This is a genomic window from Acinetobacter sp. YH01005 (assembly GCF_013420465.1).
Lineage (GTDB): Bacteria > Pseudomonadota > Gammaproteobacteria > Pseudomonadales > Moraxellaceae > Acinetobacter > Acinetobacter amyesii.
Genome location: NZ_VOYA01000007.1, coordinates 57,672 through 115,342, shown reverse-complemented (window position 1 = coordinate 115,342; position 57,671 = coordinate 57,672). Strand labels below are relative to the sequence as shown.

Genomic DNA, 57,671 nt, shown 5'->3' with positions numbered 1-57,671 from the left:
CAACGCTGCAGCAGCCTGATCCATTTGGTTCACAATATTATGTGCATCCCATGAATGGATAATCGCTTCTAACTTCTCTTGTTCTTTTGCAAGTGCATCAAAGTCAGCATCTTCTGCTGCATATTCTGCAAACACTTCATCAAGACGCGCCAAAGCATCTAACGGCTCACGTAAACCGTCTTCAACGTTACCACGAACGTCTTTGCTTTCATCCAATGGCGGCTCTTGTTCAAGGTAACCAATTTTGATACCCGGTTGAGCACGTGCTTCACCTGAGAAATCTTTATCTACGCCCGCCATAATACGAAGCAAGGTAGATTTACCTGCACCGTTTAGACCAAGCACACCAATTTTTGCGCCTGGGAAAAATGATAAAGAGATGTCTTTCAGGATTTCGCGCTTAGGCGGAACCATCTTCGACACACGGTTCATCGTGTAAATATATTGGGCCACTTAGGACTCCTCAATAGTCAAAACATATACGGAACAACACAAAGTTGCCCCTGCTCAATTGAGCGAAAAAATAATCGGCTATTATACGCATAAAGTCGTGAAAAAATAAGGTTTCGCACACGCCTTCAATGCATTGTTACAAGTTTAATGGCGAACAAAATTTAAACATGCGTTTTTAAGCATAATTTCGCTCATCTTTAGCTGAAAATTTTTCAATAATATGAATAATTATGATATTCATTTTATAAATAAAGCACTTTTATTCATATATATAAGTGATAGACTGTTTAAAAACTAGCTCTCTTAGATGAAGTAATCATGACCTATAAAGACGAAACTTTAGCAATTCACGCGGGGTATACACCGGAGCCAACCACCAAAGCGGTTGCGGTGCCGATTTATCAAACCACCTCATATTCCTTTGATAACACGCAGCATGGTGCTGATTTATTTGACTTAAAAGTTCAGGGTAATATTTATACCCGCATTATGAATCCAACCACGGCGGTACTTGAACAGCGTGTTGCAGCGCTCGAAGGCGGTATTGGCGCTTTGGCCTTAGCCTCTGGTATGGCAGCCATTACATATGCGATTCAAACTATTGCTGAAGCAGGCGACAATATCGCTTCCGTTTCGACCCTATATGGCGGCACATATAATCTGTTTGCCCACACCCTGCCGAAACAAGGCATTGAAGTTCGCTTCTTTGATTATCAAAACCCTGAAGCGCTGCGTAGCCTCATCGATGACAAAACCAAGTTGGTCTTTGTCGAATCTATTGGTAACCCATTGGGCAATATTATTGACCTCGAAGCAATTTCGAAAATTGCGCACGAATATGGCATACCTGTGGTGGTCGACAATACCGTTGCTACTCCTGTCCTGCAAAAATCATTTGAATTTGGTGCCGACATTGTGGTGCATTCATTGACCAAATATATTGGTGGTCATGGTAATTCGATCGGCGGCATCATCGTCGATAGCGGCAAGTTCCCTTGGGGCAAATATCCTGAACGCTTTAAATCACTGAATACCGCTGATCCAAGCTACCACGGGGTGAATTATGTCGAAGCCTTAGGTGAAGCAGCCTACATTGCTCGTGCGCGCGTGGTACCACTGCGTAATACGGGCGCTGCGATCAGCCCGCACAATGTGTTTTTGATCTTACAAGGTTTGGAAACCTTAAGCCTGCGCATGGAACGCCATACCGAAAATGCGCAAAAAGTGGCTGAATATTTACAGGCGCATCCAAAAGTAAAATGGGTTAACTACGCTGGCCTAAAAGACCACCCACAACATGCTTTGGCGCAAAAATATGTCAAAGGCAAACCATCTGCGATTCTTTCATTCGGCGTTCAAGATGGCCTTGCAGGTGGCACACGTTTCATCGATGCCTTGCAGTTGTTTACTCGCCTTGTGAATATTGGTGATGCCAAAAGTTTAGCCTGCCATCCTGCGACCACGACACATCGTCAGCTCAATGAAGATGAACTCAAAGCAGCGGGGGTCAGCATTGATATGGTTCGTTTATCGATTGGGATCGAACATGCGGATGACTTGATTGCAGACTTAGAGCAAGCCTTAGCTGCTGTTTAAACCATAATTGCACAATCCACAGGTCTTATTTTTAAGGCCTGTTTTTATTTCCATTTCATTTAAATAACCACTCCCACATAATCCGCCTTCCAACTTTGGGCATCTATGGCCCTGCTTCTATATTTATTTACAATTTTATTTATCTTGAAAATCGACTTTTTTAGGTTGCAACGATGTTGATAAAAGCACTTCTCTTTCACATATTTATGTGTTAAAAATTGAGTAAATAGGGATTTTAATTTAGAGTAAAAACTCTAAATATTATTTTATTATCAATTACTTATCATATGGATTTTTTTGAATAAAACGCTATCATACCGCTGACTTAAAACAGCCCTGCACATAGCGTTGTCGGGCCGATAAATGAATACAATAAAACTGATTTAACAGGGAACCTCATCGTGAATTCAAGACTTGAGAAACGTTTCGTTGACCGTGTCAACGGTAAGACTATTTTAATCACCGGTGCATCGAGTGGTATTGGCTTAACCACAGCGCATCGCCTTGCCAATGCAGGCGCACATGTTCTACTGGTTGCACGTACCAAAGAAACCCTCGATGCCGTAAAAGCTGAAATTGAAGCCACTGGCGGTAAAGCTGATGTTTTCCCATGTGACCTCAATGATATGGACTCCATTGATGCTGTGGCACAACAAATCCTCGCTTCCGTCGATCATATCGATATCTTAATTAATAACGCTGGCCGTTCTATTCGTCGTGCCGTGCATGAATCAACCGATCGTTTCCATGATTTTGAACGTACTATGCAGTTGAACTATTTTGGCGCGGTACGTTTGGTGATGAACCTGTTGCCGAAAATGATGATTCGTCGTGAAGGTCATATCATCAACATCAGCTCGATTGGTGTATTGGCCAATGCAACACGCTTCTCTGCATATGTTGCGTCTAAAGCCGCATTAGATGCTTTTAGCCGTTGCCTGAGTGCTGAAGTTCACTCGCATAATATTGCCATCACGTCGGTCTACATGCCATTGGTGCGCACACCAATGATCGCCCCAACCAAAATATATAAATACGTTCCAACGCTTTCTCCAGAACAAGCAACAGACCTGATTGCCTATGCCATCGTGAAACGTCCGAAGAAAGTCGCAACCAATTTGGGCCGTTTGGCTTCGATCACCTACTCCATTGCTCCTGACATTAATAACAAACTCATGTCGATTGGTTATAACTTGTTCCCAAGTTCTTCAGCGTCTATTGGTAAGCAAGAAAAACTCAATTGGGTACAAAAAGCATATGCTCGCCTATTCCCTGGTGAACACTGGTAAGACCTAATACCCCCCTAAAAAAGCCCTTATGAGGGCTTTTTTTATTGGGTTTTATGCGGCAACTTTGCTACATTGGGCTGAGATAATATCAACTTTTATAACAATGAAAACTCAAAACATTGCCATCATTGGTGCGGGTACAGCAGGATTAGCTGCTGCAGCAATGCTTGCTGCTCAAGGCCATCAGATCTGCTTATATGAAAAAGTCTCACAACTTGAACCTGTGGGCGCAGGATTATTATTACAACCTGCCGGGCTGGCAGTTTTCGAACATTTAGGCATTTTGGAACACGCCTTAAGCTTAGGTACTGTAGTAACTGGTCTTGAAGGTCAACTGGCTGGCGGTGACTTGCTGATTAACAGTCATTATCGACAAGCCGATGACCGTTCATATGGACTCGGCATTCACCGTGCCACACTCTGTCATGTCCTCGCATCCAAAGTCCATGAGTATCCTCAACACGTTGAGTGGTGCATGGCGCATGAGGTGCATGAACTTCAAGAATCCAGTGACGGTATAAACGTGATTGGGCAATCCACAGATCAAACCTTTCAACGTCAATTTGATCTCGTGCTGATCGCCAATGGTGCACGCAGCCATTTACGCCCTAAAGCATGGGAAAAGCTCAACCAAGCCTATCCTTGGGGTGCAAAGTGGATTATCGTGCCTGAATGCGAAGTGCTCAATCCACAAATCTTGCATCAGTTCTATGACCGTTCCAATATCATGATGGGTGTGATGCCAACAGGAGCAATTCCAACACAGCCTGAACAGCGACTTTCGAGCATTTTCTGGAGCTTACCTACAGCAGATTTAGCGGGATTCTTAAAAACCAAGAGCGCGCAGCAGCAATGGCTGCTTGAGGTTTCAAAACGCTGGCCTAGTGTTGCAGAATGGTTAGCGCATGTGATTCCACATCCTGATGATCCGCAGCAATGGCTGTCTGCCAACTATCGTGATGTGGTGCTGAGCAAACTCGGTGAAGGCCGTATCGGCATCTTAGGAGATGCGGCTCATGCCATGAGTCCACAGCTTGGTCAAGGCGCCAATATGGCGCTGCTCGATGCATGGGCCATCAGTCAGGCCCTACTTCAACATCAACAGGATTCCTCACTGCAAAACCTCTGGCAGCAGTATCATCAACTGCGGTTGCCGTCCGTGCGGTTTTACCAATTTTTTAGCCGCCTGCTGACTCCTTTTTATCAATCACATCATCGCTGGACAGCGCCGCTGCGTGATATTTCATTTCGTTCCATGTATCAGCTGCCGTTTTTCCGCAAAGAAATGGCCATCACGATTTCTGGCTTAAAAACAGGTGCGTTTGGGCAAATGAATTATGCCGACATAGCCCGTAAGCCTGCAGATGATTCTGCGGCTGAACTGCGCAATTTAAAATTTGATTAAGAATTAACTCCCCATCATTCTCTTGATGGCTTACACTATGATGCTGCTCAAATGCTGCGGCATTTATTTTTTGATTTTTGAATTGGTGAAATCCTCATGAACAACCTGCAATGGCTCGATGAAGTAAAATTTAACGAACAAGGCTTAGTGCCTGCTATTGCACAGCATCATCAAAGCGGACGCGTATTGATGGTGGCATGGATGAACCGTGAAGCGTTGGCGCAAACTGCAGAAAAAAATCAAGCGGTGTACTTTTCACGTTCACGCAATAAGTTATGGCATAAAGGTGAAGAATCTGGCCATTTCCAAACCGTGCATGAAATCCGTTTGGACTGTGATGCTGACGTGATTGTGCTACAAATTGAACAACATGGCGGCATTGCCTGCCATACCGGTCGTGAGTCGTGTTTCTATCGCAAACTTACTGCCAATGGCTGGGAAGTTGTCGATGCGCAATTGAAAGATCCGGCTGCAATTTATGGTGCAAAATCAGCAAATCCACATACCCTTGCGATGAATGCGTCCAATGTACAATCTGAGCAAGTCGAAGTACTCGACTACTTAGGTAAAATGATGGCTGAACGCAAACAAGCCGACCCTGAATCCTCTTATGTGGCAAAGCTTTACCATAAAGGTCTGAATAAAATTTTAGAAAAAATCGGTGAAGAAAGTGTTGAAACCATCATTGCCGCTAAAGATTTTAAAATCGAAGCCAATGAAGACAACAAAAACGATCTGATTTACGAAGTGGCAGACCTTTGGTTCCATACCATTGTAATGCTAGGTTATTTCGATATTGATCCTCAATTGGTACTTAACGAACTCGCTCGTCGTCAAGGCCTTTCCGGTTTGGTTGAAAAAGCCAACCGTCAGCACTAAGACGCAACCGTGCCAGAGCTTAAAAAACCGACCGCGACCTATGAGCAGGCTACTGCCATAGATAACGCACGTCTAGGCAAATCATTTAAAGTGATCGCCTATGCTGGCACAGGTAAAACCACCACACTCCAAATGATCAGTGATGCCATGCCTCAGCGGCGTGGCATGTACTTGGCCTTTAACAAAGCCATTGCCACCGAAGCACAGAATCGTTTTCATCAAAATGTCGACTGTCGAACCTTCCACTCATTGGCTTATCGTAGTGTTCCACGTGGAGTGACTGATAAACTGCGTCTACCGCGTTTAAGTCCGAGTTTTATTGCCAAAGAGTATCGACTAGAACCGATCACCTTACGTCGTATGATGGGCGGTCGTTATGAAAAATATGTACTCATGCCTTCGCGTTTGGCAAGTCTGGTGGCAAACGCTGTCAGTTATTTCTGTTCGACCAGTTCACAGTACCCTGCCCCACGACATCTACAAGCACCGAGTTGGCTGCATCCGGACGATATCGAAAGCTTACAAAAGCATTTGTATCCTGCCATTGAACGTCGTTGGTTAGAGTCGATTGATCCGAACCATGCAGCAGGGATTGGACACGATATTTATTTAAAACTTTGGGCTTTGTCTGAACCGAATATTCCTGCGGATTATGTGCTGTTCGATGAAGCTCAAGATGCTGACCCACTAATGCTGGGGATTTTACTGAAACAGCGGAATACCCAAGTCATCTATGTTGGCGATGCGCATCAACAAATTTATGCATGGCGTGGTGCAGTCAATGCCATGCAGCAACTCCCATTACCTGAATCACGTTTAACCACGTCTTTCCGTTTTGGTGAAGAAATTGCCTTGAACGCCAATGCTCTGCTGGGCGCATTGAATGAAACCGTACCGTTATTGGGTAATCCACAACTCAACTCTAAAGTGGTTAATAAGCCTCATACCAAGATGCGCGATGCCATTTTATGTCGTACTAATGCACGCGCGATGGAACTGTTATTGGCGGGTTTGGTTAAGGGCGAAAAGGTCAGCCTGCAAGCAGATCATGCGCGACTCAATCGTTTTGTCGATGCAGCAGCCATGCTCAAGCAAGGCAAACGCGTAGTCGATGTCCCAGAGCTTGCGTGGTTTAACTCATGGCATGATGTGCATGAATATTGTGAAACCAATGACGGCAGCGATATTAAACCGCTAGTGAAGTTGGTCGATGACCACGGTACTGACCCACTGAAAAAGGCGCTGGCAAAAATCACCCCGATTGATCAAGCCGACTACATCATCTCCACCGCCCATAAAGCCAAAGGTTTAGAATGGGATCGGGTACATATTGAAGATGACTACCAATTTAAGCTCAACGATAAAGATTATAAAATTAGTGACGAAGAGTTACGGTTACTTTACGTGGCCTGCACACGTGCTAAAGTAAGTTTAAATATCCATCATATTTATGACTTGATGCAGCATTTAAAACGTCAAATGCCCAAATCTTTGGCGCAAGCGGTCAGCTAGTATGATGAAAAAGGTGAATAAACAATAAATCAGTAAAAGGTGCACCATGAAAATACAATCGATTCAACTCAAGCACACCCTTCATTTTACTGATATCACCCTCAATTTTAATTATCACGATCTGCCGATTACCTTAATTTTGGGTGATCAAAGTTCTGGAAAAACCTCCCTACTGCGCTTTAGTTACCAGGCCCTCACTTGGTTTGCTGCACGCTATAAAGATTTGCGTACAGCAGGTGTGGTGATGCTCGATCAAGACATCATGTTAAATCGCTTACAATCGAAACTTGATATTCAAGTCAGTTTTCCCGAAGAGATTGGCTCATTTCAGCTTTCAAGTGATCAGCAAGACCAAGACCCACAATGTTGTTCATGGCAATTGTACAAAACCTTAAACAGTCAAGGCGTCGGTCTCAGTAAGGCTGAAACACAGCAATTAGAATCGATGGTTGCGCTGTATCAAAAAGCCCTCAAAGCCGATCCGTTACAAGGGTTGCCACTCATTGCCTATTACCCTGCTGAACGTTTCGTCAACGATGTGAATATTCTCAATAAAAATAATCCTGCTATTTTTCAGCCTTCGCATGCTTATGAAATATCGGCCATTCCCTTTACCACGTTTATTCGTTTTTTTGAGTGGTTTCGAGAAATATCCGACATTGAAAATGCGCAAAGTGCCGAATTAATTCAAAATTTATTACATCCTAAAACCCAAGCCGATATACCCAACGCATCAGACACACCTCTTTTTGGGCATAAACTAGCACAAGCTCAGGCCGATCTACACGCGCCGTCACTCAGATCATTAAAACAAGCCTTAGAGACCGTGTTGCCCGATGTGAGCAATATTTATCTGCAATATCACCCCAAATTACAGTTAATGGTCTGCTATCAAGGCAAAGATATGTTGTTTCAACAGTTGTCGAATAGTGTGCGTAACCTTGTGGCCTTAATTGGTGATATTGTGCGTCGCCTCTGTCTACTCAATCCTCATAGCTTATATCCGTGCCAAGAAGGTGACGGTATTTTATTGATCGACGCCATAGACCACCAACTCGATCAAAACATGACTCAAGTGATTTTGACCCGTTTAAATCAAGCGTTTCCACGACTCCAAATCATTGCCAGCGGCAACCGTCCTGAACTGCTGGAACAGGCTTCTCGTTTTCAGTGCTTACAACTACAGAATAAAAAGCTCAGTGAGATTCAGCCTGAAAAACTACAAGAAACTTATGATCAGATTTATCAGCAGTTGCAACTCGGATCAAAGGTATCGCTTCCAGCCAAAACTGAAGAGACTGAATTAAATGAGCCGCTGAACAGCCCAGATACGATCCAGCACATGTTGCAATTAATCCAGACGCAACTGACCGAGCAACAGCAACAAGAATTGGTTAGGGCTTTATCACAGCGGGGTGATCAGGACGTTACGATCCAACCGCTAAGTTAAAAAAACTGAGGCTGATTAAGTGAGCGTAATCCATAGCCTCGATGTTTAAATATTCAGCAACAAGGCCGCAATAGATGTCTAGACAGTTTCGTCAGGCGTATAATGTGTAAGTGGGTCATAAAAAAGATTGATGTTGTTTTACGCATGTAATATGATCGGTTTTATTTGCAATTTTCATAGTAACATCGGAAATTGCTATCGCTTCACGAGTTGCGCAACACAGCTTGTTTTTAATTTTTTTTGACACACATGGCTTTCAAGATTGAATTTTTGGACTGCTCTTTGCTGTCCTGTAATCCTTGAAAGATGAAATACACCTAGGTTTCACCGCCTAATCATGACAATGGATACGAGTGTGCTACCGATTATTATATTGTTACCGTTAATACTAGGCACAACACTTGTCTCGTGGTTGAAGCAATTCTCTCGCGGGGTAACAGCTTTAGGGGCGATTGGCGTCAGCCTCAGCAGTTTAGTTTTATTATTGAGTCAGGCCCCAGATGTCTTTAATGGCAAAACCATCATTCAAACTTGGCCGTGGCTCACTCAAGTTGGCATTGATTTCAGTTTCCGTCTCGATGCACTGGGCTTGTTGTTTTCCCTGCTCATTACGGGGATCGGCACCTTAATTTATATCTATGCCTACTATTATTTAAGTCCAAAGAATTCGCTCAGTAAACTGTATGTTTTATTGATGCTGTTCATGGCTGCCATGCTCGGCATTTCATTGTCTAATAATTTAATTTTATTACTTATTTTCTGGGAACTCACCAGCATTTCATCTTTTCTGTTGGTCGGTTATTGGAGTAATTACGACGCTGCTCAGCGTGGCTCTCGAATGGCTTTGACCATTACAGGTATGGGTGGTTTATGTATGCTGGGTGGTTTTGTTCTGTTGGCGCAAATCACGGGCACCTATCAGATTGACCAAATCCTGACGATGAGTAGCCAAATTCAGCAGCACCCGCTTTTTGTACCTACACTGCTATTAATTTTAATGGGGGCCTTTACCAAAAGTGCGCAGTTCCCTTTCCATTTTTGGTTGCCAAATGCCATGGCGGCACCGACCCCCGTCTCGGCTTATCTACACTCTGCTACGATGGTGAAAGCCGGAATTTTCCTGCTTGCACGCTTATTGCCGATCTTTGCAGGCGCGGCGTTGTATCACAACTTGGTCACCTTTATTGGCTTATTTACCCTATGTATGGCGGCCTTCTTTGCCATTTTCAAAGAAGATTTAAAAGGGCTTTTGGCCTATTCCACCATCAGTCATTTAGGTCTGATTGTTTGCTTACTCGGGATCGGCTCTCCCCTCGCAGTTTCCGCTGCCATTTTCCATATCATTAACCATGCAACCTTCAAAGCAGCCCTATTTATGATCGCGGGGATTATTGACCACGAATCAGGCACGCGTGATTTACGAAAACTCTCTGGTTTATGGCAATTACTTCCGTTTACCGCAACGCTGACCATGATCACTGCGGCCTCTATGGCAGGTGTCCCATTAACCAATGGTTTTCTTTCTAAAGAGATGTTCTTTACTGAACTGTTAGCCAACCTGACTGGGCCAGTGATGATCGTGTCAGCCATCATTGCCACCTTTGCCGGTATCTTTGCTGTCGCGTATTCGGTGCGTTTGGTTCATGGGGTGTTTTTTGATGGTCCATTAGGGAAAGATGTTCCTAATAAAGAAGCACATGAACCACCGTTTGGCATGCGCGCACCGGCAACCTTACTGGCTGCTTTATGTATTTTAGTTGGACTCTTCCCTGCATTATTGGTTGAGCATATTGTCAATAGTACCGCGCGTGCGAGTATTCAAAATACTGCGTTTGAAGGTACACATTTAGCGATTTGGCATGGCTTAAATGCCCCCCTTTTGATGAGCGTGATTGCACTCTTGGGTGGTTTAGTTTTCTATTTCGCATTGGCGAAGGGCGGCAAATTACGCCGGATCGACTTAGATCCACTTTTAGGTCGATTACAAGGTAAAGTGCTGTTCGACTTATTTTTAAAGCATCTATTACTCAGCTCAAGAAAGTTCCGTCGCTTTACTGAAAATGGCAAATTACAAAGCTATTTATTATGGATTTTAATCTTTAGTGTGGCCATCGTCATCGTTCCATTTTGGCTGCAAGGCATCGGCACAGGCAGCCGTGAACTGGTACATGCACCGGTCATCGCGATCGTTCTATGGCTATTATTATTCTCTGCATGTTGGATGATGCTTTGGTTCCACCATGAACGGATTAAAGCCGTCCTCATCAGTGGTGCAGTCGGTCTAGTTGTGACCATGGTGTTTATCTGTTTCTCCGCTCCCGATTTAGCGTTGACACAGATTACTGTTGACGTGGTGACCACCGTGCTCTTACTCATGAGCTTATCGTTATTACCACAGCTCACCCCTTATGAGTCGAGCGTGTCACGTCGTTGGCGAGATGCATTGATTGCGATTATTGCAGGTCTAGGGATTGCATGGATTTCATGGTTGATCATGACCCGCGATCATAATTCCATCTCATGGTTCTTCATGCAGCAGTCTATCCCACTTGGCGGTGGTACCAATGTGGTCAACGTGATCTTGGTGGATTTCCGTGGTTTCGATACCTTTGGTGAAATTACCGTACTGGGAATTGCCGCAATTGGTACGCTGTGCATGATGGATGGTATGCGTGCTCATGGCACCACCATTACGCAAGGTCTAACCTATCGTTTTAATCCGTCGCCACTGATGTTCCGTATTACCTCATCTTGGATTTTGCCTTTGGCCTTGGTGGTCAGTCTGTATATTTTCCTACGGGGTCATAACTTACCGGGCGGTGGCTTTATTGCAGGTTTAATTACCTCTTTGGCCTTAGTGATTCAATATATTGCGCTTGGTCAAGACCGTGCCGAACAATTGATTGGTGCAAAATCAGGTCGCTTATATGAAGTGTGGATTGGTATTGGTTTAACCATTGCAGGTCTGACAGGGATCGCTGCTTGGCTATGGGGCCGCCCATTCCTGACCAGTGCCCATATCTATGTCTCACCACCCATTTTAGGTGAAATGCACCTTGCCTCCGCTGCCCTCTTCGACACAGGTGTCTACATCACCGTTGTGGGCGCGACGATGTTAATGATTTCCGTCTTAGGCGACTCGCGTCACTCGAGTATGTCTGGTCCAGTTCCAAGAGGCGAATAAGATGATTAGTTTAGAATTTTTACTCGCTTCAGCCATTGGCTTACTGACTGCAACAGGGGTCTACCTGATTTTGCGGGCACGTACCTTTCCTGTCGTACTGGGTTTAGCCATGATTGGCTATGCCGTGAACTTATTTTTATTTGTCATGGGGCGTATTCATGTCAACGCACCTGCCGTGTTAACTGAAACCACCAAAGCGACCGATCCTTTACCACAAGCCTTGGTCCTGACAGCCATTGTGATTGGCTTTGCGACCACTGCCTTTATCGTACAATTGGCTCTGCGTAGCCGCTATGAAACTGGAACAGATCATGTGGACTCCAAAGAAGAAATACCGCAAATTGACCCGCGGGAGGATGAGCCATAATGCATGACTTCATCCAATTTTGGACTACGCATAGCCCGATTTTCAGTATTTTAATTCCTGCAATTACTGCATTTATTTTAGTCCTGCTGGGCAACCCCGGTTCTGGCTCGTTGGCGCATGACTGGCGACAACCTTGGCGTCGCGGAATCAGTTATGTCTCTGGTATCCTCGGACTGATCACATCCATCAGTTATTTGATGATTGCCAGCTCTGGTCAAGTTTTGGTTTATAACTTGAGTGAATGGGCCGCACCATTCGGCATCGTTTTAGTCTTAGATCGACTCTCAGCTTTCATGTTGGTGCTGACCTATGGACTTGCTGTGCCAGTGATGTGGTTTGCCAGCAAAGAATGGGACGAGCGTGGTCGTTATTTCCATGCCATGTGCCATTTCTTACTGATGGGTTTGTGTGGTGCGTTCCTGACAGGCGATTTATTTAACCTGTTTGTGTTCTTTGAAATCCTGTTGATGGCATCATATGTTTTGCTCTTACATGGTCAAGGCAAAGCACGTTTTCAGCTTGGTATTCATTACGTCACCATTAACCTATTTGCCTCTGCCCTTTTCCTGATTGGACTCGGGATGATTTACGGCAGTGTAGGTAGCTTAAATATGGCTGATGTTGCACGACTTATGCCTTTGCTTGAAGCGGATCAACATCGTATTGCTGTGGCTGGTGCATTGTTACTGTTCACTGTCTTTGGCATCAAAGCTGCAATGCTGCCTGTAGGGTTCTGGTTACCAAAGACCTATGCTGTGGCAACCACGCCTGTGGCAGCCTTATTCACTATAATGACCAAGGTCGGCATCTATGCCATTCTCCGTGTCAATGGTACTGTGTTTGACGATGGGATTAGCCGTGAAATCTTACAACAGTGGTTGTTACCGATTGGCTTAGTAACCTCGCTCTATGGTGCCTATAGTGCTATCGGAACGGATCGCTTACGTCGTTTTGTCGGTTTTATGATTTTGTCTTCTATCGGGACAATATTGGTTGCGATTTCACTCTTTAATACTGATGCATGGGCTGCGGGGCTTTATTACCTGATTCACAGTACCATCATTGGTGCAGCTTTTTATATTCTCTCGGGTTGGATTACCTCACAACGTGGCGAATTTAAAGATCATTTTAAAATTGCGCCCCGTATGAAACAGCATAATACCGTTGCTGTTTGCTATTTCATCATTGCGTTGATGATGGCTGGTCTACCGCCATTTAGTGGATTTTTGGGTAAAGTATTTCTCTTGCAAGCAACGGCCAATTCACCTTACCAAATCATGATTATTTTGATCGTATTGTTGGTGAGTTTACTCAGTATTATCGCATTCACCCGAGTTGGTTTTGTGCTTTTCTGGCGTTCATCTCGCCCAGAAGATGATATTGATACTGAAGAATATCAGCGTTATCAGGCTTTGCCGAATAAGGCACCGCTTCGTAATGACAAAACCATTTATCTGCTGTTAACAGCGCTTGTGGGATATATGGTTTTTGCTGCGCCGATCTATGACTATACCTACAAAACTGCACAGCAAATTCAAGACAATCCATTATATGAATCATTGCTGCTAAAAAAGGATGAAAAAGGTCAAATCATCAGTGTTCAACCTTATGATCCTGAAAATTTACCTGAAACCAAATATGGTGGTGAATCAGCCGATCCAAATGCACACCTCATTCCTGCATTGATTGCACCTGAAACTCTACATGGCGAGCATATTTCTGAGTATAAGCAACGCCAAATTCAAGGACAGCAACAAGAAGAAAAACTACCTGAAGAGACCCAACTAAAACCGATGGAGGCACCTTAACATGGCGAAAACATCTGTATTAAATCGCTGGTTTCCGCATCCATTGGTATCAGTCATGGTTGGTCTGAGCTGGGTGATGTTAGCGCACAGTCTAGATGCGGCCACACTCTGCATGGCCTTGGTTTTAGCCATTGTTATTCCACGATTGGTTCGCCCTTTTATTGACCGAACGCCGAATATCAACTGGCTGGCAGCATGTAAATTATTCTTTGTGGTGCTGTGGGATATTATTGTCAGTAATATCCATGTTGCAAAATTAGTCCTTGGGCCAACACATAAACTGCACCCGAAATGGTTCCGTGTTCCTCTCGATACACAGCATGAGGAAGTCAATTCTTTACTTGCGATGATCATCACCACCACACCCGGTACAGTGTCTGCTGGGATTGACCAAGACCGTGGTGATATTTTGGTCCATGCGCTGAGCACGGATGACCCTGAAGCGGAAATTCAAACCATTAAAGAGCGCTATGAACGCCCTCTCATCCTCATTTTTGGCGCTGATACAGGAGAATCCACATGACAATTTTACCGTATGCGCTTGGCATCTGTTTAGTTGCGGTGACGATCTCGATGTTACTGTGCCTCATCCGCTTAGTGATGGGACCCTCAATCGTAGACCGACTACTTGCTTTAGATACCTTATTTTTAAATGCCACCTGTTTAATTGTCATTTTAGGTATTTATTGGGCAAGTACATCGATGTTTGAGGGGGCATTATTGGTTGCCATGCTTGGGTTTGTGTCTACAGCCGCTTTAGCACGATATTTCACCACTGGCCACGTCATCGACTAGGAGTACATTAATATGCAATTAGTCATGGAAATTTTGGTCTCGATTTTTTTGGTTATTGGCGCTTTTTTCATGTTGGTCGGCGGTATTGGCATGGTTCGCCTACCCGACTTATTTATGCGTCTGCACGCACCGACCAAATCGAGCACCTTAGGCTTAGGAAGTTTTCTAATAGCTGCAATTATTTATGCGGCATTTCAAGGCCGTTTTGGTTTTGCAGAGATCTTGATCACGCTCTTTGCCTTTATTACAGCACCGGTTTCTGCAAACCTTATGGCGCAAGCGGCATTACATTTACGACTGCGCTCGATGAGTGGTGATGCACCAGAAGCGCTCAATCGCCCTCTTCCTTGGCAACGAACTCGGCGCCGTGCCTTTCACTCTAAAGTCCATTCAAAACCGGAAGATCTGGATTAATTCCAGATCCAGTTTTGTTTATGTCTTTGAGCTAAAAAATTCTTTGATTCGCATCCACATTTTTTCAAATACGCTACTTTGAGCCATATATTGCAAACGCTTTTGGTTATATGGCGTCGTTTTTAAACCATATTTTTCAGCTAAATCAATCAGCATATTTGTTTCATAACTACTTTGAAAATGATCAGACCATTTAGGCTGATATTGACTCATCTCAAGATTCGCCAATTCTTGACATCCTCACCCCCTTAAAAGAGGGTGATTCCTACAGCTAGACGCTTATGCCCAAGCGCAAGAATGTTTAGAGCTGAGTTTATATCTCGATCATGAGCTGTACCACAGCTCATGCACTCCCATTCTCTTATTCCAAGATCTGTCTTACCTTTTGGACTACTTGAGGTGATCTCACCGCAGCACGAACAGATTTGGGTGGTATAGGCTTCTTGGACTTCTTCAAACAATACGCCTGCGTTCTCGCATTTATACTTGAGCATTGTTTTTAGTGCAGAAAATCCTGTATCCAAAACAGATTTTGCCATTTTGGTTTTTACTAATTTTTTAGCACTCAAGTCACCTACAATAATCAATGCATTTTCATTCACAAGCTTGGTGCTTGCTTTATGCAAATGATCTTTTCGACTATTTGCAATCTTGGCGTGTAATGCACTAACACGCTTCTTATTCCTGGCTCTCTGAGCAATACCTAATTTCTGCTCATATTTTCGATAGAATTTTGGATTTGAAATTACAGTGCCATCAGAACAGGTGGCAATATCTTTTAAGCCTAGATCAATACCAATCGCTTTGGTTGCTGTCGATTTATCTTGCTTAGGCGATTCAACAACAAGACATACATACCAACGCCCACGGCTATCCTCTACAAATGAACCTGTTTTTAACGTGTATTTGCTTAAACCGTAGCTATCCCAAAGCTTAAATTGGTGTTTTCCATACTGGACATATCCATTGGCATATTTGATAGCCACCTTTTTAAAGGGAACCCATCCCAAAGAGCGCCTTGCTGATTTTTTATTGCTGACACGCCATTTCAGCTTTGCCTTTTTAAATTGCTTTCTTCGGGTGACTAATTCTTCAGTTACAGCCTGAATGGTTTGACTATGTAAATTACATTCTTTGGATGTGCCTTTCGTATATTTGGCAATATCAAAAGCAGAGAGAAATTCACCTTTCCGCTTCAAATGCCTAAACCCTAAATCATTGACATAATTCCAGACGAAGTTCACTTCTGATGCTAGTTGGTCTAACACCTTGCAATGTTTATCTTTTATACGTAATTTAAGGGTTTTCATGTACTTATATTAACAATCAAAACTCAAGGAAAATAGTCCTTAGTTAAATCAAACGACACTTCAGGTCGTGTCGCTTATATCTCTGACCTGAAGGACAGAGTTTTACGCTCCATTTGATAAAACAGCTGTGCCATCACGGCATTCTGTCTTGAAACAAAATTTTTCCGCTCATTAATCTGTAAACTGGCCTGCTCTCGTATAGCATCATATTCTGCCGTTGTGAGTTTTCGCTGATTCTTCCAGTGCGCATCAGGTACATAACCTGTTCCATAATGTACATTCAACAATGGAAATTCATGAAAATATTTTGCCGTCGCACGTTTTTCTTTGGCTGTTAAAATATTCAGATGAATCCATTCACTGCCAAGATGAATCGATGGATCACGCTTCATACCTTCAGCAATCCATTTTTTGGCTAGTGAAATATTGCCGATCAACTCATAAGCTGTGCCTAAATTCACTGCCGTCTTCGGTAAACCTGGATGCTCATTTTCAATTGCACGTAAAACCTTAATGGCTAAATCGTAACGGCCTGCGTAGATCTGATGTACGGCATAATCATTTTCTGCCTGATAGTCTATTGGGCTAGGATGCCTTGAGACAAAGTTCTTCAATTTTTCGTCATGATGTTCTTCGTGTTGATTTTCTTTTTCTGAATCAGATGTATAAAAATCTTCTACATAGGTATTTAAACCTGCCCAACTTGGCATAGTGATGAGTAATATGCTGCTCAATAGCATGATTTTTTTTATTATATTGTGTGTATAGACTGGACTATCCAATGTCATTTTCAAGCTTAGTTTTATCATCTAGTTATAATTCTGTGTGTTATTGGGTATTTTTAAATAATGACCATTCAAACATAAAAAAGCCACCCGAAGGTGGCTTTTTTCATTCAGCGAACTGAATTATTCATCATCTTTTTTTGCTTCGTCAGTAGGAGGTAAGTCCTTGACCGCTTCTGCAATTAGACCAAACATATAGTTGCCATAAGCATTTGTTTTGTCGTAATGGAAACGCAAACGTGGCGTAATACGTGTTTTGATACGACGGCTCAGTTCATGACGCAAGAAACCAGATGCTTTATTCAAGACATCTAAAGTTTCTTTATTTGCGGCTTCACTTTGCTCATCGCCTAGCTCACGACCCATTACAGTCACATAAACTTCGGCATATCCTAAGTCTGGGCTCACCTTCACGGCAGAGATGGTCACAAGACCACCTAAGCGTGGATCTTTCAGCTCCTGACGGATCAGTTCTGACAACTCACGTTGTACTGTATCCGCCATACGCTTCAGACGTTGACTACCCGCCATTAAAGACTCCGTTTAATCAATTGAACATCGTACACTTCAATCTTATCTTGTGCTTTGATGTCTTTATAGCCTTTCACCGCAAGACCACATTCCATACCGGCACGAACTTCTTCAACCACATCTTTGTAGCGACGAAGAGATTCAAGCTCACCTTGGAATACCACCACGTCATCACGTAATACGCGAATCGGTTTATTACGGTGTAATGTACCTTCAAGTACCATACAACCTGCAGCAGCACCGAATTTACTTGAGTGGAACACTTCACGTACTTCAGCAACACCAAGAATTGTTTCACGGTGTTCAGGCGCTAATTTACCGCTCATCGCATCTTTCACATCATCAATTAATTGATAGATGATCGAGTAGTAACGAATGTCGATACCATCAGCATCAGCTTTTTGACGTGCAGTATTATCAGCACGTACGTTAAAGCCGAGAAGAACCGCTTCTGATGATTCAGCAAGTGTTACGTCAGACTCAGTGATCGCACCAACACCTGAACCAATAATACGTACTTTCACTTCATCAGTTGCAAGTTCAGCAAGTGCAACGTGTAATGCTTCCAAAGTACCACGTACGTCTGTTTTCAATACCACGTTGACAATAGGCACATCTTTCTTGCCCATAGACGCCATGATATTTTCAAGACGCATCGCAGATTGACGCTCAAGACGTTTTTGACGTTCACGATCCATACGCGCATCAGCAACTTCACGTGCTTTTTTCTCGTCATTTACAACAAGAACTTCATCACCCGCCATTGGCGCTTCTGGTAGACCCAAGATTTCCACAGGAATCGAAGGACCAGCAGATTTAATACGTTGACCATTTTCATCTGTCATTGCACGTACACGACCGTATGACGAACCTGCAAGAACAAGGTCACCCACTTTCAATGTACCGTTTTGAACAAGAATCGATGTTACCGCACCACGTCCTTTGTCTACACGTGCTTCAATTACAACACCTTGTGCCGCACCCTCTTCAGATGCTTTAAGCTCAAGAAGTTCGGCTTGAATTGAGATCAAGTCAAGAAGTTCGTCGATACCTGCACCGCTGTGCGCAGAAACCATTGCCACTGGAACGTCACCGCCCCATTGCTCAGGTACGATTTCTTTCGTCGTCAACTCATTCAATACGCGATCTGGATCAGCAGACTCTTTATCCATTTTGTTGATAGCAACAATAATTGGCGTACCTGCTGCACGTGCATGGTCAATCGCTTCAGCAGTTTGTGGCATAACACCATCATCTGCTGCAACAACCAACACTACGATATCTGTAGATTTCGCACCACGTGAACGCATTGCAGTAAATGCTGCGTGTCCCGGTGTATCTAAGAAAGTAATAATACCTTTTTCAGTTTTCACATGGTATGCACCGATGTGCTGTGTGATACCACCTGCTTCACCTGCAGCCACTTTAGAGCGACGAATACGATCAAGAAGTGATGTTTTACCATGGTCAACGTGACCCATAATTGTCACAACTGGCGGACGAGTGGTTTGGACACCACGCGCTTCTTCAGCTGCTTCAAGTAAGTTATCTTCTGCTTGTGTATCCGAAACAAGTACTGGATTGTGACCCATTTCTTCAACAACAAGTACTGCGATTTCTTGATCAATCGCTTGGTTTTGAGTAACCAATTCGCCCATTTTCATGAGTGATTTGATAACTTCGCGAACTTTAACCGCCATTTTCGCAGCCAAGTCAGCAACAACAATTGTTTCACCAATTTCAACATCATAAACTTGTTTTTTAACTGGTTTTTCAAAGCCATGCTTGTTCGCTTGACTTGTTTTTAAACCACGTTTATGTGAGTTATCACGGAAAGATTGCTCTTCGCCACGACGACCACCTTTTTTAGGTGAACGTGAATTGTTGGTATTGGTACCACGTTTAATTTCACGGTCTTCTTTCGCAAATGAATCTTCATATGCCTGACCTACAAGGCCGGCAGCAAGCGGAGAATCATCTACAACACGAATGGTCGCAGTAGTGTCTTCGTTAGAATACTTAGACGCCATTTGACGCATTTGCTCAAGCGTACGTTGTTGCGCTTCTTCAGCGGCTTTACGACGCGCCGCTTCTTCTACAGCTTTCAATTGTGCTGCTTGAGCTTCACGTGCTTTTTTCTGTTCTAGAGTTTCAACAGGTTTTGTAATTGGCTTGTTGTTTGACTTACGTTTTACAACAACCGCAGCTTTCGGTGTTTCTTGCTTCGCATGTTCTTGCTTCGCAGCAGCACGCATTGCTTCTAAAGCTTGTTTCGCTTTAGATACTGGTTGTTGCTTCGGTTCTTCAGCTTTCGCTTCAACCTTAGGTTCCTGTTTACGTGCTTGTTGGTCAGCTTGTGCTTTCGCTAATGCTTCAGCTTTAATTTGCTCAGGATCCGGTTTAACAAATGTATGTTTCTTACGAACTTCTACATTAATCGTTTTTGCCTTGCCCGATGTACTCGCCACTTTAGCAGTACTGGTAGTTTTACGTTTCAACGTGATTTGTCCTGCATTGCCCGCATCCTGACCATGAACTTTTTTCAAATGGTTAACGAGGGCATTTTGTTGTTCAGTGGAGATAATATCGTCAGGTTTAGTTTGTGGTAAACCCGCATCACGAACCTGTTCCAGCAGCTTCTCAACTGGACGACCCACGCTGAGAGCTAACTCCTTAATCGACTTGTCCGTCATATATTACCTCCTAGTTAAACCATGATTCGCGCGCTTTCATAATAAGTTGACCTGCTTTTTCAGCACCTAAACCTTCGATATCAGAGATATCGTCAGTGGCTTGATCTGCAAGATCATCTACAGTTACCACACCGCGAGCGGCAAGCGCATATGCGATTTCTTTAGTCACGCCTTCCATTGCAGCAAGCTCTTCGCTTGGCTCTTGGATGTTTTCTTGTTGCTTCAATGCATCAGCCAATGCAATTTCTTTTGCACGACCTTGTAGCATTTCAACAGTTTCAGCATCAAGTTCGATCTCATCGAATGTTTCCGCAGGAACATACGCGATTTCTTCTAATGATGTGAAACCCATTTCAACTAACGCCATCGCTAAGTCTTCATCAATATCTAGACGTGTAACAAACATATCTAAATATTGTTGCGCTTCGTTTTGTTGGCGTGCGTGATATTCTTCTTCAAGCATCATATTGAGCTTGTAACCAGTCAATTCAGATGCTAAGCGTACGTTTTGACCTTGAGAGCCAATTGCACGTGCTAACTGATCACTCGTTGCAAAAATAATATCTGCAGTACGTTCTTCTTCATCAATCACGATACCTGATACATCAGCAGGCTCTAGAGCACTTGCAATGTACTGTGCCGCGTCATCAGACCAAACGACTACATCAATACGCTCACCATTTAACTCTGATTGAACTGCTTGGATACGTGTACCACGCATACCAATACATGCACCTACAGGATCAATACGGTGATCGTTTGTTTTCACAGCGATTTTAGCACGAACGCCAGGTTGGCGTGCAGCAGCCTTAATCTCAATGATTTCTTCAGCAATTTCAGGAATTTCTTTCTTCATCAATGCAATGAGCATTTCTGGTTTAGAACGAGAAAGTAATAACTGAGCACCACGGCCTTCACGGTTTACGTTAAACAAAATCGCGTTCACACGTTGTTTAGGACGTAGAATTTCTTTAGCGATCATTTCTTCACGCGCAAGATATGCTTCTGCATTGTCACCTAAATCAATGATAAAGCCATCTTTGGTTTGTTTTTTCACTTCACCGTAGATGAGTTCACCAACTTTAGATTCGTAAGCATCTGCAATTAGTGCACGCTCTGCTTCACGAATTTTTTGAACAATCACTTGTTTCGCAATTTGTGCCGCAATTCGACCGAAATCAATCGATTCAACTTCAAGTTCACGAATATCACCAATTGCCCATTTTGCAGGATCTACATCAGAGATCGCATCTTGGCATGCTGGCATTTCGTGATCTTCGTCGGCAACCACTTCCCATTGACGGAAAGTACGGTAATCACCAGTACGACGGTCGATTTCTACACGTAGACGAGCTTCTTCCGAGTGAGTTCCCTCGTAGAATTTCTTCTTAGTCGCTGCAACTAAAGCTTGTTCAAGCGCTTCAAAAATTGCATCACGACTTACACCTTTTTCGTTACTAACCGTTTCTACTACGGTAAGAATTTCACGAGCCATAAGTCACCTATTCGTTCAGATTCTTATTTATTAAATTAATCTTGGAAAACCAGATTTGCTTTATCAATATTGTGGCTGTCAATATCCAACACTTGTTGCTTTTCAACTTCAACCTGAATCATTTCGTTCTCAAGGTCTACGTTAACAAGTTTGGCTTGGAATTTACGACGATTATCCACAGCACTGATCAAACGCAAAGCGACTTGCTGACCAATGTATGCCGTCATTTGTTCCAATTTAAAGAACTGACGATCCCAACCTGGAGATGACACTTCTAATGCATATTCGCCTGAAATTGGATCATGTACATCCAACATCGCACCCACTTGCTGAGTGACACGAACACAGTCCTGCACGCCGATACCACGGCCTTGCTCAACTTCGCCATCTTCATTGATGACAGGTTCTGCATTTTCATCAACTTCACGGTCGATATAAATACGTAACAGTGAACGTTTTCCTTGAGGTTGGAAATCAATCCCCCAAAGTTCTACATCACATGCTTGCACCGCTGGGGCAATTAAGTCCTGAAGTGCTTGAGTTTTATTTGATAGCTTCATTTACTCTCGTCAAATTTGTGCGATTCGATGGTCGAAATGACCACTACAGACCAATACGAAACTATAGTAGTAGTGAAACATGACGGTTTGACCAAAATACTGTCGACACTACACGATAGCCAATAAAAAAGGGCGTAAATCGCCCCATTATTACACAGAAAACCATAGTCCACTGTGCAAAAAGGCCCACCTAGTTGTGAGCCTCTTTTAGAAACTTGGTAGCGGGAGCTGGATTTGAACCAACGACCTTCGGGTTATGAGCCCGACGAGCTACCAGACTGCTCCATCCCGCATCAACATGCAAAAATTATATACAATTTCTTGGTCATTTTCAATCTAAAACAACCTGAAGAATTGCCCTACTGAGTTGCATCTCAGAGGATTGGTAGCGGGAGCTGGATTTGAACCAACGACCTTCGGGTTATGAGCCCGACGAGCTACCAGACTGCTCCATCCCGCATCAACATCACAATGACTTTCAGATAAACTGCTTATATAGATTGTGTGCTATATAAGATTGGTAGCGGGGGCTGGATTTGAACCAACGACCTTCGGGTTATGAGCCCGACGAGCTACCAGACTGCTCCACCCCGCATCAATATGCAAATAGTTTTCTCAGCTTTAAAAGCTGTCCATTTAAAAGTTTGCATCTTAAAAATAGAATTGATTGGTAGCGGGAGCTGGATTTGAACCAACGACCTTCGGGTTATGAGCCCGACGAGCTACCAGACTGCTCCATCCCGCATCAACAGAGTTTTGCTGCATACACCAACTTATGTTCTGGATTATAAGTTGGTGCGGAAGGGGGGACTTGAACCCCCACGCCCGAAAGCACTACCACCTCAAGGTAGCGTGTCTACCAATTCCACCACCACCGCAGCTGTGACGCATTCTAGTCGCAACACGTCAAAAAAGAAAGCGCTAAATAAATTATTCAGCGCTTTTTGGTGCAGTTGGCGAAGTTTCAGCCGATTTTGCAGGCGCAGTCGGTACTGAAGAAATCGCATTCAGACTATAAGCATCTGTCGTTTGTTTCTTTGCAAACACAGCAAGTGTCAAGCTCGTAACGAAGAACAAAGCCGTTAAAATCGCAGTCAAACGGGTCATAAAGTTACCCGAACCCGATGCACCAAATACAGTTGCAGCACCGCCGCCACCAAAAGATGCACCCGCATCTGCGCCTTTACCATGCTGAACTAAAATCAGCACGATCATTAAAATCGCTAAGATAATATGTACCACCAGCACAAACGTATGCATGCTGAACTCCTAATTATTTTGTATTTGCAAATGCTTGAGCAATTTTATAAAACGACTCTGCATTTAATGATGCACCACCGACCAGCGCACCATTGATATCCGGACAGGCTGCCAACTCTACTGCATTTTCAGGTTTTACACTACCACCATAAAGAATCGCAGTATGAAGTCCCATTGGGGTGATTTGGCTTAAACCTTCACGAATTTTAGCATGCATCGCTTGTGCATCTTCAGGTGACGCTGTTTTACCTGTACCAATGGCCCAAATTGGCTCATAAGCCACCACAATTTGTTTCCACTGCTCTGCTTGTACGACAGCAGCGATATCACATATTTGTTGTAACACAACCTGTTCTGCTTGACCGCTTTCACGCTGTTCTAAGCTTTCACCCACACAATAAATCACATTCAAACCTGCGTTTAATGCATTTTTTACTTTTTCATTAATGATATGCGGTTGATCAGCAAAAATTTCACGGCGTTCTGAATGACCAATCAGTACAAATTCAATACCATAATCTTTTAATAGCTCAGCACTAAGCTCACCCGTGTATGCACCTGTACCTGCGACGCGAGAAACGTCTTGTGCAACAGTCATGATGTAACGGCTTGCTTGTGCTAATTCATTTTGCACCGAGGTCAGAGCAATAGCAGTTGGTGCAACCCCAATATGGCATGCCGCTTCAGCAATATTTTGTTCATTTAATAATTGCTTAAAATTCTTAAGAAGTGCGCCAGCATCGGCTTGCAATGGGTTCATTTTCCAGTTACCCACTACCCAAGGCGTAATCGTCGAACCCGACATATTTATCCCACATGACAAAGATGAAATCGGGCACATTCTACACGTAATTCATAATTTTGAAGATAAATTTCAACACATTTGCATCTTCGAAGCACACCAGTCATTCCAAGATCTTCACTTTTCTGTAAAAAAATTAAGCAGATTTAAGGACTGGTTCATGCTTTTTACCAATTCTTAGCTAGTGACAACACTTTAAGATATGGTATTTTTGTGCAACAAAAGTATAATTTTGCTATACCAATTATAAACAGACTGAAGCATAGGCAAGTAAAAGCATGACAGCAGTTCAAGGTTCTTCAAGATTTACGGGGTTTATTCGTCGCTTAGTTGACGAAGGGCATCTGTCTGCCGAAAAAATGCAAACAGCGCTGCAAAATTCAAAAAAGGCTCATCAAGATATCGTGCCGCATTTGATTCAGGAATATCAACTTTCAGCACGCCTGATTGCAGAAACCATCTCGATAGAGTTCGGTGAACCGGTTTTTGATATTTCAACTTATGACACGTCTTTAATCATTCGTGATGAGTTTGAAGATAAGTTAATTACCAAGCATCGTATTTTGCCCATTTTTAAACATGGCAATTTGTTATTCGTTGCGATCAGTAATCCCACCAATATTGAAGCTGTAGATGCTATCCGATTTGGTAGTAAGCTCAATACCGAAACCATTATTGTTGAACATGACAAACTTGAAAAGTTAATTGAGCAGAACTTCGCTGAAGAAAGTACTTTCGACTTTGATGATGACTTTGATCTTGATTTAGAACAGGAAACGATAGACCCAGCTGAACAAGCAGATGAAAAAGACAATGGTGATGAAGCGCCGATTGTTAAGTACATCAATAAACTACTAGTCGATGCGATTCGTATGGGTGCATCTGACTTACATTTCGAACCCTACGAAAAGACCTATCGCGTCCGCTACCGTGTCGATGGCGTGTTAAGAACAATTACCAATCCGCCCTTGCAACTTGCGACTCGACTTGCTTCGCGTTTAAAAGTCATGTCACAAATGGACATCTCGGAAAAACGTATTCCACAAGACGGTCGTATCAAGTTAAAGCTGTCAAAGAACAAAGCCATCGACTTCCGTGTGAACTCCTTACCGACCTTGTTTGGTGAAAAACTTGTTCTACGTATCCTTGACCCTTCTAGTGCGATGTTAGGGATTGATGCGTTGGGTTATGAACCGGATCAAAAAGAACTGTTCATGCAGGCTTTAGAAAAACCGCAAGGCATGTTGCTCATTACCGGTCCAACGGGTTCCGGTAAAACCGTATCTTTATATACCGGTCTAAACATTCTTAACCGTGAAGATACCAACATTTCAACGGCCGAAGACCCTGTGGAAATTAACTTAGAAGGGATCAATCAGGTCAACGTAAATAATAAAGTCGGCCTCACCTTCTCTGCAGCATTGAAGTCATTCTTACGTCAAGACCCTGATATTGTGATGGTCGGTGAGATTCGAGATTTAGAAACGGCTGAAATTGCCATTAAAGCAGCTCAAACGGGTCACATGGTGATGTCTACACTACATACCAATAGTGCACCTGAAACATTGACACGCTTACGCAATATGGGCGTGCCCTCATTTAACATTGCGACATCCGTGAACCTTGTCATTGCGCAGCGACTTGCGCGTCGCCTATGTTCACAATGTAAAGAAACAGTAGAGGTACCAAAACAAAGTCTACTGGAACTTGGTTTTACTGAAGACGATTTAAATACACCAGAATTTCAAATATACCAACCTGTCGGTTGTTCCGAATGCCGCGAAGGCTATAAAGGTCGTGTCGGTATATATGAAGTCATGAAAGTGACACCTGAAATTTCAAGAATTATTATGGAAGATGGCAATGCCTTACAAATTGCCGAAGCTTCAAATCAAGCAGGTTTTAACAATTTACGCCGTTCAGGCTTAATTAAGGTCATGCAGGGGGTGACTTCACTTCAAGAAGTCAATCGTGTGACCAGTGAGTAAGTGAATTAGTATTTAAAAATAAGGATAAATTCATGGCTGTAAAAAAAGCGCAGATGATGCCAACCTTCAGTTATGAAGGCGTGGATCGCAAAGGGGCGAAAATCAAAGGGGAAATGCCTTCGCGTAATATGGCTTTAGCCAAAGTCACTTTACGTAAGCAAGGCATCACCATTAAAACCATTCGAGAAAAACGCAAAAATATTCTCGAAGGCTTGATGAAAAAGAAAGTATCCACTTTGGATATCACGGTATTCACGCGCCAACTTGCAACCATGATGAAAGCCGGTGTACCGCTCGTTCAGGGTTTTGAAATCGTGGCGGAAGGCCTAGAAAACCCAGCCATGCGTGAAGTGGTCTTGGGGATCAAAGGTGAAGTTGAAGGCGGTAATACCTTTGCTGGTGCGCTGCGCAAATATCCGCAGTATTTCGATAACCTATTTTGCTCCTTGGTTGAATCAGGTGAACAGTCGGGTGCACTTGAAACCATGCTAGACCGTGTTGCCATTTACAAAGAAAAAAGTGAATTGCTTAAGCAAAAAATCAAAAAAGCCATGAAATACCCAGCAGCGGTCATCGTTGTCGCTGTTATTGTGACGATTATTTTGATGGTAAAAGTGGTTCCCGTATTCCAAGACTTGTTTTCATCATTTGGTGCAGACTTACCTGCCTTTACCAAAATGGTGGTCAACATGTCGGAATGGATGCAAAAATATTGGTTCTTCCTCATCATTGGAATTGGAGCTGTGATTGCTGGTTTCATGGAAGCGAAAAAACGTAGCAAGGCTTTCCGTGACTTCTTGGACAAAGCTGCACTGAAAGCACCGATTTTTGGTGATTTGGTTTATAAAGCAATTATTGCCCGCTACAGCCGTACCTTGGCAACCACATTTGCAGCCGGTGTACCCTTAATTGATGCGCTTGAATCAACTGCAGGTGCAACCAACAACGTGGTATATGAAACAGCTGTGTTAAAAATTCGTGAAGATGTGGCGACCGGCCAGCAATTGCAATTCGCCATGCGTGTCACCGATAAATTTCCCTCTATGGCGGTTCAAATGGTGGCTATTGGTGAAGAATCAGGTGCTTTAGATGCCATGCTAGATAAAGTGGCAACGCATTATGAAAACGAAGTTGATAATGCCGTAGATGGCTTAACCTCGATGATGGAACCCTTAATTATGGCGGTACTGGGTGTCCTCGTTGGTGGTCTTGTGATTGCAATGTATCTTCCAATCTTCCAAATGGGTTCTGTGGTTTAATGCAAGAATTAATAACATATTTAATCAATACCCCAATTGCGATGTATTTCGCAGTTGGGATTTTTAGTCTTTGTATTGGTAGTTTTTTGAATGTGGTGATTTACCGCACACCAAAGATGATGGAACAAGAATGGCGCACAGATTGCCAACTGTTTTTACATCCAGACCAACCGATTATTGATGAAACAAAGATCACACTAAGTACCCCTGCTTCAACCTGCCCAAAATGCAAAACGCCCATTCGTTGGTATCAAAACATTCCGGTCATCAGTTGGATTGTGTTACGCGGAAAATGTGGAAGTTGCCAAAACCCGATCAGTAGCCGTTATCCACTGATCGAGCTACTCACCATGATCTGCGCGCTGATTGTTGTTGCTGTTTTTGGCCCAACCATCCAAATGCTGTTTGGTCTGGTGCTGACTTATGTCTTGATTGCCTTAACATTTATTGATTTTGACACCCAACTTTTACCTGACCGTTATACCCTTCCTTTGGCTGCACTCGGGCTTGGCGTGAATAGCTATGCCATTTATACCTCTGCAACCTCAGCCATTTGGGGATATATCATCGGCTTCTTATGCCTATGGATTGTTTACTATTTATTTAAAATCATCACTGGTAAAGAAGGCATGGGCTATGGCGACTTTAAGCTTTTAGCTGCCTTGGGTGCATGGATGGGCCCTTTCCTGCTTCCACTGATTGTATTACTCTCTTCACTGGTAGGTGCAATCATTGGCATTATTTTGCTCAAGGTTCGTAAAGAAAACCAACCTTTTGCATTTGGTCCCTATATTGCCATCGCCGGATGGATCGCCTTTTTATGGGGTGATCAAATTATGAAAATTTATTTGGGTCAGTAAGGTCGTTGTATGACATTTGTCTTGGGTTTAACAGGTGGTATTGGTAGCGGTAAATCTGCTGCAAGCAATTGGTTTGAACTCCAAGGCATTCAAGTCGTCGATGCTGATATCGTTGCACGGGAAGTTGTCGAACCTGGTCAACCCGCACTGAATCAAATTCAGCAAAATTTTGGTGATTGGGTTTTACTGGAAAATGGTGAGTTAAATCGGCGCGCTTTACGTGAACATATCTTTAAAGATCCTAAAGCACGTCAAGCACTTGAAGCCATTACCCATCCAGCAATACGCCAATCCATTATCCAACAATTAAACAAAGCAAGCAGCCCCTATGTCATCTTGGTTTCACCGCTATTATTTGAAACCAATCAACATGAATTGACCAATCACACCTTGCTGATTGATGCCACAGAACAATTGCAAATTCAGCGTGCATCACAGCGCGATGGTCAAAATATCGAGCAAATCCAAAAAATTATTCACGTACAAATGCCACGTCAGGAAAAGCAAAAAATTGCCGATGATATCGTGCTGAATGATGGTCATTTAGATCATCTTTATTCGCAGCTTCGGCCTTTGCATCTCAAGTATTTAGCGCATGCTGAAAAAAGCTAAATAAAAAAGCAGTCTTACTCAGACTGCTTTTTTTGTTGTTCGAGTTGCTGCTCTAGACTATCCTTTCGTCCCAACCATTTCCACGGTTGAATCGCTCCAACCCCCATCCCGACCAATCCACACACAATTGCAAAACTTAAAGGTTCATTTAGCAGCGGCACCGCTAAAATCGCAGCTATAAAAGGTGCCAAAGTTACGATGCTTCCGGCTTTAAATGCACCTAAGCGCTTGATCGCCTCTACATACGTTAAAGTCGCAATAATCACCACAAAAATACCGTGAAAGATGACTTGCCCAATGAGCTGAAGCGGCTCTGGATCGGACCAATGTTTAGGGAAAAATATTAGGTAAATTGGCACAAATACCACGGCAGACCAAATCGCAACCCCCGCCATGGCATGCCAAGCAGAGAGCTTCCATTGTTTAAGCAATACCGTAAATATCCCCCACCAAATGGCACTGATAAAAAACAGCAAATCACCGAGACCAAACGCTACACCGGTTTCCACATACATCAAATAGCTCATTAAGCTAATGGCAGAGACCATAATCACTACACTGATCCAGGTATGCTTATCGAGCGGCTGCTTGAAGATCAGAAATGCGGCTATGGCCGTACATAAGGGAATACAACCATTGAGGAAGATTGCAGCATGAGCCGCAGGAGCATAATGAAATGCACTATAGGCAGTTAAGCAATAGGTCACCCCGCCGAGCATGGCAAGGATAAAAGGCTCTTTCTTCCATAAAAAAGCCGTATCTTTTTTATAAATCAAAATTGGCATTAATATACAAAATGCCAAAGCAAACCGAAGTGCGGTAATGTCCCAAGCACTGATTCCCCAATTGGCGCTTAAACGTGCTGTTAAGGTGAATCCGCCCCAAATACACATGGTAATGAAAACATATAAATAACCTTGCTTTTGGGGAGACATCATCACTTCTATTTCAATTCATTATTACGTTGACGGCATGCTTCATACAATGCCATACCTGTCGCGACACTGACATTTAAGCTTTGCAAATTACCAGCCATTGGAATGTAAACAGTTTGATCACATTGCGCCTGCGTAATAGGACGTAAACCTGTATCTTCAGCGCCCATCACCACACATACACCCGTACCTGTGAAGTCAAAATTTTGAATCGGCAATGCTTTTTCATCTAGCATAGTGCCGACCACACGTACATTAAAGTCTTCTTTGATTTGAGCCAAGGTACGTGCCAAGTTCGTCACCTGAATAAACTTCACTTTTTCAGCACCACCTGCAGCAACTTTACGGGCTGTTGGGGTAAGCGTCGCTGAACGATCACGCGGTGCAATCACAGCTTCAACACCCATGGCTGCCGCTGTACGAATGCATGCACCAAGGTTATGTGGATCTGTAATATGATCTAATGCCAATAGCAACGCATTTGGATTGGCTTGTAATAAAGCCTCTAAATCTTTTTCGTTCAAAACTGGATGTGGACGTACAGCAGCAACCACACCTTGATGGAACGGTTGTCCCGCAAGTTTTTCCAAACTATCACGACTAGCTTTTTGAATGCTGACACCAAACGGTTCTGCAAGCTCAAAAATACGTTTTAAACGCTGATCATCACGTCCTTTTAACGCAAATAAAGTTAAAACGCGTTCTGGCTCAAGTTCCAGTAATGACTCCACTGAATGAACGCCATAATAATATTCCGGTTTCGCCATGAACGACCTCTAAATTGCAAACTTCGATAAACTTTTGAACAGGGTATGATATCCCTAGAGCACAGCATAGGCTGCCAAAAAGAAAAATCCTGCAAAGCAAGCTTTACAGGATTTATGCTATGACACATAGTTTAACCGATTTGAGGTTAAAAAACTGTGCCTAAATGGATTGAATCATTAGCCTTCTAAGTGGCACACATAATCCAACACTTCGTCTGTTTCAATTTTAAATCGGCTATTACCTGGCACGTAGAATGATTGACCCGCACGGAATAATTCGCTTTCTTCGCTATCTGCAATTTGAACACGACATTCACCTGAAATAATTTCCATACGTTCAGGTACATGGGTTTCAAAAGTCAGCGCTTGTTCAGTTGGAAGCAACACACCCAGTGTTTTCTTTGTTCCATCTTCAAATTGCACAGTATGGCTGATGCATAGACCGCCAAAATAAACATTTGATTTTTTGATGACTGATACATGATCAAACTGTGCTGACATGCGTTTTCTCCAGATAAAGCATATTTATAATATTTTGATCGATGTAGTTTAATTGTGCTGCAAAAACTAATCAATCTGTGTTGAAAACTGTGCGATAGATAATTACAAAAATCTGAGTACTGGATGTGCCCCTATTTCATCCCACCACCTCAACATTGAGAGTCTAAAACAAGCTGTGCTGTTGTACAAAATACTTTTTTGTTTCATCCACTAAAGTCCTAGTTAGGGTCTATTGAAACGCTGCAAAATCATTTCACAGATATATACATGGATAATGAATTATATGGACGGATTTAAGAGACCAAATCATGACGTTTTAAGGCAATAACACGTTAGATTAGATACAAGAATACATACACAAACGTGTTTTGTGAGAACTTAGCAAAATGTTGGATGATTTAAGCTCACGTTATGCAAGATCATTTACTCTTTGCATCACTACACTGCGTGCTTACGGCAGATACGAAACTAATTTCTTATTAAACTGAAATTTAAGATAGAATTATGAGGTTTTTCGTCATCTTAAAATAAAACTTATCTTGTGACTAAAACAAAACTTAATTATCTTTAACTAGAACTTTTCGCAGCTCGGATGCGTTTATGCTGACACATTTAACTCTGATCAATTTTGCATTAGCCGACCATTTAGCCATCGACATTGAACAAGGCTTTAATGTCCTGACGGGTGAAACGGGTGCAGGTAAATCTTTACTTCTAGACGCATTATCAGCTTGCTTAGGTGAACGTACAGACACCAACTATGTGCGCTATGGATCAGACAAAGCCGATGTAACAGCGACCTTTAGCTATCAAGAGCACAGTCCTGAAGCGCTTTGGCTCAAAGAACACGAATTGGATGATGAGTCTGGCGAGATCCATTTACGTCGCGTAATTTTTGCAACAGGTCGCAGCAAAGCATGGATTAATGGACGTCCAAGCAGCTTGTCCGAGTTAAAAGAAATTGGCCGCTTATTGGTACAACTCTATAGCCAACACAGCCAACAACAACTCTTAGAACCGCCCTATCCAAAACATTGGCTGGATCGTTATTACAATTTTTATCAGCCTGCTCAAGCCGTGCGTGATGCCTATAGCAAATGGCAAAAGGATATTCGTCAGCACCAAGCAGCACTCGATGCACAGGCTACACGTAAGCAACGGATAGAAACGCTTGAACTTCAATTGGAAGAACTTGAAGACGTTGTGCAAACGGACTACAAAGAAATCGAGCAAGAATTTGACCGTCTCAGTCATCATGAACATATCATGCAGGATTGTAGCTATGGTTTAAATGCCCTCGATGACGCCGAGCAAAATATCAATCAAGAAATGGGCGCAATCATTCGTCGGATTGAATCGCATGCAGGACGTAGTGAACAACTTTCTGAAATTTATACGTCGCTGCTGAACGCTCAAAGTGAAATTGAAGATGCCACCGCAAATTTACGTCAGTTTATTGATCGTCAAAGTTTTGATCCTGAACGTATGGACGAATTAAATACCAAACTGGAAGTTTTTCATCGCTTAGCGCGTAAATATCGTACTCAGCCTGAAGATTTAAAAAATGATTATGATGCGTGGCAACTTGAGCTAGAACAATTACATCAACTTGAAGATCCTGAAACCTTAGCTGAACAAGTAGAAGTGTCTCATCAAGACTTTTTAGCCAAAGCACAGCATTTGGATGATATTCGTCGTGAAGCGTCTACCCCATTGGCGAAGCAGTTGACTGAACAAGTGAAGCAGCTCGCGCTCCCAGAGGCTCATTTTGAATTTAAATTTGAGCCTCTAGAACAAGCTTCAAGTGAAGGTTTAAGCTTTATTCAACTGCTGTTCACCGCAAACAAAGGGATTCCTGCTCAGCCTTTAGCACGCGTGGCATCGGGGGGTGAATTGTCACGTATCGCCTTAGTCATGCAAGTAATGAATGCTGAAAAAACTGAATCCGAAGTCTTAGTCTTTGATGAAATTGATGTCGGGATCAGTGGCGGAACGGCAGAAATTGTCGGGCGCTTATTGGCTGATTTGGCACAGCATGTTCAAATTTTATGTATTACTCACCAAGCCCAAGTCGCTGCCCAATCTGACCAACATCTTTTAGTGAAAAAACGCCAAACGGATCCTGCAAGCAGTACCATTATCGAATTAGAAGAAGATGATCGGATTCAAGAGCTGGCTCGAATGACTGGTGGTGTGGAGATTAGTCAAACGACCTTACAACACGCAAAACAGTTGCGACAATTAAAATTTCAACATAGTTAATTTTTGATGTGTTCAAAAAAGCCTGTGGATTCAAAGTACACAGGCTTTTTTCTTAAATACACTATTTGACAATTCCCTGATACACAAAGGCTTTCGAGCCTAAGCTATAGCGTAAATATTTATACTGCGGCTGATGTTGTTGATTGAGTAACATAACATCCACGTGTTTCGGACTGATTTTGAGATATTCATTACCGCTACGACGATCGGTTTCATAATGGCAGTCATAATCTACCGAGATTTGATCTAGTTTCTTTTGCTTAGTTTGAAATACATAAGATTTAAGTAACTGTTTTGGTCCAACTTCAACAGCTCTTAGATGATGTAGTCCACTGCAATTATCACCTTTATAATAACTCTTCACCAAATATACGGTTTTATTTTGGATGTTGACCGGCAAAATTTGATTGATATAGCCTGAGTCAAATTGATCTAAATGTTGCGTTTTTCCCGTTGCATATTGCACATAGCTGCTCCACTCCCCCATGGTGCCTCCGCCAGACACATCAAAACTATAAAATTTAAGTTTTTTATCTGGTGAATATTGCACATGAACAAAACCTTGCTTTTCGAGTTGCGTAAATCCGTAGTGAAAACTGCTCGGATCTGCCGCAATGACATCCACAATTTCACGTTCTATCGCTTCATTGACCTCATAAAAATTTAAGTTTTTATATTTTTTAATCACCTGAGATTCATGTTTTTGTAAGTCAGCGCCTCCTGCAAAGCCTGAAATAGGTAGGCTTGCACAGAGTGCCATCCCTATTATTTTTGAATAATGTGTCATTGTTTTACCCTCAATTTATCCTGCTATTTTAAGCAATCTCAGTCATCCATCACGTATATCTTATCCTCACTTTTGTACTGCTGTTGTTCAAATCACCAATCATCGCTTCACAATTCACCACATTGCAGACCCGCCTGCACGATGAAGATTTTTAGCATGTCCCTCACTGGTCGAGCATGACAAATATTGAATTTGCAGAAAAACTCATTGTTGAAAACTTGTGAGTCTAGTATGTTGATAAATACAACGTTATTCGAATGCAATTCACCCCCAAGAATGAAACTTACACCAATAAGGAGAAGCCATTAGGTGACTAAACAATACCTCACACACCGCTGCCTGATTGCTCCACCCGAAATGAACGATGAATTCTTTGCCAATACGGTGATTTATTTGGCGCGACATGATGAAGATGGCGCTCAAGGCATCATTATTAATCGTCCTTCAGGTTTACAGATCAAAGAGCTCTTGAATGATTTGGAAATTGAGGCAGATAATGTGCATCCTCATGAAGTGTTGCAAGGTGGTCCTTTGCGCCCAGAGGCAGGTTTTGTTCTTCATACCGGTCAACCGACATGGCATTCGTCTATTGCTGTAGGTGAAAATGTCTGTATTACCACGTCTAAAGATATTTTAGATGCGATTGCACACAATGAAGGTGTGGGGCGTTATCAAGTGGCTCTAGGCTATGCCAGTTGGGATAAAAGCCAATTAGAAGAAGAAATTGCTCGGGGTGATTGGCTCATTTGTGACTCAGACATGGATTTAATATTTAACTTACCTTATGACGACCGCTGGGACGCTGCCTATAAAAAAATGGGCGTAGACCGCATGTGGTTATCATCTGAGATTGGACATGCCTGATTTACCACAATATCAAATGATTATGGCCTTTGACTTTGGCACACAAAAAACAGGAATGGCTGTGGGACAAGCCCTGATTGAAAGTGCAAATCCCCTGCCACTCTTTCCAATGAAAGATGGCATTCCCAATTGGGATAATCTACTCAAGATTGTGAAACAGTATCAGCCGGATTTGTTCATCGTGGGTCTACCGCTCAATATGGATGATAGCGAATCTGAACTCTCCACACGTGCGCGTAAATTTGCACGACGCCTTCGCCACCAAACCAATATTGAAACCTTGATGGTCGATGAACGCTTAACGACACGTGAAGCGCGTGATGAATTAGATCATTATCAAGCCCAAGGCCGTGCGAAGAATCTTTCTGCCGACAGCCTTGCTGCAGCATTGTTTATTGAAAGTTGGTATCGAAATCCAGTGGGACTGAAACCTTAAGCACTTTCAACAAACAGGCAAATAAAAAAGCATCCAAAAGAGGATGCTTTTTTATGCGCAAGATTGACCACTCAATGCTGCGCGGATGAAATGATTGGGGATAACTTAGTTTTTATCCACAATATGAATCGTGGTGGTTCGACCCGCGACAAAAGCCAACTGATCATGCGGTACTTCATCCAGTACAATTTTCACTGGTACACGCTGTGCCAAACGGACCCAACTAAAGGTTGGATTGACATTGGCAAGTAAGCCATCAGTCGAGGTACGTTCACGGTCTTCAATCCCTGTTGCAACGCCTTGTACATGGCCTTTATAAACCTCAGAACTTCCCATCAGTTGGATTGTTGCAGGTGCGCCAACATAGATTTTATCCAGTTTGGTTTCTTCAAAATATCCCACAACATACAATTGTTGACGGTCAATTAAGGCCGCTACGGCTTGGCCTACTTTGACATAATTCCCTGCTTTGAGTTCGAAGTTAGACAAAGTTCCATCTGTTGGTGCAACCACTTCCGAACGTTTTAAATTCAACTCAGCCAAATGCAAATTGCTATTCGCTGCTTCAATCAGGGCTTTTTGCTGCACCACACTGGCTTGGGCTTGTTCAATCGCTGCCTGAGTTTGCTCATGCTCTGCATGTGATTGATCACGTACTGCAAACATTTGATCTTGTTCTTGTTTTGAAATCGCACCGTCCATCAAACTTGCATAACGATTTGCATTTTTATCTGCAAGATTAATATTGGCTTGCGACTTCACTAAATTCGCTTTGGCTTCAGCAAGCTGCGCTTCAGCCCCTGCCAGTCCTGCTTTGGCTTTCGCCAAGTCAGATTTGGCTTGCTCAACATCCAAGGCTTGACGTGCCACATCTATACGAAACAGCACTTGGCCTTTTTTCACTTGTTGGTTGTCTTGAACCAAAACGTCTGTGACCAAACCTGAAACATCCGATGACACTTGAATCACGTCACCACGTACCCGTCCATCACGCGTCCAAGGTTCCGAATTGTAATAGTCCCAAATATGTTTTAGCGCAAGTAATGCGCCGCATAGCACGATTATCAACAATACAGGCCGAACATATTTTCGGACATTCAAATTGGTCATACAATTACCTCAATCATTTCATTTTTTAGGGGCTTAGAACTGGCAGAAAATAAAGATTTCATGCACCAGCCAAAGTAACATCACAAATACACCCAAATAAAAAATATTGGGCATCGGCACCCAATCTTGCGCCATCCATCGGTCAAACAAACGCATGATGACCCGCAATAACAGATAGGCCAATATCGCTTGAATCAATAGAATGGGCACATAGACGCCATATATATTTAGCTCACCCATGTTGTGCCTCGACCTGTAAATGATTTGGTGTTTGCTGTGTTAGGACATGACACAAACTGCTTTGAATATTGTTCAGTGAATACTGAATTCGATGCATAACATCGTCGTTTTCCACACCCTGAACGGCCTGATTCAATCGTTGAATTCGCTCTACAATTTGCTGTTTCAAGCTCATATACACATTCTTTTGCCCTTGTTCCATGGCCCGAAAATAGTCATCTAAATCCTGTTGTAACTCTTCGAGTTCGCTGACCAATGCATCATTCGGATCGAGTTTATTCATCAGTTCTTGTAAGCGGGTCAAATCAATCACCGCACTGGCTTCCACCAAAGCCCACTCGATCTGTTGTTTCAAATTTCCTGATTGCACCATTTTGCTGTTTAGGATGCCAATTCGGTCCAACATACTGCGTAAATGCACCCGAAACGGTAAGCCGTACGGCAGATATAAAGCCTGACGCAGTGCTTTGTAGTGCTGTGAAAGTATGCGTTGGGCCGTCATATCTGGTGACATTGCACGTACTAAATGAATAATAAATACCGAGATAATGGGTCCCAAAACCGTCCCAATCGATGCATCAAAGAAAAACACCTGATCGAGGCTAAAGCGGTTTTGAAAATTCAGTCCCATGATGGTGCCCATCAAAAGCGGCAAGCTGATCCCAATCAAAGGCGGATGTAAAAACAGCATCAGACAGAACATCACAAACGGTGCTAACACCACGATCAACTGCCAAAAAGCGGTCACATGCGGGAAAATGCCATAGGCGTAGATAAACACCATGAAAGCCGCATACATATTGGCGCGAATAAACATTTTCAATGCAGGAACAGGGTTATCCATTGCAGTTAAAATACAGGCACTGATCGCAGCCATTTCGGCCATCATAAATCCAGCTTTCCAACCACTAACGATCCAAAAACCCGTAGAAATTAAAATAATCAAACATGCAGACACCCCGCCACGAATGGCAACCCCCGCATCTCGGTGCAAAGTCGGATAATGACTATTGCCCAAGGCGGTCAGTGTAGCTGGTAAAGTGGAGTCGCCTTGCTGTACCCGCTGCCAAAGCAAGCGAATCGCACGAATATTCTGAATAAAATGGCGAATATCCATTTTTAGACTGCCCAAAATCACCTGTTGTGATGGCAATGCCTGTGCATGAATGTGTTGAAAATCTTGCTCAAACTGTTCAGGCAATTGATTAAGTTCACTTTCCTCAATCTGATGTTGATCTAATAAAAACGCGGCAATATGTTCATGGGCTTGCTTGAGTGCCGTCCGATAATGTGTGTCCAGACCATCTAATTGTTTCATCCGTTCAGACATGGCCACCAAGTTACTGACCAACAAACTCAACTGATGCAAGATTTCCTGCAATGGACGTGTCATGCCTTTTAAGGTGGATTTTTCATAAGACAAATGCACCGCCATGACATGTATATCCGCGATATCTCGTGCAATATTGCCAAGATTTTTAGAATAATTTTCTAGCTCAGCAGGCTCTAATAAAATCTGATCAAAAATTTCTTTGGTATCGGCAAAGGTTTTGCTCACCCGTGTTTCGACGGCAGGGCCAATATGCATTGGAAATAATGTCGTGGTCACGATGGCACTACAGACCACACCCACCGTAATTTCGAGAAAACGCCCCAAGGCCATATCGAAGATCGAAGCGGTATCAATAAAATACACGACGTTAAAACAGATAATGACCGTGGTATAACCCGCCAACATGGAAACATAACTACGAGGCGTACGGTCTAGCAGTGACAAATACAGGCAAAACCCAACCCAAACCGCTAAAAACACCGTAAACAGTACAGGCATGTGAATGAGATGTGGCAGTGCCACCACCGACACGGCCGCCCCTAAGAACGTCCCTAATACACGATACAAACTTTTTGAAGACGTCATCCCTGAATATGGATTCGCGATCACGAAAACGGTGCCAATCGCCCAAATCGGATAAGCCAAATTCAGTACAAAGGCCACATACAATGCCAACATGCCCGCGATGAACGTTTTGGTCGCAAAAATCCAGTCCATTTTATTGGGCCGAAAAGCGAGTATTTGTTTCGTCAGCAGCATGATGGATCTCGGTGGTTTGCTTCTTTTTAGTGAAAACGACCTCGTATCGAATGCTTAAACATTCGACAGCACAACCTGTATCACGGCACAGGAATGACTAGAAATTTCAATAAGTAAAGAAGCGATTCAAATCGTATTTCAAACCATTTGAATACAAAAAGTAATGTGCAACATTGCCTGCGCATCGAACAGATGGGCAATATTTATTCAATATAGGATATTTTCATAGCAATTTTGCTAAAAAAACAAACCGAAGTCAATAAAAATATCTTATTTTGATAATTCAACTATATTTTAAATGCGTATTTCAGGTTTTTACTATGCTTTTATCAGGATGACCCAAGAAACCCGGTGATATTTCAGATTTGTTTCATTTCCAGTGTAGAAAATCGCAACATCAGGCCGAGCAATTTGTTATAAAGTAACTTAACGATTCATTTTTTATTGTGACCAAGCAGGTTCTTATGGCGCTTTCCAGTTTTGGTAAAATTCTCACCGTACTCGACTTATTTTCAGTTGCTCGTCCCATCATCAATGTCGACATTATTAGTGAAGAATTAGGCTTATCTAAACCAACGAGCTATCGCTATTTAAAAGAACTGGTTTCTGCTGAATTATTGCAGCGCCTCAGTGGGACTTCTGGCGATTACACACTGGGTTCAAAAATTGCTGTGCTTGATTTTATTTCTCGCACCACCGATCCATTGGTGCAAATTAGCATTCCCTTCATGAAAGAAATTGTGGAACGCACAGAGTCTTGTTGCTTATTGACGCATCTGAATATCGACTCTTGCATTGATGTACATCATGAACTTTATAAAGACTATGCAGCCTTGGCTTATGGTCGAGGTAGCCCGCGTCCGATGTATAAAGGCTCATCGTCTAAAGTGATTTTGTCTCAGTTACCTAAGCAACGGATTTTAGATTATTACCACCGTTTTGCTGACGAATTATCTCAAGTTGGTTTTGCGCATAATGAAGAAGAGTTTATGCAGCAAATGAAAAAGATTAAAAAGCAGGGTTATTATTTTTCCAATGGTGAAGTTGACCCGAATATGTCGAGCCTATCGATTCCGATTAAATTTTCCAGTAAAGAACCCCCACTTGCTTTGACCCTATTGGCGTCTAAAAATCGTTTTGAATTTATGAATTTTCAAAAAATCGTAGAAATGATGCAAGACTGTACAGCGCGTATTGAGAAAAAATACAGCAGTTTGATGGAAGAATCGGACGCCATTTAAATCTGATCAGTTTGCGCACAACTGATGCGATATTGTAAAGATGATATTTAATTAATCTGATAAATTTATATTATTAATTGAATTTATTAATTATAAATTCCAGAAAGATTATCATAATATGATTATTGTTCTTTAGCAGTCATCTCAGCCATGTGTTCCATGATTTCAGTTGATTGTCGCTATACTCTTCCTCAGAGAAAGAAAAAAGCTCATCTAGATATGGGCTTTTTTTACGGCTGTTGATCATAGAAATAACGAAAGGTTAAATTCACCCTCGGCTCGGTCACTTTCATCGACTTCATTAGGGCATGTTTCCAATACCGTTGGGTTTTCCCACGCATCACGATCAACTGTCCACTTTGCAGTAAAAGCTGTACTTTCTCTTGAGTGCTTTTATGTTTAAAGCAAAACTTTCGGCTTGCGCCAAAACTCAAAGATGCGATCACCACCTGCTGTGTGGGTGAAAGCAAAGATGGCTCATCATCACTATGCCACCCCACCGCTTGCGTACCATTTTCGTATAAATTGGCCAAACAGGAATTAAACGTCTGACCCACCCGTTGCTCAATATATTTCTTTAAGCGCAGTAAAGCCGGATTCCAGATCAATGCCTGCTTTTGCATGCCTGAATAGTGATACTCATAATGAGCATCTCCATACCAAACCACTTTTCGTTCCGTTTGAAAATACTGTCCATGCAAAATGACTTCATCATGCTGCCAAGCCAACTGCGTGAGGAAATAGCGTAAATATTTTTCACTGTCTTCAGCATTGAAGATCAATCCATAATCTTCAACTTCACCATCATAGGGCAACAGATTTGCATGCGGTTCAGGCGTAAATAATTCAAAATTCATCGGTTCAACTCAACACTGTTTGGCACAGCAGCGTGATGCTGATGTCGTGAGCACATTTAAAAAATATCTTAGCCGAAAAACTCTCGTCACAAATCAAAACATTGTCATTACTTGTCGCATAGAATTTTCAGTCTTAGACTAAAGCTCATATTCACAATAAAAATAATTGCTTATGAACCTGTGGCAGCTTTTCCAAAAATTACGTCCATTCGTACAGCCATACCGCTGGCTGGTGGTCGTGACGCTGATCTTGACCTTAATTGGCTCACTCACGGCACAGGTGAATGCCCTGACACTCAAATATACCGTAGACAGCATCAATCAGCTTTTACAGCAAGGCCTCGGTCTAGCCAATGGTTGGCATATATTAATCACCATCACCGTAGTTTTACTGGGAAAAGAAGTCATCAATGCCATCGTGCAATTTGGACAAAAATCGTTTGGTGAAAAGTTACGTATTTTAATTTCTCAGGATTTGTCCCAAGGCATTATTGAAAAATTTATCACCTATCGATTGGCATTCTTCGATCAACAAGACAACCAAGCAGGTAAGCTCCAAACTCGAATTGATCGGGGTGTCAGCTCGCTCACACGACTAGTTCAAATCTTTTTTATTGATATTTTACCGCTTTTTACCAGTGCGATTATTGCACTGGGCTTAATGTATTATGCCAATGTTTGGGTTGGCGTGGTGGCCACAATTATCGTGCCGATTTATTTTTGGCTAACTTTCAAACAATCACAAAAACTGGCAGGCAAACGCCGTGCCCTACGCGATAATTTTGAAAAGAAAAATCAGGGTATTCTGAGTATTATCAATTCGATAACGGTCATTAAATCTTTTAACAAAGAAGCCGTCGAATCGAAAAAGCAATTAAATCTGCAAAAGTCACTGACTGAAAACCAGATGCAGACACGGCAAACCAGTTATATCTTTGACGGACTCAAAACCTTTATTGAACAGGTCGGTGTGGTACTGATCATCATTCTGACAGCCTATTTTGTTTTGGATGGGCAAATGAGTATCGGGATGATTATGTATCACGTGTTGTTATTTAATAACGTCTCTGCCCCGATTCGCTCGCTGCATCGTATCTATGATGAAATTAACTCTGCGATGATTTATTCGGAAAGCTTCTTTAATATCTTAGAAGCGGATCATGAAATTGAAACCAGTGGCACTGCCCAACCTACGATTCAAGGTCAATTTGAATTGAGCAATGTCGACTTTAGCTATCCCAATGGTTTTCAGGCATTGCACCGCATCAACATGACCATCCAACCGAATAAAATCACCGCATTGGTTGGTTTATCTGGCGCTGGTAAATCGACATTAATTAGCTTACTGGATAAGTTTTATCATCCTCAAGCGGGCAATATCAAACTCGATGGCATCGACCTAGAACAAATTGATACGCAGTATTTACGTGAAAATATTGGTTTGGTTTTACAAAAAAATCATATTTTCCCAGGTTCAATTTTTGAAAATATTCACTATGGCAAAAGTACAGCCACAGAGCAAGAAGTCTTTGATGCAGCACGAAAAGCCTCGATCCATGATCAGATCTTAAAACTTCCACATGCCTATGAAGCCGATGCCTTACTGCTTTCGGGTGGACAACAACAGCGCATTGCCTTAGCACGCATGTTCCTGAAAAATCCACCGATTATTTTCTTGGATGAACCGACTGCAAGTTTAGATGCTATCGCTGCTGAACAAATTAAAAATAGTTTGGATCAAATTAAGCAAGGTCGTACCGTCATCATGATTTCGCATAGTTTGTCGCAAATTATCGATGCCGATTACACCTACGTCATGAAAGATGGACAAATCGTAGAACACGGGGAGCATCATGATTTGTACCATCAAGAAGGTGCCTATAAGCAAATCTTCGATGCGATGGCGAAAAGTTTGAATATTGACAAAATTGCCCGAGCTTTTGAGGAAGACGAAGAAACACATAGTTAATTTTAGACAAAAAAAAGCCCATCGTGTGATGGGCTTCGTTCATATTGGTTTTTATCAATTAACGCTGAACTTTTTGCTCAATTTCTTCAACACTGGTGTGACGGACATCTAGACCTTTCACCATATAAATCACTTGTTCAGAGATATTTCGAGCATGGTCACCAATACGTTCAAGTGAACGCAGCACCCAAAGTACATTCATGACCCGAGTAATGTGGCGTGGATCTTCTATCATATACGTCATGAGGGTACGGGTTGCCGATTGGTACTCACGGTCAATATCGGCATCGGCCAAAAGGACACGTAAAGCCTGATCTACATCCAAACGTGCAAAGGCATCGAGCGCATCATGAATCATCACACGGACTTGGTTGCCAATATGCCGTGTTTCCATATAACCACGCGGTGACCCCCCCTCTTCACACAAGCTTTGTGCAATACGGGCAATTTTTGCCGCTTCATCACCAATCCGTTCTAAATCGGTATTGGCTTTCGACATCGCAATCACCATGCGCAGATCAATCGCTGCAGGATGACGACGCGCCAAAATTAGGGTAAGCGCTTCATCAATTTCAGTTTCCATACGGTTCACCGTATTGTCTTGAAATTGAACATCGATCGCCATCGTTGCATCCGTATCCAATAAGGCATGAATGGCATTTGCAACCTGCTGCTCCACCAAACCACCCATGGTCATAAATTTGGTATGCACATCCTGCAATTCTTCATTGAATTGCGAAGAAATATGATGGTTTAAAACAGGATTATTAGGCAAAGCGAGTCTCCACTACAACGTGAATCGGCAGATTTTAGTGCCATATTAAAGCATATTGATTGTGAAACTTTTATGACCATGGCCTATTTCTTTAGTAGGATCGATGGCTGATTTTTCTGATCGACCAACCACGCATTCATTTCCACTAAATCAGCTTCCGTTAATTTCCCAACGGAGGCTTTGAGTTGCAGTACATGTATTAAATAATCGTACTTAGAATTTAAATAATCTTGACGGGCTGAAAAGGCATTACGCTGTGCCAAAAGCACATCAACCATGGTTTTCAGACCTTCCTGATACTGGGCTTGTGATGCTAAAGACACTTGCGCGGAAGAATCCATCGCTGCTTTACGAGCCTGTAATTTACTTTGATCCGTTTCGACTTGCATATAAGATTTTTTTACATCGGTTTGTGCTTTTCGAATCGCTGCATCCACCTGTGCTTGGCTTTTTTCAACATTGATCGCCGCTTGTTTGATGGATTTCTGCGTCCGTCCACCATTAAACACATTCCAGTTCATTTCAATCCCTACCTGATCAAATTGACCATCTTGCGACATGATGGATTGTGGACTTTGCTTGTTATAACCATAGGTCCCAACGGCTTCGATCTGAGGATATAAGGCGGCCTTTTCAACGCGTTTGCCATCTTCCGCATATCGTTGTTGCATACGCGCTTGTAAAATGCCTAGGTTCTGCCCCTGAGCCAATTCTTCCCACGCTTGTACATTGTTTGGAATCGGTTTCTCAAACTGAAAATCTTCACGTAACACCGCCAAATTTTCTCGATATGGTCCAATCAACTGTTGTAATTGTTCCTGCGCCAAAACCAATTGAACATTGGTCGCCATGCGGTTAGCCCGTGCATTTTGATATTGTGCATTGGCTTCACTGACATCACTTTTTGCCACCAAACCTTCTTTTAATTTGCCATTCATCATACGCAGCTGTTCAGATAGCGCCTGTTCTTCTTGTAAGTTTGCAACCGTTAAAGCTTGCTGACGTAGGACATTAAAATAAGCTTCTGAGACATTTAAAATATGATCTTGTTTTTGAATCCGCAGATTAATTTCACTTAAATTAATCGAGGTCTTAACTTGCTTCAGCCCTTCCCATGCATCCCAACGAAAAATGGGCTGACGAGCAGTGAGCGCAATTTGTCTTGTTGTCGTGCTGTCTGGCATGATCAGCCCAGCTTGAGCACCGCTTTGGTTGGAATTTTGATTTTTTCGGGTCACATTTCCGGAGATTGTTACCGTCGGGAGTAAGTTCCCATTGGCAATCCCCAAATTCAACTTATCTGCTTCATATTGTAGTTTATTGGCTTGCCAATTGGGGTCTTCCTGTTTTGCACGTTCATAAGCTTGCACAAGGTCTAGCGCACACGCCCATTGACTCGTGAAAAGCAAACAAAGACCCACCACAACTTTTTTGTTCATTTTTTTTGTAAATTCCTAATATTCAAATACCCGAGATTGAATATTCAAGCCTAAAACTAAGCAGATACTAATCATATCCTTACAAATTTCCGTATGATTTTTATTAATTTTTTATATCAAATGCGACAAAATCAGATAATTTCAGTCGTTTTCGGACATTACTCACAACGCTATAACAAAGAACTGTACAATAGTACACATATTGCACGTGTTTCATCTATAGAATAGTCGACATTCCATCGGACAATACCACTTCTATAGCGCATCGAGTTCCTGTGTCAAATTTTTTTCAGCTGCCTGTAAAGTTTAGTGCAATGTTTTTATGTTTCAGTATGTTGAATGGATGCCAACAACAGCCTGAACCACAACCTGCACCAGAGTTTTCCAACAATAAGACTGTTCAAAAAGAAGCAGTCGATTTGTCTTTGCTGTGCAAAAAACTTGAAAAAAACATGCTGGAAATAGACGATCAACGAACAACTTTCGCTTTAGAACAAATCAACCAAGATCTCAAAGTCTGCTTGCCGCTGTTAAAAGCGGACGAACAAAAAAAATTACTGCGTTTGTCCAATCAAATGTATCGCAACTTTTTACATGTTGAACGTACAGCTCAACAGCAAATGGCGTTCGAACAATTTGCCTTTGATATGGCTCAGCATCCCACCATTCAACAAAATCATTATGAACAGCTCACTGCCCGCGATCAGTATTTACTGAAACATAAAGGCCAAGCTTATGTGGAGTTGTTCGATGCAGGTGAAGGACAATTACGCTATCGCCGCAGTCCTGAATATTTAGCCAAAATTTTTGCGCCTTATATGGAAGAATCTGAGCAAGTCTTTATTGAAAAACTGGCTGAACAAAATGCACAACCCGCCTTGCTGCAACAAAGTTTAGCCATTGAGCCGCAAGAGATTGCGACACGTGCAATTTTTTGGGAAGACTATCTGAAACAATATCCAGATAGCCCCTACAAAAAAGATGCACAACAATTGCTATATCAATATAGCCAGTTGTTATTTATTGGTTCGGCACACAGTCCAGTTTCCAATGATTTTTCAGACCGCCTCAGTATTCAAGCCAGTTCTTTAGAAGAAATTGAACGCTTGGCTCAATTAAAAAACTCCAAATTGGCAGATCAGGCGCGTTTATTTTTAAAATTATTAGATCAAAACACTGCCGCATCTACTCAACGTTCTGAAGCTCAGTTGTTGAATTTAATTGGTGTCCGTAATCCTGATCCGCATTATAAGAAAGACTGTTTTAGTGATGCTATTTGTGTAAATAAATAGTCCTTTTAGCTAACTCTAGCTCAATTGCACACGAGCCTGCCCAAAATTCTGCACTGCAAAATCGATGAAAAATAACACTGTTTTAAAACAGCCTTCATGCTAATATCCGCACAAAGCTTGACGGAGCGCAGGTAATTTCCTGCTGAGATCATCTAAATTTAGTTCGCTAAATTTAAGGATGAGTACCGTTGAACCTGATCAGGTTAATACCTGCGTAGGAATCAAGCCATCTAAAAACTTAAGCCCTTCTTATCTCTTGGTTTTACGCCTTTATTTTCAGGTGAATCCATCAGATAAACTGCCACGTTTTTGGTCGTGCTTGATTCGTTGATGTCATTCATAAGGATCATTGCAATGAACCAATTAACGAATCTCACCGCTTCAGATCGCGCTGCTCAACATGAACAAGATGCTAAAGATCTCACTCGTATTCTCCCCGCGTCAAAGAAAGTCTATATCCAAGGCTCACGTCCAGATATTCGCGTACCAATGCGTGAGATCAGTCTTACAGATACGCCTACAGGTCTGGGTGGAGAAAAAAATCTGCCGATCATGGTTTATGACACCTCTGGTGCTTATACAGACCCCAATATTCAAATTGACCTGAATCAAGGTCTACCCAATGTCCGTGAATCTTGGATCGAGTCTCGAAATGATACGGAAATACTCGATACCTTAACTTCAAAATTTGGACAAGAGCGTCTTCGAGATATTCGTACTGCAGAGATTCGTTTTGCGCATATTTCAAAACCCCGTCGCGCTCGTCGTGGACACAATGTGTCTCAAATGCACTATGCCAAACAAGGCATCATCACCCCTGAAATGGAATACATTGCGATTCGTGAAAATCAGCGCCAGCGTGAAGGTGTAGATATGCGCCAACATGCCGGTCAAAATTTTGGCGCACGCAATTTAACTGAAATCACCCCAGAATTTGTACGTCAAGAAGTGGCTGAAGGTCGTGCCATTATCCCTGCCAACATTAACCACCCTGAATGTGAACCGATGATTATTGGTCGTAACTTCTTGGTGAAAATCAATGCCAACATTGGTAACTCAGCACTTGGTTCAAGCATCGATGAAGAAGTGGCAAAAATGACTTGGGCAACTCGTTGGGGCGCTGACACCATCATGGATTTATCGACAGGTAAAAATATCCATGAAACCCGCGAATGGATTATTCGCAACTCCCCTGTACCGATTGGCACAGTGCCGATTTACCAAGCTTTAGAAAAAGTTGATGGTGTCGCAGAGGACTTAACCTGGGAAATTTTCAAAGACACACTGATTGAACAAGCCGAGCAAGGTGTCGATTACTTTACGATTCACGCAGGCGTGTTGCTTCGTTATGTTCCACTCACCGCCAACCGTTTAACTGGTATTGTGTCACGTGGCGGATCCATCATGGCGCAGTGGTGCTTAGCGCATCATGAAGAAAACTTCCTGTATACGCATTTTGATGAAATCTGCGAAATCATGAAAGCCTATGATGTGTCATTCAGTTTAGGTGATGGTTTACGTCCGGGATGTATTCAAGATGCCAACGATGAAGCCCAATTTAGTGAATTACGCACCTTAGGTGAATTGACTCACCGGGCATGGGAGCATGATGTACAAGTCATGATTGAAGGCCCAGGCCATGTACCAATGCACATGATCAAAGAAAATATGGATCTACAACTCGAGGTTTGCAAAGAAGCGCCTTTCTATACCCTTGGACCACTCACAACCGATATTGCCCCGGGCTATGACCACATTACCTCTGCGATAGGTGCAGCAATGATTGGTTGGTACGGCACCGCGATGCTGTGTTATGTGACCCCGAAAGAGCACCTTGGTCTACCAGATAAAAAAGACGTCAAAGATGGCATTATCACCTACAAAATTGCAGCCCATGCCGCAGACCTTGCCAAAGGTCATCCCGGTGCGCAGGCTCGTGATAATGCATTATCCAAAGCACGCTTTGAATTCCGCTGGGAAGACCAATTTAATCTGAGCTTAGACCCTGATACAGCGCGCAGCATGCATGATGAAACCATGCCGAAAGAAGCACATAAATCGGCCCATTTTTGTTCCATGTGTGGACCTAAATTTTGCTCGATGAAAATCACACAAAATGTGAGAGATTATGCAAAAAATCAGCAAGATATGCAGCTTTCTTCAGAATCTAATCCTGAAATTGAAACAGGTTTACAGAGCATGAAAGCGGCCTATCATGAACATGGTCAAAAGTTGTACCACAAAGTGTAAAGCTTAAAAAAAATCTTTTGTATTCAACAAAATCTCGGTTAGGATGAAATGGAAGATTTCATCCTAATTAGCGCTTATGAATATTATTAAACAGGCCACATATAACAAAAAAGATTACAGCATTGAAGGGCGTGAACATCTTTATAAAGGCTTTATTCAAGTTGAAAAAGTTCAGCTTCGACACCGCTTATTCCATCAAGACAGCATGATTCCAACCATTCAGCGTGAATTGATTCATCGTCCTGAAGCAGCAGGTGTGCTGATCTATAGTCATCAACAACAAAAATTTGCATTAATTGAACAATTCCGCATTGGGGCGATTGATGATGAAACTTCACCTTGGCAACTTGAGATCATTGCCGGCGTGCTCGATGGTGATGAATCTGCTGAAAGCTGTATCCGCCGTGAAAGTTTGGAAGAATCAGGCTGTGAATTAGATGCGCTACAGCATTTATTTAGTTTTTATCCCTCTGCGGGTGCCTGCGCGGAATTATTCCACCTATATAGTGCTGAAGCTGAACTGCCTGAACATGGTGGAGTCTTTGGTATGCCTGATGAAGGAGAAAATATTCAATTGCATATCTTAGATTATGCTGATATTCCTGAATTATTAACCAATGGTCGGCTAAAAAACGCACCTGTCATTATGGCCTTGCAATGGTTACAACAACAAATACATACTACAAGGAATGTCTAAGGGGAAGGACATGACTTTAAGGGACACACCACAATACGACTGGACACTGATCCAGATCTCGGACACACATTTAATGGATCAGGAAGATCTTGAGTTTGTCCGCATGAATCCAGAGCAGAGTTTTCACGATGTGATTCAACAAATTCAGTTGAACCATCATCACATCGATACGCTTGTCCATACTGGCGATCTTGCACAAGTGCCGGTAGAGCGCACCTATGCGCGTTATCGCGAATATATGCAACAGCAGCCGTTTCCATTTTATCAGATTCCGGGTAACCATGACGAAGCATCTTGCTTCCCATTTCATCAACAGCAAGATCGGGCACACTGCATCGAATTAGGCAACTGGTGTCTGATTTTACTGAACAGTGCGGTCAAGGGAAAAGTGGATGGTTGGGTATCACAACAGCAGTTGGAACAATTAGACCAGTTGCTCACAACACACCCACAGCAACACATCATTGTGGCATGCCACCACCACCCTTTTGCCATGCAATCGCATTGGATAGATCAGCACAAATTAAAAAATGCTGAACATCTGATGGATGTGCTTTCACGCCATGACAATGTCAAAATTGTACTATGCGGACACGTGCATCAAGACTCATCTAATCAATGGCACAATATTCAGTTTTTATCGACACCTTCGACCAGTGTTCAGTTCAAACCGCATAGTGAAAATTTTGCCTTAGATGAAGCTTTACCGGGGTATCGTGCACTCTATCTGAATGATAATGGTGAATTTAAAACAGAAGTTGTTCGGGTCAAATTGAAACAACCTCAAATTAATGTTGAAATTTCAGGTTATTAACTTTTCAATTTGATTTTTTTGCTTTACTTTATGCCTTCTAAAGGAAAAGTGATAGTTAGAATCCAAACATCAAAGACTATCAATAAGCAGAAAAAGTCTATATGATGACGACCCCCACAGAAGGAAACTCTGTGTTGGGTGGATAAAAAACTTGCATATCACCATATTTTTTGCGTATAGATATATGCATATGATGAGGAATGCCCTATATGGCGAATGACAACCAAAATCAAGTCTTAGACGAACAAACTGATGTAGTAGACGAAAAGTCTACCAAACGCGTGCGCAAATCAAAGCCAAAGGCGACTGAAGGTGGTTCTACTGCAAGCTTATTTGGTATTGAACCTTATCAGCCTAAAAAGAATGAAGAATACATGTCTGAAGGGCAACTTGAGCATTTCCGCCACATCTTATTGGCGTGGAAAGCTGAGTTAATGTCAGAAGTAGACCGTACTTTGAATACCATGCAAGACGAAAATACTGCGCTTCCAGATGTGAACGACCGTGCAACGCAAGAAGAAGAATTTGCGATTGAACTTCGTACACGTGACCGTGAACGTAAACTGATCCGTAAAATTGAACAATCAATTGAAGCGATCAAAAATGATGACTACGGTTTCTGTGAAACGTGTGGTATCGAAATTGGTTTACGTCGCCTAGAAGCACGTCCAACAGCGACTTTATGTATCGACTGCAAAACACTTGCAGAGATCAAAGAGAAGCAAAATAACGGTTAATTCTGTGTTGAGTAATTCCTCTCTAGCCCTACCTTTAAAAAAGGGAGGGAAAGCTGCAGAGCATTACGTGGGTCGGTTTGCGCCATCGCCAACCGGCCCTTTGCATTTTGGCTCTTTAATTACAGCAGTTGCAAGCTACTGCGATGCCCGTGCCCATCAAGGGCAATGGGTGGTTCGTATCGAAGATACCGACATTCCACGTATATTTCCCGGTAGCGAAGAACATATCTTACGTTGTATTGATGCATTTCAATTCGAACCAGATACCGAGATCATTTTCCAAAAAGACCGCCTTGAAATCTATGAGCAAGTCATTGCGCATTTGCATGCACAAGGCTTGGTCTATGCCTGTCAATGCACCCGAAAAATGCTTGGTTCGAATCATATCTATCAAGGCACATGTCGCAATCTAGGCCTTCCCCTTCAGGATCAGGCCATTCGGATCAAAGTCGATGCACAGAACATTTGTTTTACCGACCGCTTACAAGGGACGCATTGCTCCAATCTGCAACAAGATTTGGGCGACTTCGTCTTAAAACGCCGTGATGGCATTATCAATTATCAACTTGCTGTCGTGGTGGATGACTACCTACAAGGGATGACCCATGTCGTACGTGGAGCTGATCTTTTGGACAATACCGAACGTCAAATTTGGCTCGGACAGGTTTTGGGTTATCCACGCCTTGAATACATGCACTTGCCATTGGCAATGAATAATCAGGGACAAAAACTGTCAAAACAGAATATGGCTCAAGCTCTTGATTTAAACCAAGCAGCACCTTTATTGCAACAAGCATTGCAGGCCCTACATCAACCGCCAGTCGACTTAGACACGCCGCGCATTATGCTACAACAGGCGATTGCGCAGTGGGATATTCAACAAATTCCCCATGGCACAGCATTGCCTCAAATCTATCAATAAACCCACATCCCTATCTGAGCCAATCACTCGATATTCAATTGAATTATGCTTTAATAAAGTGATCAATCGACCATTGGAGAGACTAATGTTTTTTATTTTTGGAGTTGGTCCGAAAACCAAAGTCATTGAAAAGAGCCAATTTACTTGCCCTGTCTGCCGCAGCAGAACTCAGTATGAGTTGAAACAGCAACGTAATTATTTTTCTTTATTTTTTATTCCATTGATTCCACTGTCTAAAGCCAAGGCGAGCTTGGTCAAATGTCTCCATTGTGGAACGGAGATGCCGGCCAGTGTACTCCACCATGCATCTCCCGATCCGCAACGAGATACGAATTTAGAAGCTTGATTCTTCTTTACTTGGGTTCACTTCTTTGGTCGTCGCATCGATCTTTAAGATCAGACTCACCATAACCGCACAGATAATCAGAGAAGACCCCCCATAACTAATAAACGGTAAGGTCAAACCCTTGGTTGGAAGCATGCCCATGTTCATGCCGGCATTCACCAAAATTTGCAGCAAGAAGATAATACTGATGCCATAAGCTAAGTAGCCTGCACGTAAGTATTGATGACGTAAAGCACGATGACCAATGCGAATACAGCAGACCAACATCACAAATGACAGCGTCAATACGGTCAAAATCCCAAAGAAGCCAAATTCTTCACCCAAAACCGCCAACATGAAGTCGGTATGTGCCTCAGGTAAATACGACATTTTTTGAATACTATGACCCAAGCCGACACCAAACCATTCACCGCGACCAAAAGCCATTAATGCATTGGACAACTGGTAGCCTGCGCCTAATGGATCATTCCATGGATTTGAGAACGACATCAAACGTTCTAAACGATAAGGTTCAAATAAAATCAAGAACACAAAGGCCATGATGATCGCACCAAAGGCAATTGCAAACTGAATCAACGGTGCACCTGCGAGGAAGAATACCCCTAGCATAGTTAAGGCAATCACCACCGTCGCCCCTAAATCTGGCTCTGCCATGACTAAACCGACAGTTGCAGCCATAATCACTGCCAATCGTACCAAGCCCTTGATGTTATTGCGGACTTCTTCGGCACGCCGTACCACATAGTCCGCGGTAAATATCGCCATCATGACTTTGGCAACTTCCGAAGCCTGTAAGGTGAAACCAGCGATCCGAATCCAACGTTTAGAACCATTGACCTCTGTCCCGACAGCCAATACAGCAGCCAGTAAGATAATCGTGATAATCCATAAAAAGAAGGTGTTGTTAAACCAGACATTTAACGGCACTTTATAGGCGATATAGGCGGCGGCGGCGGCGGCGGCAATCGAAATACCGTGTCGTGAAATGTAATGAAAGGCATTTTCATGCATGCGTTCTGCATAAGGCATCGATGCAGATGCCACCATGATCGAACCAATACACAACAATGCCAAAACACAGAACACCAGAACATTGCGCACGTTGACCTCGGCAGGTAACCGAGGAATCCAACGCTCTACAACTTCATTTATTCTATTTATGGTCGTCTGAGCCAACCCAGCCATACAACTTTCCTTATCGTTCTTTTAAACGAGTGCATTCACACAATCAACAAATTGGTGTCCACGCTCACTGTAGCCTTTAAACATATCAAAACTTGCGCACGCTGGAGACAATAACACCACATCATTGGCTACCGCATTTTGTTGGCACAGCTCAACCGCTTGTTTCAAACTTTCAGCATGAATCAGCGTGGTTGTCCCTTCAATCGCTTTTTCAATAATTGGACGATCTTCACCAATCAATACCGCAACTTTGGCATATTTTGAAAGTGAATCACGCAGTGCAGTAAAGTCCTGCCCTTTGCCTTGACCACCTAAAATAATCGCCACTTTACCGCCTTTGGCTTCAATCGCAGCACCTAGGCCATCAATCGCAGCTAAAGTCGCACCAATATTGGTACCTTTAGAGTCGTTATAATAACGAACACCATGCACTTCTTTAACAAATTCACAGCGGTGCTCTAAACCTTTAAAGGTTTTCAAAGTTTCCAACATGCCCTCTAGTGGCAAACCAATCGCTTCACCCAAAGCTAAACATGCCAAGGCGTTTGCCACATTATGAGTCCCTTGAATATACATGTCTGTACTTTTCAGTAACCGCTCACGACCACGTGCCAACCAAATTGTGCCATCAGTATCACGTAAAATACCGAACTGATTCATATCTGGTGCATTTAGGCCAAAGCTTTGCATTGGAGTAATATCTGGAACCAATGGACGTGTTAATGAGTCATCACGGTTATACACGACTTTTTTCACCGCTTGGAAAATACGATGCTTCGCAGTGTGATAGCCCATCATATCGCCATGACGGTCCAAATGGTCTTCACTCATGTTCAACACAACAGCCACTTCTGCGGCCAAGTTCGACGTGGTTTCTAATTGAAAACTTGAAAGCTCTAAAACATAAAGCTCTGGATCATCTTTGGTGAGATCCAAAGCTGGACGCCCTAAGTTGCCACCCACTGCCACTTTTTTTCCTGCATCTGCTGCCATAAGACCAAATAAAGTCGTTACGGTACTTTTCGCATTCGAACCTGTAATTGCGACAATCGGCTTATCTGTCGCACGACGTAAAATTTGAATTTCTGAAACCACAGGAATGTTGGCTGCAATGGCCGCCTGAATTTGCGGTAATTTTGGATCTAGCCCCGGGCTGATAATAATTTCTTCTGCTTGGAGTAATAAATCTTGGTCCAACTGACCGAAACTGGTTTGTACATCACTTGGAATTTGATCATGACCCGGTGGGACTGCTCGTGAATCGGTGACTGCAACGCGGTAGCCATGGCTATGTAAGAAATTCACTGCGGAAACACCAGAAATCCCTAATCCGGCAACAACCTTCAATCCACCACGCTGTATTAACATTTTCGCCCCATTTTTTGGTCGGTTTTTAAATCTGACAAAATGTTAGCACTTTGCTGTTTTGAATGCTTTTTATGTTTTCACTTTCTCGCAGTTTTTTTGTGTCCGCTCGTAAAAAAACCGCCCGTACCGGGCGGTTTCTTCAAGCAACTGGCGGTGAGCTTATTTCCATTTCACCGCTTGTACTTCAGCTTTTTTTACAGATGGATTATCCGAAGCTGAACATCCACAACCGCCTGCACAGCCTGCGGCCATTTTTGGCTTTAACCATTTGGCTAGACTGTTCCAACCACGGTTTACACAATGCTCAGATAAAGTTGTGAAGACTGAGTTCGATGTTTTTGGGAATACCTTCTTAAACACCACGACAGCACTCCAAATCACCAATACCGCAATAATTATTGATTCAAGCATGTCTCTCTCCTTTGTTCAGCTTTTGCCATTCACAATTCACGATCCAAAATAGCGTGTTGCAATTTGATACGTGATGAATGCCATTAGATAAGCCAAACCAAATAAATAGATGGTCATGAAACTCACCGTTTTCAAGGAGCCAGTTTCACGTTTAACTGTTGCCAGTGTCGCCAAGCAATGTGGCGCATAAATAAACCACACCAATAATGATAAACCGGTTGCCAATGACCAACCCAATGACCCATCACTACTAATTAAATTTGCCAGACCTTGAGACATGGCATCGTCGTCTGTTGCAGACAAGGCATACACCGTACCCAATGCCGCTACAACAACTTCACGTGCAGCCATCGCTGGAATTAAGGCAATACAGATCTGCCAATTAAAACCTAATGGTGCAAAAATCGGTTGTAATACATGCCCAAGCATACCTGCCAATGAATAATCAATATCCGGCAAGGTTGCGCCTTCTGGCGGTTGCGGGAAGGTACACAAGAACCATAACAAAATCGATAAAGCGAAGATGATGCCACCAACACGTTTCAAGAAGATCTTGGCACGGTCCAGTAAACCAATCCAAACACTCTTAATATCTGGGAAACGGTAGCTTGGAAGTTCCATCAATAAGGCATGCTGTGATTTATCTTTTTGGAAGAATTTCAGCACTGTTGCCACAATTAAGGCACTCACAATCCCTGCTGCATATAATGCAAATAGCACCAAGCCTTGTAAGTTAAAGACGCCCCAGACCATTTGCTGTGGAATAAATGCTGAGATCAGCAAGGCATAAACCGGTAAACGTGCCGAACAGGTCATCAATGGCGCAACTAAAATCGTGACCAGACGATCTCGGGGGTCTTGAATACTCCGAGTTGCCATGATGCCCGGTACAGCACAGGCAAAGCTCGACAGCAAAGGAATAAAAGCACGACCACTCAGTCCGGCTTTAAACATCAGCTTATCTAGCAAGAATGCTGCACGTGGTAAATAACCTGATTCTTCTAAAACCAAAATAAAGAAGAATAAGATAATAATTTGTGGGAGGAAGACAATTACGCCACCCGCACCTTCAATAATCCCTTTAACAACCAAGCTCTGTAGTAATGGATTGGAAATCATGCCACCTGCGGCTTCACCAACCCAATCCTGCACCCATTCAATACCTTCCATAAACGGCGCAGCCCACGCAAACACCGCTTGGAAGATAATAAACATCATCACCGCTAAGGTAATTAAACCAAAGACTGGATGTAAAAAAATTTTATCGAGGAAGTCTGAGCGTTTATCTTCATGATCAACAAACACCACTACGTCTTTTAAAATTTGTTCAATTTTTTCGTGGTTAGTCCCAGAAAGATTGGTATCACTTAATGATGCATCTGGTTTTCTGAAACCTTCAGCATCCAAAGCACCCATTAAGTTTTCAATACCCGCATTACGTACAGCAACGGTTTCTACGACAGGCACACCCAAACGCTGAGACAGCTTTTGGGTATTGATTTGCATGCCACGACGACGTGCTTCATCCATCATGTTGAGGACAAGTAAAATTGGACGACCCAAATCGATCATTTCCATGACCAAACCGAGGTGCAATTTTAAGTTTGTCGCATCAACTACACATAAAAAGACATCTTGATGCCCTTCTTCTGCAATTTTACCTTGCACGACATCACGCGTAATGGCTTCATCAGGACTCGTCGCTTCTAGGCTATACGTCCCCGGCAAATCCAAAACTCGAACAGATTTACCCGATGGCAACGTAAATTGACCAACTTTACGCTCAACCGTTACCCCAGCATAGTTCGCAACTTTCTGACGTGTACCCGTTAAATGATTGAATAATGAAGTTTTACCACAGTTTGGATTACCAACGAGGGCAATACGTAACGCATCACTCATGCTGATGCCCCTTCCATTGCTATTTCCACTTTTTCAGCTTCTATTTTTCGCAGTGCGAAACGAGTAAACCCAACTTGAATTAAAATCGGGTCACCACCAAAAATACCTTTGGTAATCACCTGTACTTTTGTTCCGGGAACAAAACCCAAAGTCTCTAAACGGCTA

General features: G+C 42.7%; 53 protein-coding genes, 5 tRNA genes and 1 riboswitch (2 of these 59 cut by a window edge). Of the genes, 28 read left to right on the top strand and 30 right to left on the bottom strand.

What is annotated here, in order from left to right:
- On the bottom strand, nt 1-453 hold the beginning of the coding sequence (ettA, locus tag FTT72_RS06730) for an energy-dependent translational throttle protein EttA (RefSeq protein WP_078189398.1). It extends 1,209 nt beyond the left edge of the window; 453 of the gene's 1,662 nt are visible here — the first part of the coding sequence; the start codon lies at nt 451-453; its stop codon lies off the left edge, out of view.
- A 318-nt stretch (nt 454-771) separates the two neighbouring features.
- Between ettA and FTT72_RS06725 the strand changes: the two genes are divergently transcribed.
- The 12 genes from FTT72_RS06725 to FTT72_RS06670 all read left to right on the top strand — a co-directional run bounded on the left by FTT72_RS06725 (nt 772) and on the right by FTT72_RS06670 (nt 15,152).
- Complete coding sequence (locus tag FTT72_RS06725) at nt 772-2,049, top strand: O-acetylhomoserine aminocarboxypropyltransferase/cysteine synthase family protein (protein ID WP_180005477.1); 1,278 nt, start codon at nt 772-774, stop codon at nt 2,047-2,049.
- 401 nt (nt 2,050-2,450) lie between these two features.
- On the top strand, nt 2,451-3,338 hold the full coding sequence (locus FTT72_RS06720; protein ID WP_078189400.1) for an SDR family NAD(P)-dependent oxidoreductase: 888 nt from the start codon (nt 2,451-2,453) through the stop codon (nt 3,336-3,338).
- Nucleotides 3,339-3,441: 103 nt separating this feature from the next.
- Nucleotides 3,442-4,743: an NAD(P)/FAD-dependent oxidoreductase gene (locus FTT72_RS06715; RefSeq protein ID WP_180178073.1), complete on the top strand. Its 1,302-nt coding sequence runs from the start codon at nt 3,442-3,444 to the stop codon at nt 4,741-4,743.
- Nucleotides 4,744-4,839: 96 nt separating this feature from the next.
- The gene (gene hisIE / locus FTT72_RS06710; protein ID WP_180009539.1) at nt 4,840-5,622 is read left to right on the top strand and encodes a bifunctional phosphoribosyl-AMP cyclohydrolase/phosphoribosyl-ATP diphosphatase HisIE; all 783 of its coding nucleotides are present in this window, start codon (nt 4,840-4,842) and stop codon (nt 5,620-5,622) included.
- A gap of 9 nt (nt 5,623-5,631) precedes the next feature.
- On the top strand, nt 5,632-7,134 hold the full coding sequence (locus FTT72_RS06705; protein ID WP_180009538.1) for a UvrD-helicase domain-containing protein: 1,503 nt from the start codon (nt 5,632-5,634) through the stop codon (nt 7,132-7,134).
- 46 nt (nt 7,135-7,180) lie between these two features.
- Nucleotides 7,181-8,584: an AAA family ATPase gene (locus FTT72_RS06700; protein ID WP_180178072.1), complete on the top strand. Its 1,404-nt coding sequence runs from the start codon at nt 7,181-7,183 to the stop codon at nt 8,582-8,584.
- A 343-nt stretch (nt 8,585-8,927) separates the two neighbouring features.
- Complete coding sequence (locus FTT72_RS06695) at nt 8,928-11,768, top strand: monovalent cation/H+ antiporter subunit A (protein WP_180178103.1); 2,841 nt, start codon at nt 8,928-8,930, stop codon at nt 11,766-11,768.
- A 1-nt stretch (nt 11,769) separates the two neighbouring features.
- Entirely contained in the window at nt 11,770-12,135 is a 366-nt protein-coding gene (locus FTT72_RS06690; protein WP_078189407.1) for a Na+/H+ antiporter subunit C, read from the top strand.
- Nucleotides 12,135-13,943: a monovalent cation/H+ antiporter subunit D gene (locus FTT72_RS06685; RefSeq protein WP_180066124.1), complete on the top strand. Its 1,809-nt coding sequence runs from the start codon at nt 12,135-12,137 to the stop codon at nt 13,941-13,943. Before FTT72_RS06690 ends, FTT72_RS06685 begins: the two co-directional genes overlap by 1 nt.
- A gap of 1 nt (nt 13,944) precedes the next feature.
- Entirely contained in the window at nt 13,945-14,466 is a 522-nt protein-coding gene (locus tag FTT72_RS06680; RefSeq protein WP_180012108.1) for a Na+/H+ antiporter subunit E, read from the top strand.
- Nucleotides 14,463-14,738, top strand: coding sequence for a monovalent cation/H+ antiporter subunit F (locus FTT72_RS06675; protein ID WP_078189410.1), 276 nt, complete (start codon nt 14,463-14,465; stop codon nt 14,736-14,738). The genes FTT72_RS06680 and FTT72_RS06675 overlap by 4 nt, the downstream gene beginning before the upstream one ends.
- A 12-nt stretch (nt 14,739-14,750) precedes the next feature.
- Nucleotides 14,751-15,152 (top strand): Na+/H+ antiporter subunit G, encoded by a 402-nt coding sequence (locus FTT72_RS06670; RefSeq protein ID WP_168378199.1) that lies wholly within the window; start codon nt 14,751-14,753, stop codon nt 15,150-15,152.
- An 18-nt stretch (nt 15,153-15,170) separates the two neighbouring features.
- Here the strand turns inward: FTT72_RS06670 and FTT72_RS06665 are convergent, their stop codons facing one another.
- The 14 genes from FTT72_RS06665 to tpiA form a co-directional block, all read right to left on the bottom strand.
- Entirely contained in the window at nt 15,171-15,365 is a 195-nt protein-coding gene (locus FTT72_RS06665) for a hypothetical protein (RefSeq protein ID WP_180005485.1), read from the bottom strand.
- Between the two features lie 35 nt (nt 15,366-15,400).
- On the bottom strand, nt 15,401-16,462 hold the full coding sequence (locus FTT72_RS06660) for an RNA-guided endonuclease TnpB family protein (RefSeq protein WP_180178071.1): 1,062 nt from the start codon (nt 16,460-16,462) through the stop codon (nt 15,401-15,403).
- 74 nt (nt 16,463-16,536) lie between these two features.
- Entirely contained in the window at nt 16,537-17,202 is a 666-nt protein-coding gene (locus tag FTT72_RS06655) for a M48 family metallopeptidase (protein ID WP_180010649.1), read from the bottom strand.
- 168 nt (nt 17,203-17,370) lie between these two features.
- Entirely contained in the window at nt 17,371-17,778 is a 408-nt protein-coding gene (locus tag FTT72_RS06650; RefSeq protein ID WP_078189413.1) for a ribosome-binding factor A, read from the bottom strand.
- A complete protein-coding gene (infB, locus tag FTT72_RS06645; protein WP_180092143.1) occupies nt 17,778-20,471 on the bottom strand; it encodes a translation initiation factor IF-2 in 2,694 nt (897 codons plus the stop codon). The genes FTT72_RS06650 and infB overlap by 1 nt, the downstream gene beginning before the upstream one ends.
- Nucleotides 20,472-20,481: 10 nt before the next feature.
- Entirely contained in the window at nt 20,482-21,966 is a 1,485-nt protein-coding gene (nusA, locus tag FTT72_RS06640; RefSeq protein ID WP_078192558.1) for a transcription termination factor NusA, read from the bottom strand.
- A 35-nt stretch (nt 21,967-22,001) separates the two neighbouring features.
- Nucleotides 22,002-22,526, bottom strand: coding sequence for a ribosome maturation factor RimP (gene rimP, locus FTT72_RS06635; protein ID WP_078192559.1), 525 nt, complete (start codon nt 22,524-22,526; stop codon nt 22,002-22,004).
- A gap of 216 nt (nt 22,527-22,742) precedes the next feature.
- Nucleotides 22,743-22,819 (bottom strand) — tRNA-Met (locus tag FTT72_RS06630).
- A 90-nt stretch (nt 22,820-22,909) separates the two neighbouring features.
- Nucleotides 22,910-22,986: transfer RNA gene (locus tag FTT72_RS06625), tRNA-Met, on the bottom strand.
- Nucleotides 22,987-23,044: 58 nt separating this feature from the next.
- A tRNA-Met gene (locus FTT72_RS06620) sits at nt 23,045-23,121 on the bottom strand.
- 73 nt (nt 23,122-23,194) lie between these two features.
- Nucleotides 23,195-23,271, bottom strand: a tRNA-Met gene (locus tag FTT72_RS06615).
- A gap of 48 nt (nt 23,272-23,319) precedes the next feature.
- A tRNA-Leu gene (locus FTT72_RS06610) sits at nt 23,320-23,404 on the bottom strand.
- A gap of 52 nt (nt 23,405-23,456) precedes the next feature.
- Nucleotides 23,457-23,786, bottom strand: a complete 330-nt coding sequence (secG, locus tag FTT72_RS06605) for a preprotein translocase subunit SecG (RefSeq protein WP_078192560.1) — start codon at nt 23,784-23,786, stop codon at nt 23,457-23,459.
- A gap of 13 nt (nt 23,787-23,799) precedes the next feature.
- Nucleotides 23,800-24,591, bottom strand: a complete 792-nt coding sequence (tpiA, locus tag FTT72_RS06600; protein ID WP_180178070.1) for a triose-phosphate isomerase — start codon at nt 24,589-24,591, stop codon at nt 23,800-23,802.
- 275 nt (nt 24,592-24,866) lie between these two features.
- Here tpiA and pilB point away from each other — a divergent pair, with 275 nt between their 5' ends.
- Genes pilB through coaE form a run of 4 tightly spaced genes read left to right on the top strand, consistent with a single transcriptional unit; the run spans nt 24,867 to nt 29,307 of the window.
- A complete protein-coding gene (gene pilB / locus FTT72_RS06595; RefSeq protein WP_180004674.1) occupies nt 24,867-26,576 on the top strand; it encodes a type IV-A pilus assembly ATPase PilB in 1,710 nt (569 codons plus the stop codon).
- A 32-nt stretch (nt 26,577-26,608) separates the two neighbouring features.
- Complete coding sequence (locus FTT72_RS06590) at nt 26,609-27,835, top strand: type II secretion system F family protein (RefSeq protein ID WP_168378204.1); 1,227 nt, start codon at nt 26,609-26,611, stop codon at nt 27,833-27,835.
- Entirely contained in the window at nt 27,835-28,695 is an 861-nt protein-coding gene (locus FTT72_RS06585) for an A24 family peptidase (protein ID WP_180004675.1), read from the top strand. Before FTT72_RS06590 ends, FTT72_RS06585 begins: the two co-directional genes overlap by 1 nt.
- A 9-nt stretch (nt 28,696-28,704) precedes the next feature.
- Nucleotides 28,705-29,307, top strand: a complete 603-nt coding sequence (gene coaE, locus FTT72_RS06580) for a dephospho-CoA kinase (protein ID WP_180178069.1) — start codon at nt 28,705-28,707, stop codon at nt 29,305-29,307.
- 14 nt (nt 29,308-29,321) lie between these two features.
- On the opposite strand, the gene FTT72_RS06575 is transcribed toward coaE, so the two are convergent.
- The 3 genes from FTT72_RS06575 to FTT72_RS06565 all read right to left on the bottom strand — a co-directional run bounded on the left by FTT72_RS06575 (nt 29,322) and on the right by FTT72_RS06565 (nt 31,510).
- Nucleotides 29,322-30,242, bottom strand: a complete 921-nt coding sequence (locus FTT72_RS06575; protein ID WP_373686897.1) for a DMT family transporter — start codon at nt 30,240-30,242, stop codon at nt 29,322-29,324.
- An 8-nt stretch (nt 30,243-30,250) separates the two neighbouring features.
- A complete protein-coding gene (gene rlmB / locus FTT72_RS06570; protein WP_168378207.1) occupies nt 30,251-31,009 on the bottom strand; it encodes a 23S rRNA (guanosine(2251)-2'-O)-methyltransferase RlmB in 759 nt (252 codons plus the stop codon).
- Nucleotides 31,010-31,186: 177 nt separating this feature from the next.
- On the bottom strand, nt 31,187-31,510 hold the full coding sequence (locus tag FTT72_RS06565; RefSeq protein ID WP_067763086.1) for a pyrimidine/purine nucleoside phosphorylase: 324 nt from the start codon (nt 31,508-31,510) through the stop codon (nt 31,187-31,189).
- Nucleotides 31,511-32,110: 600 nt separating this feature from the next.
- On the opposite strand from FTT72_RS06565, the gene recN reads away from it, so the two are divergent.
- Nucleotides 32,111-33,772 (top strand): DNA repair protein RecN, encoded by a 1,662-nt coding sequence (gene recN, locus FTT72_RS06560; protein WP_078189423.1) that lies wholly within the window; start codon nt 32,111-32,113, stop codon nt 33,770-33,772.
- 61 nt (nt 33,773-33,833) lie between these two features.
- Here recN and FTT72_RS06555 read toward each other — a convergent pair whose 3' ends face one another.
- Nucleotides 33,834-34,559 (bottom strand): hypothetical protein, encoded by a 726-nt coding sequence (locus FTT72_RS06555; RefSeq protein WP_180178067.1) that lies wholly within the window; start codon nt 34,557-34,559, stop codon nt 33,834-33,836.
- A gap of 309 nt (nt 34,560-34,868) precedes the next feature.
- On the opposite strand from FTT72_RS06555, the gene FTT72_RS06550 reads away from it, so the two are divergent.
- Together FTT72_RS06550 and ruvX are read left to right on the top strand one after the other, a co-directional pair.
- Nucleotides 34,869-35,423, top strand: a complete 555-nt coding sequence (locus FTT72_RS06550; protein WP_180178066.1) for a YqgE/AlgH family protein — start codon at nt 34,869-34,871, stop codon at nt 35,421-35,423.
- A complete protein-coding gene (gene ruvX / locus FTT72_RS06545; RefSeq protein ID WP_078192570.1) occupies nt 35,416-35,859 on the top strand; it encodes a Holliday junction resolvase RuvX in 444 nt (147 codons plus the stop codon). The genes FTT72_RS06550 and ruvX overlap by 8 nt, the downstream gene beginning before the upstream one ends.
- 105 nt (nt 35,860-35,964) lie before the next feature.
- Here ruvX and FTT72_RS06540 read toward each other — a convergent pair whose 3' ends face one another.
- Genes FTT72_RS06540 through FTT72_RS06530 form a run of 3 tightly spaced genes read right to left on the bottom strand, consistent with a single transcriptional unit; the run spans nt 35,965 to nt 39,301 of the window.
- Nucleotides 35,965-36,969 (bottom strand): HlyD family secretion protein, encoded by a 1,005-nt coding sequence (locus FTT72_RS06540; protein ID WP_180178065.1) that lies wholly within the window; start codon nt 36,967-36,969, stop codon nt 35,965-35,967.
- Nucleotides 36,970-37,002: 33 nt separating this feature from the next.
- The gene (locus FTT72_RS06535; RefSeq protein ID WP_180114128.1) at nt 37,003-37,209 is read right to left on the bottom strand and encodes a DUF1656 domain-containing protein; all 207 of its coding nucleotides are present in this window, start codon (nt 37,207-37,209) and stop codon (nt 37,003-37,005) included.
- Nucleotides 37,202-39,301 (bottom strand): FUSC family protein, encoded by a 2,100-nt coding sequence (locus tag FTT72_RS06530; RefSeq protein ID WP_180178064.1) that lies wholly within the window; start codon nt 39,299-39,301, stop codon nt 37,202-37,204. The genes FTT72_RS06535 and FTT72_RS06530 overlap by 8 nt, the downstream gene beginning before the upstream one ends.
- A gap of 464 nt (nt 39,302-39,765) precedes the next feature.
- Here FTT72_RS06530 and FTT72_RS06525 point away from each other — a divergent pair, with 464 nt between their 5' ends.
- Complete coding sequence (locus FTT72_RS06525) at nt 39,766-40,542, top strand: IclR family transcriptional regulator (RefSeq protein WP_180177186.1); 777 nt, start codon at nt 39,766-39,768, stop codon at nt 40,540-40,542.
- Nucleotides 40,543-40,772: 230 nt separating this feature from the next.
- Here the strand turns inward: FTT72_RS06525 and FTT72_RS06520 are convergent, their stop codons facing one another.
- Nucleotides 40,773-41,399, bottom strand: a complete 627-nt coding sequence (locus tag FTT72_RS06520) for an alpha-ketoglutarate-dependent dioxygenase AlkB (protein WP_078192573.1) — start codon at nt 41,397-41,399, stop codon at nt 40,773-40,775.
- Nucleotides 41,400-41,571: 172 nt separating this feature from the next.
- On the opposite strand from FTT72_RS06520, the gene FTT72_RS06515 reads away from it, so the two are divergent.
- Nucleotides 41,572-43,368, top strand: a complete 1,797-nt coding sequence (locus FTT72_RS06515) for an ABC transporter ATP-binding protein (RefSeq protein WP_180178063.1) — start codon at nt 41,572-41,574, stop codon at nt 43,366-43,368.
- 58 nt (nt 43,369-43,426) lie between these two features.
- Here the strand turns inward: FTT72_RS06515 and phoU are convergent, their stop codons facing one another.
- The gene (gene phoU, locus FTT72_RS06510; protein ID WP_078189433.1) at nt 43,427-44,143 is read right to left on the bottom strand and encodes a phosphate signaling complex protein PhoU; all 717 of its coding nucleotides are present in this window, start codon (nt 44,141-44,143) and stop codon (nt 43,427-43,429) included.
- Between the two features lie 83 nt (nt 44,144-44,226).
- Nucleotides 44,227-45,582, bottom strand: coding sequence for a TolC family outer membrane protein (locus tag FTT72_RS06505; RefSeq protein ID WP_078189434.1), 1,356 nt, complete (start codon nt 45,580-45,582; stop codon nt 44,227-44,229).
- 332 nt (nt 45,583-45,914) lie between these two features.
- On the opposite strand from FTT72_RS06505, the gene FTT72_RS06500 reads away from it, so the two are divergent.
- The 7 genes from FTT72_RS06500 (at nt 45,915) to FTT72_RS06470 (ending at nt 52,640) form a co-directional block, all read left to right on the top strand.
- Nucleotides 45,915-46,874: a hypothetical protein gene (locus tag FTT72_RS06500; RefSeq protein ID WP_180178062.1), complete on the top strand. Its 960-nt coding sequence runs from the start codon at nt 45,915-45,917 to the stop codon at nt 46,872-46,874.
- Nucleotides 46,875-46,985: 111 nt separating this feature from the next.
- A riboswitch (TPP riboswitch) is annotated at nt 46,986-47,112 on the top strand.
- Nucleotides 47,113-47,228: 116 nt separating this feature from the next.
- Entirely contained in the window at nt 47,229-49,124 is a 1,896-nt protein-coding gene (gene thiC / locus FTT72_RS06495) for a phosphomethylpyrimidine synthase ThiC (protein ID WP_078189435.1), read from the top strand.
- 76 nt (nt 49,125-49,200) lie between these two features.
- Complete coding sequence (locus FTT72_RS06490; RefSeq protein WP_078192575.1) at nt 49,201-49,821, top strand: NUDIX domain-containing protein; 621 nt, start codon at nt 49,201-49,203, stop codon at nt 49,819-49,821.
- A 10-nt stretch (nt 49,822-49,831) separates the two neighbouring features.
- Nucleotides 49,832-50,635, top strand: coding sequence for a 3',5'-cyclic-AMP phosphodiesterase (cpdA, locus tag FTT72_RS06485; protein WP_180010667.1), 804 nt, complete (start codon nt 49,832-49,834; stop codon nt 50,633-50,635).
- Nucleotides 50,636-50,844: 209 nt separating this feature from the next.
- Complete coding sequence (gene dksA, locus FTT72_RS06480) at nt 50,845-51,372, top strand: RNA polymerase-binding protein DksA (RefSeq protein ID WP_078189438.1); 528 nt, start codon at nt 50,845-50,847, stop codon at nt 51,370-51,372.
- Between the two features lie 4 nt (nt 51,373-51,376).
- Complete coding sequence (gene gluQRS, locus FTT72_RS06475) at nt 51,377-52,294, top strand: tRNA glutamyl-Q(34) synthetase GluQRS (RefSeq protein WP_373686896.1); 918 nt, start codon at nt 51,377-51,379, stop codon at nt 52,292-52,294.
- An 85-nt stretch (nt 52,295-52,379) separates the two neighbouring features.
- Nucleotides 52,380-52,640 (top strand): zinc-ribbon domain-containing protein, encoded by a 261-nt coding sequence (locus FTT72_RS06470; RefSeq protein WP_078189439.1) that lies wholly within the window; start codon nt 52,380-52,382, stop codon nt 52,638-52,640.
- Here FTT72_RS06470 and ftsW read toward each other — a convergent pair.
- The 5 genes from ftsW to FTT72_RS06445 all read right to left on the bottom strand — a co-directional run.
- Nucleotides 52,629-53,825: a putative lipid II flippase FtsW gene (gene ftsW, locus FTT72_RS06465; protein WP_180004691.1), complete on the bottom strand. Its 1,197-nt coding sequence runs from the start codon at nt 53,823-53,825 to the stop codon at nt 52,629-52,631. The genes FTT72_RS06470 and ftsW overlap by 12 nt on opposite strands.
- 21 nt (nt 53,826-53,846) lie before the next feature.
- Nucleotides 53,847-55,193: a UDP-N-acetylmuramoyl-L-alanine--D-glutamate ligase gene (gene murD, locus FTT72_RS06460; protein ID WP_180010671.1), complete on the bottom strand. Its 1,347-nt coding sequence runs from the start codon at nt 55,191-55,193 to the stop codon at nt 53,847-53,849.
- Between the two features lie 159 nt (nt 55,194-55,352).
- Entirely contained in the window at nt 55,353-55,604 is a 252-nt protein-coding gene (locus tag FTT72_RS06455) for a DUF6587 family protein (RefSeq protein ID WP_180010673.1), read from the bottom strand.
- A gap of 36 nt (nt 55,605-55,640) precedes the next feature.
- Nucleotides 55,641-57,506, bottom strand: a complete 1,866-nt coding sequence (locus tag FTT72_RS06450) for a ferrous iron transporter B (RefSeq protein ID WP_180010675.1) — start codon at nt 57,504-57,506, stop codon at nt 55,641-55,643.
- On the bottom strand, nt 57,503-57,671 hold the 3' portion of the coding sequence (locus FTT72_RS06445; protein ID WP_111884859.1) for a FeoA family protein. Its footprint extends 95 nt past the window's final position; only the last 169 of its 264 coding nucleotides appear in the window; the start codon falls outside the window, past its right edge; its stop codon occupies nt 57,503-57,505. Before FTT72_RS06445 ends, FTT72_RS06450 begins: the two co-directional genes overlap by 4 nt.

Excerpts from the sequence above, each read along its gene's own strand:
- FTT72_RS06725 (WP_180005477.1), top strand. The coding sequence starts at position 772 with ATGACCTATAAAGACGAAACTTTAGCAATTCACGCGGGGTATACACCG.
- FTT72_RS06715 (WP_180178073.1), top strand. The coding sequence starts at position 3,442 with ATGAAAACTCAAAACATTGCCATCATTGGTGCGGGTACAGCAGGATTA.
- hisIE (WP_180009539.1), top strand. The coding sequence starts at position 4,840 with ATGAACAACCTGCAATGGCTCGATGAAGTAAAATTTAACGAACAAGGC.
- FTT72_RS06700 (WP_180178072.1), top strand. The coding sequence starts at position 7,181 with ATGAAAATACAATCGATTCAACTCAAGCACACCCTTCATTTTACTGAT.
- FTT72_RS06695 (WP_180178103.1), top strand. The coding sequence starts at position 8,928 with ATGGATACGAGTGTGCTACCGATTATTATATTGTTACCGTTAATACTA.
- FTT72_RS06690 (WP_078189407.1), top strand. The coding sequence starts at position 11,770 with ATGATTAGTTTAGAATTTTTACTCGCTTCAGCCATTGGCTTACTGACT.
- FTT72_RS06685 (WP_180066124.1), top strand. The coding sequence starts at position 12,135 with ATGCATGACTTCATCCAATTTTGGACTACGCATAGCCCGATTTTCAGT.
- FTT72_RS06680 (WP_180012108.1), top strand. The coding sequence starts at position 13,945 with ATGGCGAAAACATCTGTATTAAATCGCTGGTTTCCGCATCCATTGGTA.
- FTT72_RS06675 (WP_078189410.1), top strand. The coding sequence starts at position 14,463 with ATGACAATTTTACCGTATGCGCTTGGCATCTGTTTAGTTGCGGTGACG.
- FTT72_RS06670 (WP_168378199.1), top strand. The coding sequence starts at position 14,751 with ATGCAATTAGTCATGGAAATTTTGGTCTCGATTTTTTTGGTTATTGGC.
- FTT72_RS06665 (WP_180005485.1), bottom strand. The coding sequence starts at position 15,365 with ATGAGTCAATATCAGCCTAAATGGTCTGATCATTTTCAAAGTAGTTAT.
- FTT72_RS06660 (WP_180178071.1), bottom strand. The coding sequence starts at position 16,462 with ATGAAAACCCTTAAATTACGTATAAAAGATAAACATTGCAAGGTGTTA.
- FTT72_RS06655 (WP_180010649.1), bottom strand. The coding sequence starts at position 17,202 with ATGCTATTGAGCAGCATATTACTCATCACTATGCCAAGTTGGGCAGGT.
- FTT72_RS06650 (WP_078189413.1), bottom strand. The coding sequence starts at position 17,778 with ATGGCGGGTAGTCAACGTCTGAAGCGTATGGCGGATACAGTACAACGT.
- infB (WP_180092143.1), bottom strand. The coding sequence starts at position 20,471 with ATGACGGACAAGTCGATTAAGGAGTTAGCTCTCAGCGTGGGTCGTCCA.
- nusA (WP_078192558.1), bottom strand. The coding sequence starts at position 21,966 with ATGGCTCGTGAAATTCTTACCGTAGTAGAAACGGTTAGTAACGAAAAA.
- rimP (WP_078192559.1), bottom strand. The coding sequence starts at position 22,526 with ATGAAGCTATCAAATAAAACTCAAGCACTTCAGGACTTAATTGCCCCA.
- secG (WP_078192560.1), bottom strand. The coding sequence starts at position 23,786 with ATGCATACGTTTGTGCTGGTGGTACATATTATCTTAGCGATTTTAATG.
- tpiA (WP_180178070.1), bottom strand. The coding sequence starts at position 24,591 with ATGTCGGGTTCGACGATTACGCCTTGGGTAGTGGGTAACTGGAAAATG.
- pilB (WP_180004674.1), top strand. The coding sequence starts at position 24,867 with ATGACAGCAGTTCAAGGTTCTTCAAGATTTACGGGGTTTATTCGTCGC.
- FTT72_RS06590 (WP_168378204.1), top strand. The coding sequence starts at position 26,609 with ATGGCTGTAAAAAAAGCGCAGATGATGCCAACCTTCAGTTATGAAGGC.
- FTT72_RS06585 (WP_180004675.1), top strand. The coding sequence starts at position 27,835 with ATGCAAGAATTAATAACATATTTAATCAATACCCCAATTGCGATGTAT.
- coaE (WP_180178069.1), top strand. The coding sequence starts at position 28,705 with ATGACATTTGTCTTGGGTTTAACAGGTGGTATTGGTAGCGGTAAATCT.
- FTT72_RS06575 (WP_373686897.1), bottom strand. The coding sequence starts at position 30,242 with ATGTCTCCCCAAAAGCAAGGTTATTTATATGTTTTCATTACCATGTGT.
- rlmB (WP_168378207.1), bottom strand. The coding sequence starts at position 31,009 with ATGGCGAAACCGGAATATTATTATGGCGTTCATTCAGTGGAGTCATTA.
- FTT72_RS06565 (WP_067763086.1), bottom strand. The coding sequence starts at position 31,510 with ATGTCAGCACAGTTTGATCATGTATCAGTCATCAAAAAATCAAATGTT.
- recN (WP_078189423.1), top strand. The coding sequence starts at position 32,111 with ATGCTGACACATTTAACTCTGATCAATTTTGCATTAGCCGACCATTTA.
- FTT72_RS06555 (WP_180178067.1), bottom strand. The coding sequence starts at position 34,559 with ATGACACATTATTCAAAAATAATAGGGATGGCACTCTGTGCAAGCCTA.
- ruvX (WP_078192570.1), top strand. The coding sequence starts at position 35,416 with ATGCCTGATTTACCACAATATCAAATGATTATGGCCTTTGACTTTGGC.
- FTT72_RS06540 (WP_180178065.1), bottom strand. The coding sequence starts at position 36,969 with ATGACCAATTTGAATGTCCGAAAATATGTTCGGCCTGTATTGTTGATA.
- FTT72_RS06535 (WP_180114128.1), bottom strand. The coding sequence starts at position 37,209 with ATGGGTGAGCTAAATATATATGGCGTCTATGTGCCCATTCTATTGATT.
- FTT72_RS06530 (WP_180178064.1), bottom strand. The coding sequence starts at position 39,301 with ATGCTGCTGACGAAACAAATACTCGCTTTTCGGCCCAATAAAATGGAC.
- FTT72_RS06525 (WP_180177186.1), top strand. The coding sequence starts at position 39,766 with ATGGCGCTTTCCAGTTTTGGTAAAATTCTCACCGTACTCGACTTATTT.
- FTT72_RS06520 (WP_078192573.1), bottom strand. The coding sequence starts at position 41,399 with ATGAATTTTGAATTATTTACGCCTGAACCGCATGCAAATCTGTTGCCC.
- FTT72_RS06515 (WP_180178063.1), top strand. The coding sequence starts at position 41,572 with ATGAACCTGTGGCAGCTTTTCCAAAAATTACGTCCATTCGTACAGCCA.
- FTT72_RS06505 (WP_078189434.1), bottom strand. The coding sequence starts at position 45,582 with ATGAACAAAAAAGTTGTGGTGGGTCTTTGTTTGCTTTTCACGAGTCAA.
- FTT72_RS06500 (WP_180178062.1), top strand. The coding sequence starts at position 45,915 with ATGTTGAATGGATGCCAACAACAGCCTGAACCACAACCTGCACCAGAG.
- thiC (WP_078189435.1), top strand. The coding sequence starts at position 47,229 with ATGAACCAATTAACGAATCTCACCGCTTCAGATCGCGCTGCTCAACAT.
- FTT72_RS06490 (WP_078192575.1), top strand. The coding sequence starts at position 49,201 with ATGAATATTATTAAACAGGCCACATATAACAAAAAAGATTACAGCATT.
- cpdA (WP_180010667.1), top strand. The coding sequence starts at position 49,832 with ATGACTTTAAGGGACACACCACAATACGACTGGACACTGATCCAGATC.
- dksA (WP_078189438.1), top strand. The coding sequence starts at position 50,845 with ATGGCGAATGACAACCAAAATCAAGTCTTAGACGAACAAACTGATGTA.
- FTT72_RS06470 (WP_078189439.1), top strand. The coding sequence starts at position 52,380 with ATGTTTTTTATTTTTGGAGTTGGTCCGAAAACCAAAGTCATTGAAAAG.
- ftsW (WP_180004691.1), bottom strand. The coding sequence starts at position 53,825 with ATGGCTGGGTTGGCTCAGACGACCATAAATAGAATAAATGAAGTTGTA.
- murD (WP_180010671.1), bottom strand. The coding sequence starts at position 55,193 with ATGTTAATACAGCGTGGTGGATTGAAGGTTGTTGCCGGATTAGGGATT.
- FTT72_RS06455 (WP_180010673.1), bottom strand. The coding sequence starts at position 55,604 with ATGCTTGAATCAATAATTATTGCGGTATTGGTGATTTGGAGTGCTGTC.
- FTT72_RS06450 (WP_180010675.1), bottom strand. The coding sequence starts at position 57,506 with ATGAGTGATGCGTTACGTATTGCCCTCGTTGGTAATCCAAACTGTGGT.